Origin of the sequence: Mesorhizobium sp. NZP2234 (genome assembly GCF_013170765.1) — a bacterium.
In the GTDB taxonomy this organism is placed as follows: domain Bacteria; phylum Pseudomonadota; class Alphaproteobacteria; order Rhizobiales; family Rhizobiaceae; genus Mesorhizobium; species Mesorhizobium loti_D.
Genome location: NZ_CP033364.1, coordinates 343772 through 401442 on the forward strand (window position 1 = coordinate 343772; position 57671 = coordinate 401442).

At 63.6% G+C, this 57671-nt stretch carries 51 protein-coding genes and 1 tRNA gene (1 of these 52 cut by a window edge); 26 read left to right on the plus strand and 26 right to left on the minus strand.

All coding sequences use genetic code 11. From position 1 onward, the window contains the following. Positions 1-89: 89 nt before the first annotated feature. Positions 90-1601, plus strand: coding sequence for an altronate dehydratase family protein (locus EB230_RS01550; protein WP_172371116.1), 1512 nt, complete (start codon positions 90-92; stop codon positions 1599-1601). A gap of 61 nt (positions 1602-1662) precedes the next feature. After that, positions 1663-2409 (plus strand): SDR family NAD(P)-dependent oxidoreductase, encoded by a 747-nt coding sequence (locus EB230_RS01555; RefSeq protein ID WP_056569286.1) that lies wholly within the window; start codon positions 1663-1665, stop codon positions 2407-2409. A 33-nt stretch (positions 2410-2442) separates the two neighbouring features. Here EB230_RS01555 and EB230_RS01560 read toward each other — a convergent pair whose 3' ends face one another. The 3 genes from EB230_RS01560 to EB230_RS01570 all read right to left on the minus strand — a co-directional run bounded on the left by EB230_RS01560 (position 2443) and on the right by EB230_RS01570 (position 3407). Then, positions 2443-2742, minus strand: coding sequence for a hypothetical protein (locus EB230_RS01560; RefSeq protein WP_155772465.1), 300 nt, complete (start codon positions 2740-2742; stop codon positions 2443-2445). Between the two features lie 30 nt (positions 2743-2772). Beyond that, a tRNA-Ala gene (locus tag EB230_RS01565) sits at positions 2773-2848 on the minus strand. A 172-nt stretch (positions 2849-3020) separates the two neighbouring features. Further along, entirely contained in the window at positions 3021-3407 is a 387-nt protein-coding gene (locus EB230_RS01570) for a TIGR02300 family protein (protein ID WP_056569283.1), read from the minus strand. 206 nt (positions 3408-3613) lie between these two features. On the opposite strand from EB230_RS01570, the gene aroA reads away from it, so the two are divergent. From aroA to rpsA, 4 genes are all read left to right on the plus strand, one after another. Next, positions 3614-4972 (plus strand): 3-phosphoshikimate 1-carboxyvinyltransferase, encoded by a 1359-nt coding sequence (aroA, locus tag EB230_RS01575; RefSeq protein WP_172371117.1) that lies wholly within the window; start codon positions 3614-3616, stop codon positions 4970-4972. A 90-nt stretch (positions 4973-5062) separates the two neighbouring features. Then, entirely contained in the window at positions 5063-5662 is a 600-nt protein-coding gene (locus tag EB230_RS01580) for a hypothetical protein (protein WP_172371118.1), read from the plus strand. An 81-nt stretch (positions 5663-5743) separates the two neighbouring features. Further along, on the plus strand, positions 5744-6409 hold the full coding sequence (cmk, locus tag EB230_RS01585) for a (d)CMP kinase (protein WP_172371120.1): 666 nt from the start codon (positions 5744-5746) through the stop codon (positions 6407-6409). A gap of 206 nt (positions 6410-6615) precedes the next feature. Continuing rightward, positions 6616-8313, plus strand: a complete 1698-nt coding sequence (rpsA, locus tag EB230_RS01590) for a 30S ribosomal protein S1 (protein WP_056569274.1) — start codon at positions 6616-6618, stop codon at positions 8311-8313. An 88-nt stretch (positions 8314-8401) separates the two neighbouring features. Here rpsA and EB230_RS01595 read toward each other — a convergent pair whose 3' ends face one another. From EB230_RS01595 to EB230_RS01605, 3 genes are all read right to left on the minus strand, one after another. Beyond that, a complete protein-coding gene (locus tag EB230_RS01595; protein WP_056569271.1) occupies positions 8402-9109 on the minus strand; it encodes an SDR family NAD(P)-dependent oxidoreductase in 708 nt (235 codons plus the stop codon). 236 nt (positions 9110-9345) lie between these two features. Further along, positions 9346-10950: a 5-guanidino-2-oxopentanoate decarboxylase gene (locus EB230_RS01600; protein WP_172371122.1), complete on the minus strand. Its 1605-nt coding sequence runs from the start codon at positions 10948-10950 to the stop codon at positions 9346-9348. Then, positions 10947-11795 carry an arginine deiminase family protein gene (locus EB230_RS01605; protein WP_056569266.1) on the minus strand — a complete coding sequence of 283 codons (849 nt, stop codon included), beginning with the start codon at positions 11793-11795 and terminating at the stop codon, positions 10947-10949. Before EB230_RS01605 ends, EB230_RS01600 begins: the two co-directional genes overlap by 4 nt. Before the next feature lie 219 nt (positions 11796-12014). On the opposite strand from EB230_RS01605, the gene EB230_RS01610 reads away from it, so the two are divergent. From EB230_RS01610 to EB230_RS01640, 7 genes are all read left to right on the plus strand, one after another. Then, positions 12015-12827, plus strand: coding sequence for an ABC transporter ATP-binding protein (locus EB230_RS01610; protein ID WP_056570352.1), 813 nt, complete (start codon positions 12015-12017; stop codon positions 12825-12827). A 55-nt stretch (positions 12828-12882) separates the two neighbouring features. Continuing rightward, positions 12883-13680, plus strand: coding sequence for a transporter substrate-binding domain-containing protein (locus EB230_RS01615; RefSeq protein ID WP_056569263.1), 798 nt, complete (start codon positions 12883-12885; stop codon positions 13678-13680). Between the two features lie 205 nt (positions 13681-13885). Next, a complete protein-coding gene (locus tag EB230_RS01620) occupies positions 13886-14551 on the plus strand; it encodes an ABC transporter permease (protein WP_056569260.1) in 666 nt (221 codons plus the stop codon). Then, positions 14551-15360, plus strand: coding sequence for an ABC transporter permease (locus EB230_RS01625; RefSeq protein WP_056570350.1), 810 nt, complete (start codon positions 14551-14553; stop codon positions 15358-15360). Before EB230_RS01620 ends, EB230_RS01625 begins: the two co-directional genes overlap by 1 nt. A gap of 147 nt (positions 15361-15507) precedes the next feature. Further along, entirely contained in the window at positions 15508-16509 is a 1002-nt protein-coding gene (locus EB230_RS01630) for an Ldh family oxidoreductase (RefSeq protein WP_056570348.1), read from the plus strand. A 340-nt stretch (positions 16510-16849) separates the two neighbouring features. Next, positions 16850-17302 (plus strand): DoxX family protein, encoded by a 453-nt coding sequence (locus EB230_RS01635; protein WP_056569257.1) that lies wholly within the window; start codon positions 16850-16852, stop codon positions 17300-17302. A 110-nt stretch (positions 17303-17412) separates the two neighbouring features. After that, positions 17413-18390, plus strand: coding sequence for a complex I NDUFA9 subunit family protein (locus EB230_RS01640; protein ID WP_172371124.1), 978 nt, complete (start codon positions 17413-17415; stop codon positions 18388-18390). Between the two features lie 72 nt (positions 18391-18462). Here the strand turns inward: EB230_RS01640 and EB230_RS01645 are convergent, their stop codons facing one another. After that, on the minus strand, positions 18463-19830 hold the full coding sequence (locus EB230_RS01645) for a cytochrome P450 (RefSeq protein ID WP_172371126.1): 1368 nt from the start codon (positions 19828-19830) through the stop codon (positions 18463-18465). Positions 19831-20029: 199 nt separating this feature from the next. Here EB230_RS01645 and EB230_RS01650 point away from each other — a divergent pair, with 199 nt between their 5' ends. The 4 genes from EB230_RS01650 (at position 20030) to EB230_RS01665 (ending at position 27361) form a co-directional block, all read left to right on the plus strand. Continuing rightward, on the plus strand, positions 20030-20599 hold the full coding sequence (locus EB230_RS01650; RefSeq protein WP_056569251.1) for an NADPH-dependent FMN reductase: 570 nt from the start codon (positions 20030-20032) through the stop codon (positions 20597-20599). Between the two features lie 87 nt (positions 20600-20686). Next, the gene (locus tag EB230_RS01655) at positions 20687-23305 is read left to right on the plus strand and encodes a caspase domain-containing protein (protein ID WP_172371128.1); all 2619 of its coding nucleotides are present in this window, start codon (positions 20687-20689) and stop codon (positions 23303-23305) included. 161 nt (positions 23306-23466) lie between these two features. Further along, positions 23467-25938 carry a DNA topoisomerase (ATP-hydrolyzing) subunit B gene (gene gyrB, locus EB230_RS01660; RefSeq protein ID WP_056569248.1) on the plus strand — a complete coding sequence of 824 codons (2472 nt, stop codon included), beginning with the start codon at positions 23467-23469 and terminating at the stop codon, positions 25936-25938. A gap of 505 nt (positions 25939-26443) precedes the next feature. Beyond that, a complete protein-coding gene (locus EB230_RS01665; protein ID WP_172371130.1) occupies positions 26444-27361 on the plus strand; it encodes a hypothetical protein in 918 nt (305 codons plus the stop codon). Positions 27362-27455: 94 nt separating this feature from the next. Here EB230_RS01665 and EB230_RS01670 read toward each other — a convergent pair whose 3' ends face one another. The 10 genes from EB230_RS01670 to EB230_RS01715 all read right to left on the minus strand — a co-directional run bounded on the left by EB230_RS01670 (position 27456) and on the right by EB230_RS01715 (position 39520). After that, the gene (locus EB230_RS01670; RefSeq protein WP_056569240.1) at positions 27456-28853 is read right to left on the minus strand and encodes an NAD(P)(+) transhydrogenase (Re/Si-specific) subunit beta; all 1398 of its coding nucleotides are present in this window, start codon (positions 28851-28853) and stop codon (positions 27456-27458) included. Position 28854: 1 nt separating this feature from the next. Beyond that, positions 28855-29283, minus strand: a complete 429-nt coding sequence (locus EB230_RS01675; protein ID WP_171883267.1) for a proton-translocating transhydrogenase family protein — start codon at positions 29281-29283, stop codon at positions 28855-28857. Beyond that, on the minus strand, positions 29280-30560 hold the full coding sequence (locus EB230_RS01680) for a Re/Si-specific NAD(P)(+) transhydrogenase subunit alpha (protein WP_056569237.1): 1281 nt from the start codon (positions 30558-30560) through the stop codon (positions 29280-29282). Before EB230_RS01680 ends, EB230_RS01675 begins: the two co-directional genes overlap by 4 nt. A gap of 87 nt (positions 30561-30647) precedes the next feature. Continuing rightward, on the minus strand, positions 30648-30872 hold the full coding sequence (locus EB230_RS01685; RefSeq protein ID WP_056569234.1) for an aa3-type cytochrome c oxidase subunit IV: 225 nt from the start codon (positions 30870-30872) through the stop codon (positions 30648-30650). A 180-nt stretch (positions 30873-31052) separates the two neighbouring features. Then, positions 31053-31202 (minus strand): DUF3096 domain-containing protein, encoded by a 150-nt coding sequence (locus tag EB230_RS01690; protein ID WP_019862764.1) that lies wholly within the window; start codon positions 31200-31202, stop codon positions 31053-31055. Between the two features lie 162 nt (positions 31203-31364). Further along, the gene (locus EB230_RS01695; protein ID WP_056569231.1) at positions 31365-32135 is read right to left on the minus strand and encodes a hypothetical protein; all 771 of its coding nucleotides are present in this window, start codon (positions 32133-32135) and stop codon (positions 31365-31367) included. A 146-nt stretch (positions 32136-32281) separates the two neighbouring features. Next, positions 32282-34597, minus strand: a complete 2316-nt coding sequence (locus EB230_RS01700) for an EAL domain-containing protein (protein WP_172371132.1) — start codon at positions 34595-34597, stop codon at positions 32282-32284. 91 nt (positions 34598-34688) lie between these two features. Further along, positions 34689-38168 carry an indolepyruvate ferredoxin oxidoreductase family protein gene (locus EB230_RS01705; RefSeq protein ID WP_056570341.1) on the minus strand — a complete coding sequence of 1160 codons (3480 nt, stop codon included), beginning with the start codon at positions 38166-38168 and terminating at the stop codon, positions 34689-34691. A gap of 214 nt (positions 38169-38382) precedes the next feature. Next, entirely contained in the window at positions 38383-38916 is a 534-nt protein-coding gene (locus tag EB230_RS01710; RefSeq protein WP_081294943.1) for a hypothetical protein, read from the minus strand. Continuing rightward, on the minus strand, positions 38909-39520 hold the full coding sequence (locus EB230_RS01715; protein ID WP_056569222.1) for a CGNR zinc finger domain-containing protein: 612 nt from the start codon (positions 39518-39520) through the stop codon (positions 38909-38911). Before EB230_RS01715 ends, EB230_RS01710 begins: the two co-directional genes overlap by 8 nt. A gap of 148 nt (positions 39521-39668) precedes the next feature. On the opposite strand from EB230_RS01715, the gene EB230_RS01720 reads away from it, so the two are divergent. From EB230_RS01720 to EB230_RS01735, 4 genes are all read left to right on the plus strand, one after another. Beyond that, positions 39669-40574, plus strand: a complete 906-nt coding sequence (locus EB230_RS01720) for a branched-chain amino acid ABC transporter permease (RefSeq protein WP_056569219.1) — start codon at positions 39669-39671, stop codon at positions 40572-40574. A gap of 207 nt (positions 40575-40781) precedes the next feature. After that, entirely contained in the window at positions 40782-41366 is a 585-nt protein-coding gene (locus EB230_RS01725) for a TRAP transporter small permease subunit (protein WP_056569216.1), read from the plus strand. Further along, a complete protein-coding gene (locus EB230_RS01730; protein WP_056569213.1) occupies positions 41366-43153 on the plus strand; it encodes a TRAP transporter large permease subunit in 1788 nt (595 codons plus the stop codon). Before EB230_RS01725 ends, EB230_RS01730 begins: the two co-directional genes overlap by 1 nt. 13 nt (positions 43154-43166) lie before the next feature. Further along, positions 43167-44195: a zinc-dependent alcohol dehydrogenase family protein gene (locus EB230_RS01735; RefSeq protein ID WP_056569210.1), complete on the plus strand. Its 1029-nt coding sequence runs from the start codon at positions 43167-43169 to the stop codon at positions 44193-44195. Between the two features lie 266 nt (positions 44196-44461). Here EB230_RS01735 and EB230_RS01740 read toward each other — a convergent pair whose 3' ends face one another. Continuing rightward, positions 44462-45568, minus strand: a complete 1107-nt coding sequence (locus EB230_RS01740; protein ID WP_056569207.1) for a TRAP transporter substrate-binding protein — start codon at positions 45566-45568, stop codon at positions 44462-44464. Between the two features lie 264 nt (positions 45569-45832). Between EB230_RS01740 and EB230_RS01745 the strand changes: the two genes are divergently transcribed. Further along, complete coding sequence (locus EB230_RS01745; RefSeq protein WP_056570339.1) at positions 45833-46606, plus strand: gamma-glutamyl-gamma-aminobutyrate hydrolase family protein; 774 nt, start codon at positions 45833-45835, stop codon at positions 46604-46606. A gap of 36 nt (positions 46607-46642) precedes the next feature. Here EB230_RS01745 and EB230_RS01750 read toward each other — a convergent pair whose 3' ends face one another. The 6 genes from EB230_RS01750 to EB230_RS01775 form a co-directional block, all read right to left on the minus strand. Then, the gene (locus tag EB230_RS01750; RefSeq protein ID WP_056569204.1) at positions 46643-47314 is read right to left on the minus strand and encodes an outer membrane protein; all 672 of its coding nucleotides are present in this window, start codon (positions 47312-47314) and stop codon (positions 46643-46645) included. 116 nt (positions 47315-47430) lie between these two features. Next, a complete protein-coding gene (locus EB230_RS01755; protein WP_056570337.1) occupies positions 47431-47817 on the minus strand; it encodes a hypothetical protein in 387 nt (128 codons plus the stop codon). A gap of 83 nt (positions 47818-47900) precedes the next feature. Then, on the minus strand, positions 47901-48884 hold the full coding sequence (locus EB230_RS01760) for a 2-hydroxyacid dehydrogenase (RefSeq protein ID WP_056569202.1): 984 nt from the start codon (positions 48882-48884) through the stop codon (positions 47901-47903). Continuing rightward, positions 48881-49903, minus strand: a complete 1023-nt coding sequence (locus tag EB230_RS01765) for a LacI family DNA-binding transcriptional regulator (protein WP_172374962.1) — start codon at positions 49901-49903, stop codon at positions 48881-48883. The genes EB230_RS01760 and EB230_RS01765 overlap by 4 nt, the downstream gene beginning before the upstream one ends. Before the next feature lie 78 nt (positions 49904-49981). Continuing rightward, positions 49982-50923: a DMT family transporter gene (locus EB230_RS01770; protein WP_081295048.1), complete on the minus strand. Its 942-nt coding sequence runs from the start codon at positions 50921-50923 to the stop codon at positions 49982-49984. A gap of 141 nt (positions 50924-51064) precedes the next feature. Further along, positions 51065-51472: a DUF2000 family protein gene (locus tag EB230_RS01775; RefSeq protein WP_056570333.1), complete on the minus strand. Its 408-nt coding sequence runs from the start codon at positions 51470-51472 to the stop codon at positions 51065-51067. A gap of 6 nt (positions 51473-51478) precedes the next feature. Here EB230_RS01775 and EB230_RS01780 point away from each other — a divergent pair, with 6 nt between their 5' ends. Continuing rightward, positions 51479-52396 carry an AraC family transcriptional regulator gene (locus tag EB230_RS01780; protein ID WP_172371134.1) on the plus strand — a complete coding sequence of 306 codons (918 nt, stop codon included), beginning with the start codon at positions 51479-51481 and terminating at the stop codon, positions 52394-52396. Positions 52397-52405: 9 nt separating this feature from the next. On the opposite strand, the gene EB230_RS01785 is transcribed toward EB230_RS01780, so the two are convergent. Further along, positions 52406-52876, minus strand: a complete 471-nt coding sequence (locus EB230_RS01785) for a MarR family winged helix-turn-helix transcriptional regulator (RefSeq protein ID WP_056569192.1) — start codon at positions 52874-52876, stop codon at positions 52406-52408. Positions 52877-53309: 433 nt separating this feature from the next. On the opposite strand from EB230_RS01785, the gene EB230_RS01790 reads away from it, so the two are divergent. Both EB230_RS01790 and EB230_RS01795 read left to right on the plus strand, forming a co-directional pair. Then, entirely contained in the window at positions 53310-54365 is a 1056-nt protein-coding gene (locus tag EB230_RS01790; RefSeq protein ID WP_056569189.1) for a GTP-binding protein, read from the plus strand. Between the two features lie 381 nt (positions 54366-54746). After that, on the plus strand, positions 54747-55721 hold the full coding sequence (locus tag EB230_RS01795; protein WP_056569186.1) for a WD40 repeat domain-containing protein: 975 nt from the start codon (positions 54747-54749) through the stop codon (positions 55719-55721). A gap of 13 nt (positions 55722-55734) precedes the next feature. On the opposite strand, the gene EB230_RS01800 is transcribed toward EB230_RS01795, so the two are convergent. Beyond that, complete coding sequence (locus EB230_RS01800) at positions 55735-56187, minus strand: hypothetical protein (RefSeq protein ID WP_056569182.1); 453 nt, start codon at positions 56185-56187, stop codon at positions 55735-55737. Between the two features lie 176 nt (positions 56188-56363). Here EB230_RS01800 and EB230_RS01805 point away from each other — a divergent pair, with 176 nt between their 5' ends. Further along, positions 56364-57671 carry the 5' portion of an aspartate aminotransferase family protein gene (locus tag EB230_RS01805; protein ID WP_172371136.1) on the plus strand. The gene runs 75 nt beyond the window's last position, so only the first 1308 of its 1383 coding nucleotides appear in the window; its start codon is at positions 56364-56366; its stop codon lies beyond the right edge, outside the window.

Here is a 57671-nt window from a genome sequence, read left to right on the forward strand (position 1 = left end):
CTGCTTGACCATTGACATTCTATTATATTAGTATTTTTCATCATCCATCCCTGGCTTCGTCGGGGAGAGCTTCTTTCAGAGTTTGTGTAATGACGCGGTTCATCCAGCTTTCGCACGCCGACAACATTCTTCTTGCGGTCGACCCGCTAAAGGTCGGCGACAAGGCCGGTGACGTCGCGGCCAGGGCACGGATACCGCGCGGCCACAAGATGGCCGTGCGCGACATCGCGTCGGACGAACCGATAGTGAAATACGGCCAGACCATCGGCTTCGCACGCGAACCAATCGTCGCCGGCGACTGGGTGCACGAGCACAATGTGTATCTGCGCAATTTCGAGCGCGACTATCTGTTCGGCACAAATGCCAGGCACACGCCTGTTCTTCCAGAGGCCGAGCGCGCCACCTTCCTGGGTTACCGCAGGCCGAGCGGCAAGGTCGGCACGCGCAACTTCATCGCCGTCCTGACTTCGGTGAACTGTTCGGCCAGCGTCGCCCGCTTCATCGTGGAAGAGGTCAACCGGTCGGGCATCCTGCGCGACTATCCCAATGTCGACGGCGCCATCGCGCTGGTCCACGGCACAGGCTGCGGCATCGACACCCAAGGCGCCGCCTACGATCTCCTGAAACGCACGCAATGGGGGTTTGCCACCAATCCCAATGTCGGCGGCGTGCTGATGGTCGGGCTCGGCTGCGAAGCGTTCCAGATCCCGCGCTGGATGCAGTCCTACAACATCGAGGAGAGCACCACCTTCCGCACGATGACGATCCAGGAGACCGGAGGCACCCGCAAGACCGTCGAGGCCGGCGTCAAGGCGATCCTCGACATGCTGCCGACCGTGAATGCCGCGGAAAGAACGCCGCAGCCGGCTTCCGAACTGGTGCTGGCGCTGCAATGCGGCGGGTCGGACGGTTACTCCGGCATCAGCGCCAACCCGGCGCTCGGTGCGGCGGTGGACCTACTGGTCGCGCAAGGCGGGACGGCCGTTCTCTCGGAGACGCCCGAGATCTATGGCGCGGAGCATCTTCTCACCTTGCGCGCCGAGACCCGCGAAGTGGGCGAGAAGCTGATCGAGCGCATCCGCTGGTGGGAGGCCTATACCGCCAGGCACGATATGGAAATGAACAACAACCCGTCTCCCGGCAACAAGCTGGGCGGACTGACGACCATACTGGAGAAATCGCTCGGCGCCTCCGCCAAGGGCGGTACGACCAATCTGCGCGCCGTGCTCGAATATGCCGAGCCGATCAACGAGCGCGGCCTCGTCTTCATGGACACGCCGGGCTACGACCCGGTCTCGGCCACCGGACAGGTTGCCGGCGGCGCCAACATATTGTGCTTCACCACCGGACGCGGCTCGGCCTTCGGCTGCAAGCCGACGCCCTCGATCAAGCTCGCCTCCAACTCCTTCATCTTCGAGCAGATGCGCGAGGACATGGACATAAACTGCGGCGACATACTGGACGGCGTGACGCTGGCCGAGAAGGGCGAGGAGATCTTCACCGAGATCCTGCGCGTGGCATCGGGCGGGCGCACCAAGTCGGAATCGCTCGGCTATGGCGACAACGAGTTCGTGCCCTGGAGTCTCGGCGCGACGATGTAGCAATACCGCCCGCTTCCACCGGGCAGCCCCCCAGCATCTCAAACGGAAAGAACCGCTCGACATGAACAGGATCGATCTTGACGGCCAGCACGCCGTCGTCACTGGCGGCGCGCAAGGCCTCGGCTTCGCGATGGCCAAGCGTTTTGTCGCCTCCGGCGCGACGGTCACCTTGTGGGACATCGACGAAGCACGTCTCGATGCGGCCAAGCGGGAGCTCGGCAAGGCCGCCACGACGCTGGCCGTCGACATAGCCAGTTGGGAAGCGGTGGACGCCGCCCGCGCCCGAACGGAGGAGATCGCCAACAAGATCTCCATCCTGGTCAACTCGGCGGGCATTGCCGGCCCGGCCGCGCCGCTCGACAGCTACGACATCGATGTCTGGAAGAAGGTCATCGACATCAACGTCAACGGCACCTTCTACGTCAACCGCGCCGTGGTTCCCGGGATGAAGGAGCGCAATTACGGGCGTATCGTCAACATCGCCTCGGTCGCCGGCAAGGAAGGCAATCCCAATGCCGCCGCCTATTCGGCCTCGAAAGCCGCGGTCATCGGCATGACCAAGTCGCTTGGCAAGGAGCTGGCGCAGTACGACATCGCGGTCAACTGCATCTCGCCGGCGACGGCGCAGACGCGCATCCTCGAGCAACTGACGGCCGAGCACATCGAATATATGCGTTCGCGCATTCCGCGCGGCCGCCTGCTGGAGGTCGACGAGGCCGCCGCCATGGTCGCCTGGCTCGTCTCGAAGGAAAACAGCTTCACCACGGCCTCGACCTTCGATCTGTCGGGTGGACGCACGACCTACTGATCGAGTAGAACTTCCGCGCGGCACCTGGCGGCGTCAGCCGCCGGCCGGCAGGTTGATGGCCGGTGCCTGCCTCGACACGATTTCGAGCGCGCCGTCGGGCACGGCGGCCGCGATGCCGAGAATCTGACCGAAGCCGAGAAGCACGCCGAGGAGAGCCCGGAGCGAGGCGTGGTTATCGATCTTATCGCCGAAATGGGCAACAGACGGCGAGCCCTGTTTGGGAGTCGGCGCGACAGTTAGGCGGTGCCGCCCTGGATTGTCGGCGCACCCCTCTGGCGAGCGAGCTTGTTCCGGACTGCCCGGGGCGAGCGTGAACAGGGCCGTGGCGCCCATTCATCGTTTATGGTTGGCTGAGAGACTGTTTGGTGGAGCCAATCGGAATCGAACCGACGACCTCTTGAATGCCATTCAAGCGCTCTCCCAACTGAGCTATGGCCCCACTTCCGGCAGTCAACCGGCGCCGTTTCCGGCGAAGAGATCAGCGCGGGTTGGAACACCGCGCCGTTAGTGCAGGCGGCTTCTAACCCCGCCTTTCCCAGATATCAAGCCTTCAATGCCGGCTTTTTGTTCACAGGCCAAGAAAGCCTGCAAACGCTTGTCTCTCGGGTCGATCAGACCTCGTCGTCGTCGTCGCCGACGCCGATCATGTCGGCAACGTCGTCGTCTTCTTCCTCTTCGTCGGCGAGGAAGGTGTCGTCCTCGTCGTCGCCGAGATCAACGTCCTCGTCGTCGCCGAGATCCGGCAGGTCGTCGCCCTTGACGTCCTCGTCGGCCTCTTCGAGCGAGACGACTTCAACGCCCTCTTCGTCCTCGGCGTCCACTTCCTTCTCGGCCACTTCCTCTTCCTCCTCGAGGGCGGCGATCTTGCCTTCCTCGAAATAGGAACGTGGATAGGTCTTCCCGGTGTAGGGCGAGACGATCGGGTCCTTGTTCAGGTCGTAGAATTTTCGACCCGTTTCGGGGTCGATACGCTTTGTGCCAAGTTCGGTTTTTGCCACGGCAAGCCTCGTGAATAAAAGAGTGGTCCCCTTAACCACTGTTTGCGGCGCTGTCAAAGCCAAAAGCCGGCGTCACAAAACCAAGCAGTAAAAGGCCTCGCGGCAAGTGACGACCATGGGGATGACCATTTCGCCCCGCCGTGATACGAGACCGCCGCAACAAATGAAAAGCGCCGGCCCGCCGGCATTCCGTCCAGGGAAATTCCATGTCTCACGCCGCCGCTGCCAAGCCGGCCACCGCCCGCAAATCTCAAGCCCTTTCCGGCACGGCACGCGTGCCGGGCGACAAGTCGATATCGCACCGCTCCTTCATGTTCGGCGGTCTCGCCTCCGGCGAAACCCGCATCACCGGCCTGCTGGAGGGCGAGGACGTGATGCGCACGGGCGCGGCCATGAAGGCGATGGGCGCGCATATCGAGAAGCGCGGCGCCGAGTGGGTGATCCGCGGCACCGGCAATGGCGCGCTCCTGCAGCCGGAAGGCCCGCTCGACTTCGGCAATGCCGGCACCGGCTCACGGCTGACCATGGGCCTGGTCGGCACTTACGACATGGAAACCACCTTCATAGGCGACGCCTCGCTGTCCGGCCGGCCGATGGGTCGCGTGCTCGAGCCCCTGCGCCAGATGGGCGTGCAGGTGCTGAAGGCGACGCCGGGCGACCGCATGCCGATCACGCTGCATGGTCCCAAGCACGCCGCACCCATCACCTACCGCGTGCCGATGGCCTCGGCGCAGGTGAAGTCGGCCGTGCTGCTCGCCGGCCTCAATACGCCAGGCATCACCACGGTGATCGAACCGGTGATGACGCGCGACCACACCGAAAAGATGCTGAAGGGGTTCGGCGCCAACCTGTCGGTCGAGACCGACGAGCGCGGCGTGCGCCACATCTTCATCGAGGGTCAGGGCAAGCTGACGGGCCAGACGATCGCTGTGCCCGGCGACCCGTCCTCGGCCGGCTTCCCGCTGGTCGCGGCACTCATCGTGCCGGGTTCCGACATAACAATCGAAAACGTGCTGATGAACCCGACCCGGACCGGCCTGCTTCTGACGCTGCAGGAAATGGGCGGCAAGATCGACATCCTCAACCCGCGCAATGCCGGGGGCGAGGATGTCGCCGACCTGCGCGTGCGTTATTCCGAATTGAAGGGCGTCGCCGTCCCGCCGGAGCGGGCACCGTCGATGATCGACGAGTACCCGGTGCTGGCCGTTGCCGCGAGCTTCGCCGAAGGCGAGACGCTGATGCAGGGCCTGGAAGAGCTGCGGGTGAAGGAATCCGACCGGCTGTCGGCCGTCGCCAACGGGCTGAAGCTCAACGGCGTCGACTGCACCGAGGGCGAGGCTTCGCTTGCCGTGCGCGGCAAGCCGGGCGGCAAGGGCCTGGGCGGCCATCCCAACGGCCTGGACACGACGGTGCAAACCCATCTCGACCACCGCATCGCCATGAGCTTTCTGGTCATGGGACTGGCGACGGAAAAGCCTGTCACCATCGACGACCAGGCCATGATCGCGACGAGTTTCCCGGAGTTCATGGGCCTGATGACGGAGCTCGGCGCGGAGATCGGGTGATCAAGACTGAATTGGGTTTGGCATAAAGGAAGTATTGATCAGCAGGCCCTATTTTTCTGATTGATTCAGGATATTTCATGGTGGCGCAGATTGTTTGTAGTCAATGGAAGAGTCACCGCTGTTAAGGAGCTAACAGACGGTCGATTTGCATATTCACGCGGGCTACAAAAGCCCGCCGCAATCTTGACTCGAGAGCAGCTCGAAGAGATTCAACGCCTCAACGGCATACGTCTCGTATTGCCGTACATTTTTCTGGCCCTTGGCGGCATTATCATTTTCATCCTCATCAACGATCAGCTGCCCCTGGCAGCCTCCATAGCAGTTGGCGTGATTGCAATCGCTCTTAGCGCCTACGCTATCATCACGACGACAATACGGGTTGGCAAGATATTGGACCAGGCCACTTCAGAGCCCGAGTTGCCAGCTCGTATTCCTCGCGCGATGATCTTTAGAACTTTGTGGCGCTCCAGCAGCGACCGCCACGTGTTGCTGGGCAAGTGGTTTTGGGGCTGCATGTCCGTTGTTTCCATAGCCGTCATAGCCGCAAGATTTCTGAAATTCGACGATCATCTAAGCCCGACCGATACCGTCGCCATGCTAATTTTTGCCATTCTTTCGTCTGTGCTGTTCCAAGCGTTTTCGACGGAGCGCCAGCGCAGGAAGTCTGCAACAGGTCCAGAGAAGTCTTGATCGTCGGAATCATCGGAGACTTCTTCCGGCCTGCCGATTTCATCCTTGATTTAACGCCGCGCCTCCGCTTCAAGCATTTGCATGATAGCCATTGCCGAAAGACCCGGTTTCACCATAGCCATCGACGGTCCCGCCGGCGCCGGCAAGGGCACGCTGGCCCGGCGGCTCGCCGACCACTACCGGCTGAACCTGCTCGACACCGGCCTCACCTATCGCGCGGTCGCCTATGCGCTGATCCAGCACGCGCTGCCGCTCGACAATGTCTCGGCGGCCGAAACCGCCGCCCGCCAGGTCGACCTGGCAAAGCTCGACCGCGCGGTGCTGTCAGCGCATGCCGTTGGCGAGGCGGCCTCGAAGGTCGCGGTGTTCCCGACGGTGCGGCGCATCCTCGTCGAGAAGCAGCGCGCGTTCGCCAAGACGCCGCCAGGCGCGGTGCTGGACGGGCGCGACATCGGCACGGTCGTCTGCCCCGACGCCGACATCAAACTCTATGTGACGGCGAGCGCCGAAGTGCGGGCACGACGCCGGCTGGCCGAGATCGAAAGCATCGGCGGTACCGCCAATTTCGCCGAAATCCTCGCCGACATCGTGCGCCGCGACGAGCGCGACATGGGCCGCGCCGACTCGCCCTTGAAGCCGGCCGCAGACGCGCACTTGCTTGATACCAGCGAAATGGCTATAGAAGCCGCGTTTCTCGCGGCCATGGCTGTCATCGACGACGTGCTGGCCAAGAGAAACAAGGCCTGATCCGGGTTTTCATGCTGTTTCCGTTGCCGGAAGCGAAGAAAATACCCATATCGGGCACGAACCAGCCTGCCAGCATTCTTCATGCGCCGGAATTGCCGCTTCAAAGCGGCCCAGGGCTTTTTAAAGCCCGGAACGCCGGCAGGCCAACGCAACGCTAACCCACGGCGCCGTCCCGCTCAGAGATGCGGGGCACTCCAGGAGAAACAATGTCAGCTGCAAATCCCACTCGCGACGATTTCGCGAGCCTGCTCGAAGAATCATTCACCACCGGCCATTCCGGTGAAGGTCAGGTCGTCAAGGGCACGATCACCGCGATCGAAAAGGACATGGCCATCATCGACGTCGGCCTCAAGGTCGAAGGCCGCGTGCCGCTGAAGGAATTCGGCGTCAAGGGCAAGGACACCACCCTCAAGGTCGGTGACACCGTCGAAGTCTATGTCGAGCGCATCGAGAACGCGCTTGGCGAAGCGATGCTTTCGCGTGAGAAGGCCCGCCGCGAAGAGAGCTGGGTCCGCCTCGAAGAGAAGTTCACCAAGGGTGAGCGCGTCGAAGGCGTCATCTTCAACCAGGTCAAGGGCGGCTTCACCGTCGACCTCGACGGCGCCGTGGCCTTCCTGCCGCGCAGCCAGGTCGATATCCGCCCGATCCGCGACGTCTCCCCGCTGATGCACAACCCGCAGCCCTTCGAGATCCTCAAGATGGATCGCCGCCGCGGCAACATCGTGGTGTCGCGCCGCACCGTACTCGAGGAAAGCCGCGCCGAACAGCGTTCGGAAATCGTGCAGAATCTCGAAGAGGGCCAGGTTGTTGAAGGCGTCGTCAAGAACATCACCGACTACGGTGCGTTCGTCGACCTCGGCGGCATCGACGGCCTGCTGCATGTCACCGACATGGCATGGCGCCGCGTCAACCATCCGACCGAAATCCTCAACATCGGCCAGACGGTCAAGGTGCAGATCATCCGCATCAACCAGGAAACCCACCGTATCTCGCTCGGCATGAAGCAGCTCGAGAGCGATCCGTGGTCCGAGATCGGCACGAAGTTCCCGATCGGCAAGAAGATCAAGGGCACCGTCACCAACATCACCGACTACGGCGCGTTCGTCGAGCTGGAGCCGGGCATCGAAGGCCTCATCCACGTTTCGGAAATGTCGTGGACGAAGAAGAACGTGCATCCCGGCAAGATCCTGTCGACGACGCAGGAAGTCGACGTGGTGGTGCTCGAGGTCGATCCGGCCAAGCGCCGCATCTCGCTCGGCCTCAAGCAGACGCTTGAGAATCCGTGGGAAGCCTTCGCGCGCAACCATCCTGTCGGCAGCCAGGTCGAGGGCGAGGTCAAGAACAAGACCGAGTTCGGCCTGTTCATCGGCCTGGAAGGCGACGTGGACGGCATGGTGCACCTCTCCGACCTCGACTGGACCCGTCCGGGCGAGCAGGTCATCGAAGAGTACAATCGCGGTGACATCGTCAAGGCGCAGGTGCTCGACGTCGACATCGAGAAGGAGCGCATCTCGCTCGGTATCAAGCAGCTGGCCCGCGACACGGTCGGCGAAGCGGCGACTTCAGGCGAACTGCGCAAGAACGCCGTCGTCACCTGTGAGGTCATCGGCGTCAAGGATGGCGGGCTGGAAGTGCGGCTGGTCGACAGCGGCATCGAGACCTTCATCAAGCGCTCGGACCTGAGCCGCGACCGCGACGAGCAGCGCCCCGAGCGCTTCACCGTCGGCCAGAAGGTCGATGCCCGCGTCATCGCCTTCGACAAGAAGACCCGCAAGCTGCAGGTCTCGATCAAGGCGCTGGAAATCGCCGAAGAGAAGGAAGCGGTCGCCCAGTACGGCTCGACCGATTCCGGCGCTTCGCTGGGCGATATCCTGGGTGCCGCGCTGAAGAAGCAGGGCAACTAAGCCTCTTCTTCCACCCAAAGAAAAAACCCCGCCGGAGCGATCCGGCGGGGTTTTTCTTTGGCGAGAGCCAGGTCGTTCGATAGCGGAGCTACGCCCGACCGTAGAGCGGCACCAGCGTTCCGCTCATCGCCTGGTTGGCGGGCGAGGCGAGATAGGCGATGGCCTCGGCAGCCGCTTCGAGGCTGACCCATTTGGTGAAATCGGCATCCGGCATGTCGGCGCGGTTTGCCGGCGTGTCGAGCGTCGACGGCGCCACGGCATTGACCAGGATGCCCTTGGCCTTGAGCTCTTCGGCCATCGCCACCGTCATGGCCGCGACCGCCGCCTTGCTGGCCGTGTAGGCGACCATGCCGGCGCCGCGCCTGGGGTCAAGCCCGGCGCGCGCGGTGACATTGACGATGCGGCCTGATGTGCCCGAAGCCAGCATCGAACGGATAGCCGCGCGGCTGCACAGGAAGGTGGTGCGGGCGTTGGTGTCCATCATCTCGGCAAAGGACGCCGATTCGATCTTTTCCACCGGCGCCATGGCGAAACCGCCGGCGAGATGGATCGATCCCCACAAGGCGGGAACCTGGGTATAGAAGCCTTCAACCTTGGCGGAATCCGACAGGTCGACATTGTGCGCCAGCTTGACGTTCTCGTGCGCGGCGAATGGAAAATGGTGAGGTGCCGCGGCATGTGCGTTCGGCACATGGCAGATCGCGCCCTGCTCCAGCAGCCGGCCAACCACCGCGCCGCCGAGCGCGCCGGTTCCACCGGTCACGACGATATGCCTGCCTTGAAGTGTTTCCGTCATCCTGGATCGCTCCTGTCGTATTCTTATGGTTATTTCGCTTGTTGCGCCGCGCCGACGCGAAGCGTCGCGCCTTTCGGGCAATCACTCAACTGATATCTCGACATGGCAGTTGTTGCGTCTTTGCATGCGTCAGTTCGCCGGCCACCGCGATTTGCCGGCCCCGCGGCTCGCGCCGTGCGATAGGCAAGCCGGCGAATGGCCGATACAGGTTGAAAAATCAACGCCGGCCTTGGCGCTCAATCGACCGTGATTTCGATGACACGCGGCAACCCTGTCGCCCGGGCCCGCCTCAGCGCCTGCGGCAAGGCGCCGATATCGGCCAGCCGCTCGGCACCGATGCCATAGGCTTCGGCCAGCTTGCAGAAATCCGGCGGCGCCGGCGAGACCCCCACAGGTTCGACACCGACATCGAGCATCGAGGTCTCGATCTCGCGATAGCCCCTGTTGTTCCAGACCACGAAGATAACCGGGGCCTGGGCATCGAGCGCCGCGCCAAGTTCGGGCAGCGTGAACTGGAAACCACCGTCTCCGGTCAGGCAGACAACCGGTGCATCGGGCACGGCTAGTGCCGCGCCGATCGCGGCCGGTGGGCCGTAACCAAGCGCGCCGAAGCCGGTGGCGGCATTGAACCAGCCGCCTGGCCGGTCGTGGTCGTAATAAAGGTTGGCGGCATAGACCGGCTGCGTCGAATCGCCGACGACAATGGCGCCCGGCAATGCGTCACGGATCATCTCCACCGCACGCACCTGCGCCACATAGGCCGGGCTGAGCTCGGCGAACGCCGCCTTTCGTGCCGTGGCGGCGCGTGCCTCGCCGTCTGGCGCCGCAGGATAAGCGGAGCCGATCACGGCAAGCAAGGCCTCGATCGCCTCGGCGCAGTCGGCCTGGATGCCGATCGTCACCGGGCGGCGCGCGAGCTGGTCGGCGCCGATGTCGATGCGGATCAGGTTGGAAGGCAGAACGAAGCCGCCATCACCGTAGCCGTCATAATCGGTCGGGCCGAATTCAGTGCCAGCGGCAATCACCAGATCGGCCTCGGCCATCAGCGCGCGGACCGCCTTCAGGCTGGGGCTTGCCGGCACGCAGAGCGGGTGGTGGTGCAACAGACCCCGCGCATTGGTGGTCTCGACGACCGGCGCACCCAGTTTCTCGGCAAGGCGCCGCAATGGCGTTTCGGCACCCTTGGCGCCGCCGCCGGCCAGGATCAGCGGGCGGTGCGCGGCGGCGATGAGTTTGGCTGCACCGGCAATTGCCGCGCCGTCCGGCGCCGGCGGTGCCGCATTGCTCAGCAGTGCCGTGATATTGTCAGCCGGCTTGACCATGACATCGGTCGGGATCTCGATATGCACCGGGCCCGGCCGCGAGGACGAGAACAGGGCAAAGGCCTGTGCCAATGCCCCGGGCAACTCACTGGCCTCGGCGACACGCCGCGACAACAGCGCCACCTTTTCCATCATGCCGCGCTGATCCGGCAACTCATGCAGGAAGCCAAGCCCCTTGCCCAGCGTCGGCGTGGCGTTGACACCCGAGATGACCAGCATCGGCACCGAATCGGCTCGCGCCTGGCCCATGGCGGTGATGGTGTTGGTCAGCCCCGGTCCGGTGATGACGAAGGCGACACCCGGCCTGCCGCTGGCGCGGGCATAGCCGTCGGCCATGAAACCGGCGCCCTGTTCGTGGCGCGGTGTGACATGGCGGATTTTCGAGCGCGCCAGGCCACGGTAGAGCTCGACCGTGTGGACGCCCGGAATGCCGAAGACAGTGTCGACGCCATGTGCTTCGAGCAGCGTGATGAGGGCTTCGCCGATGGTCGGCCCCGTGATCGTCTTGGTGGTCGTCATTGGCGCAGCACCGGACGTGTCAGGCAGGTCGGACCGCCCTCGCAAGCGATGCACAGCGCATCCGCCTCGAAGGTGGAAACCGTGCAGCCGGCCGCTTCCATGGCCGCCGCCGTCTTGGGAAAGCCGGCGACGGCGATCACCTGATGCGGCGCGGTCGGCAGCACGTTGAGGCTGAGCCCGTTGGAGGCCATGAACTCATCGGCATCGCCCTCGACCAGCTTGATGCCGCGTGCCCGCAGCATCTGGTAGAAGGCCGCCGGCAGGAGCGGCGAATAGACCAAAGCCAGATCGTCGGCGAGCGGACTGATCACCGACATCAGATGCAGGCAGGCTTCCTCGCCATGCCACAGCGGCAGATCGAAGCCAAAGACCTGGATGCCCTTGGGGGAGAGCAGGTTGGCGAGCTGCTGGATGCCGTCCTGGTTGGTGCGTACGCCGCGGCCGATGGCCAGCGTGCCGGCATCGACCCAGACGCAGTCACCGCCTTCCACCTGGCCGGGATGTTCGATGCGGCCGAGGATCGGAATGCCCATGCTGGTGTAGGCGGCCTCGTGCAGGCCGGGCTCCGGCCGGCGCAGTGCCTTGCCCATGGACAGGATGACGGCGCCGTGATCGGTCATCAGCGAAGGGTCGTGGGTGAAGACGGAATCGGCCAACCCGTCATCGGCGTCCGTCAGCCATTCGATCTCGGCCCCTGAAGCCGCGACCAGCTGCGTGAGCCGTTCATGCTGGGCGGCGGCTTTCTGCGGGTCAAAGCCCGGGCCATAGTGCCACTCCCGCGCCTTGGCGTGGCGCATGGCACTCGACGCGGACCGCATCAGCACGCGTTTGAGCGGTCCTGCCATGGACTGCGAACCGTATGTTTTGCCCACTAAATTCTCCCGAAACATCCCTGCCGCCACTAACCACTACAGCAAGCCGTGATCAATGGTCCAAAAACCATGGTTGACGGAGGCAAGCGGAACGGTCCATCTTGAGAAGGGGAACTCTGTCCAGTGATGGGTAATGGGTAAAACAATCCAGCAGCGATGGGCTCGACCGCTCCGCGGAGCGTCGAAGGGATGATGGCGCAGGGCGCTGCATCCGTCCTCGAAAGAACGGCGCAGGACGGCGCCGCCGAAGCCATCCATGTCGAAAACCTGCACAAGAAATTCGGCGAACTGCATGTGCTGAAGGGCGTGTCTCTGTCGGCACGCGATGGTGAGGTGATCGCCATCATCGGTGGCTCAGGCTCGGGCAAATCGACGCTGCTGCGCTGCATCAACTGCCTCGAAAATCCGACCAGCGGCATCATCCGCGTCAATGGCGAGGAGATCAAGCTGAAGGCGGACAGCCACGGCCACACCGTTCCGGCCGACCGCAAGCAGATCGAGCGCATCCGCTCCAAGCTCGGCATGGTGTTCCAGAATTTCAATCTGTGGAGCCACATGACGCTGATCGAAAACGTCATCGAGGTTCCGGTGCATGTGCTTGGCGTCAGGCGCGACGAGGCGATCGCCCAGGCCGAAAAGCTGCTGGCACGCGTCGGACTTGCCGAAAAGCGCGACGTCTATCCCGCCTATCTGTCGGGCGGCCAGCAGCAGCGCGCCGCCATCGCGCGCGCCTTGGCCATCAATCCGCGCGTCATGCTGTTCGACGAGCCGACCTCGGCGCTCGACCCCGAACTGGTCGGCGAGGTGCTGAAGGTGATCGGCGACCTGGCGCGCGAGGGCCGCACCATGGTGCTGGTCACCCACGAGATGAAATTCGCCCGCGAGGTCGCGACCCATGTCGTCTATCTCTACAACGGGCTGGTCGAGGAAGAAGGCCCGCCGGAACAGATCTTCGGCGCGCCGAAATCCGAAAGGCTCAAGCAGTTCATCCGCAACATCGGCTAGGGACAGGCCGGGACGGAAGAAAACCGGGAACCAACAACAAACTGGGAGTCACGAAATGAAGACTGTTCTGAAGACATTCGCCGCGGCACTGCTGCTCGGCGTCGCCGCCATGGGCGTGGCCAAGGCCGACCCGGTCAAGATCGGCGTCGCCGCCGAGCCCTATCCGCCCTTCACCTCGCCGGATGCTTCGGGCAAATGGGTCGGCTGGGAGATCGACTTCATCGATGCCGTCTGCGCCGAGGAGAAACTCGACTGCGTCATCACGCCGGTTGCCTGGGACGGCATCATTCCGGCGCTGACCACCAAGAAGATCGATCTCATCGTCTCGTCGATGTCGATCACCGACGAACGCAAGAAGACGATCGACTTCTCGGACAAGTATTACAACACGCCGACGGCGATCATCGGACCGAAGGACCAGAAGTTCGGCTCGACGCCGGATGACCTCAAGGGCAAGGTCGTCGGCGTCCAGGTGTCGACCGTGCACGCCGTCTACGCCAAGAAGCACTTCGGCGCGACGGCCTCCGAGATCAAGGAATACCAGACCCAGGACGAAGCCAACCAGGATCTCGCCGCCGGCCGCCTCGATGCGGTGCAGGCAGACTCCATCGCGCTTGGCGAATTCCTCAAGTCCGACCAGGGCAAGGCCTGCTGCGACCTGAAGGGCATGGTGGCCCCGGACGACGAAGTGCTCGGACCCGGCGTCGGCGCCGGCGTGCGCAAGGAAGACACCGCCCTGAAGGAAAAGATCAACGCCGGCATCAAGGCGATCCGAGCCAACGGCAAGTATGACGAAATCTCGAAGAAGTACTTCGATTTCGACATTTACGGCGGCTCGACCCAGTCGAACTGACGCTCCTCGCACAGGCCGGAGGGCATGACGCCAGCGTCATGCTCTCCGGCCGACCCTTCCCACGCATGCTTGCCGTCGGCCACTGACGTCGGCGAATAGCGCCAGCAATCCGGGGGCGAAGCTGATCGACGCGTTTCTTCCGGCCTCGGCGGCCGGTATCATCGAACTCCTCTCGCCCGCGCCCGTCGGCTGGGGCGGGACACTCATGCTCGGGCTGCTGCATTCGATCGAGATCGCCGTCGGCGCCACGATCGTCGGCCTGTTCATCGGAACCTGCGGTGCCTATGGCAAGCTCTATGGCGGGCCTGTCGTGCGCGACCTGCTTGCGGTCTACACCACCGTGGTGCGCGCCGTGCCTGAACTGGTGCTGATCCTGTTGCTCTACTACGCCGGCACCGACCTGATAAACCAGGTGCTCACCGCGATCGGCTACCAGCGTGTCGATATCAACGGACTGGTGGCCGGCATAGCCGTGCTTGGCTTCGTCCAGGGCGCCTACTCGACGGAAGTCATGCGCGGCGCGATTCTCGCCATCCCGCAGGGCCAGATCGAAGCCGCCCGTGCCTACGGCATGTCTCCCGGCCTTCTCCTGCGGCGCATCACGCTGCCTGCAATGCTGCCCTTTGCCATTCCGGGTCTCGCCAATCTGTGGCTGATCGCGACCAAGGACACCGCCCTGCTGGCCGTCGTCGGCTTCTTCGAACTGACGCTTGCGACACGGCAGGCGGCAGGCGTCACCAAGGCCTATCTGATATTCTATCTCGCCGCCGGCGTGCTCTATCTCGCGGTGACGCTGTTTTCCAACCTCCTGCTTGGCCGCGCCGAGAAATGGGCGCGGCGCGGCATGCCTTCGATCAAGGATGCACGCTGATGGTGGGCGAGGCCGCCATCATCAACACCGCGGCGCGCGCCTCGCTATGGCTGCAGCCGCACCGCATCGTCCTCATCCTGATCGCTCTGGGGCTGGTGCTGTCAGCCGCCTTTTTCATGCGCTGGGACTGGCTGCCGCAATATTGGGCACTGGGCCTGATGGGCATCTGGCGCTCTCTGTGGATCCTGGCCGTCACCTGCGTGCTCGGCTTCCTGATCGCCGTGCCGGTCGGGCTGGCGCAGGCCGCCGGTTCAATCTGGGTTGCGGCGCCGGCGAAGGTTTTCTGCACCATCATCCGCGGCACACCGCTGCTCTTGCAACTGTGGCTGCTCTATTACGGGCTGGGCTCGCTGTTCCCGCAATATCCATGGATCCGCGAATCCTGGATGTGGCCCTATCTCAGACAGGCCTGGCCGTATGGCGTGCTGGCGCTGACCCTGTCCTTCGCCGGTTACGAGGGCGAGGTGATGCGCGGTGCCTTTGCCGGCGTGCCCAAGGGACAGCTGGAAGCCGCCCGCGCCTTCGGCATGAGCCGCTGGAAGATCTTCCAGCGCGTCTGGCTGCCGCAGGCCTTCTACCGGGCACTGCCAACGCTGACCGGTGAGACCGTGCTGCAATTGAAGTCGACACCGCTGGTGGCGACTATCAGCGTGATCGATATCTTCGCCGTCTCGTCCAAGGTGCGACAGGATACCTACCTCACCTACGAGCCCTTGCTGCTGCTGGCGTTGATCTATATGGCGATCACCGGCATTCTCGTCCTGGCCTTCAGCCGGATCGAAGCGCGGATACCGGTCAAGGTCGGCTAGAGGCGCACCGATCGCGCACGGCTCGATGGAGACATCCGCCGCTTTTCTTGCAGTTGCGGACGATTTTCAACACAAACGCCGGCCCATCTGCTGCTACGCACGGACCCGACCACGTCAACCAGTTCTCGCGACCCCAGGACGGCTATGATGCAACTCAGTCTCGACCAGGCAAGAGGACTGTGCCGGATGGCGGCACTCGGCGCAGGCGCCAATGAGGAGGCCGCGCAATCGCTCACGGCCTCCATCATCGCAGCCGAGGCGGAAGGGCTTTCGACCGTCGGGCTTTCGCATTTCATCGACTATCTCGAGGCCCTCGAGGCCGGCCGCATCGACGGCAACGCCGATCCGGTGATCACCAGGCCGGCGCTGGCCGTCTATCTGTCCGACGCACGCGGCGGGCTGGCGCATACCGGCTTCGACCGGACGATCGACGATCTCGCCAAGGCGGCAAGGCTGTTCGGCGTTGCCATCTTCTCGCAGAAGAACGCCTACACATGCGGCGCGCTTGGCTATTTCACCGGAAGGCTGGCGGCACAGGGACTGGTATCGTTCGCCGCCACCAACGGTCCGGCCGTGCTTGCCGGCTCGGGCTCGGTCAAGCCGGTCTATTGCACCAACCCGATGTCGTTTGCCGCGCCGGCCGCCGACGGCGCGCCGCTTGTCATCGACCAGTCCTCGAGCGCCACCGCCTTCGTCAACATCCGCAAGGCGGCCGAGGACGGAAAGAAAATTCCCGAAGGCTGGGCGCTGGACGCCAGCGGCAACCCGACCACCGATCCGGCAGCGGCCATGAAAGGCGCCATGCTTGCCTTTGGCGGCCAGCGCGGAGCCAACATCGCGCTGATGGTCGAAGTGCTGGCGGCGGGGATTTCCGGGGCCAATTGGTCGCTCGACGCGCCATGGTTCACCGGTGGGCCGGACAACCCCGGAACCGGCCTGTTCGTGCTGGCCATCGAGCCCAAGCTGCTCGACCCGGATTTCGAGCAGCGCATGAAGGACCAGCTTGACCGCCTGCGCCGCCGCTTTGGCGTGCATGTGCCGGGCCGCGCCCGGGCCGAGGCGGCCGAGAAGGCGCAGGCGCGCGGCATCACCGCGCCCAAGGCTGTGGTGCAGCGTATTTCCGAATTCGCCGAACGCTATTCGGCCTGAAGAAATCGACGATTTTCCGCGCCTTCGTGAACCTTCGCGCGCGTCGCCGCGACCCATGACTGTCCGGGTTGGGGTGCCCGGCCGGTGTCTTCTGTCGGATGCGTCCAGGGCTGGGGCGGGCGTGCTTGCTTCACGCCAGCTGATACCGTCTCAGGTCAGGCCGCCTCGTTGGACCCTGGTTTCGACATGAGCTTCACCCGGAAAACCCCGCTTCGGCGGGGTTTTCTGCTTTTTCATCTCGCGCACATAAACATGATTATGAAAGTTAACTTTTGTTAACTTGACTTGATGGGGACCATCGGGCGTTTGCAAGGTGATCATCACAACAACAGGAGCCACGATGTCCGCAACTACCGACGCTTCCCACGGCAAGCTGATCATTCCGGCGCTTGGCCGCCTGTATTCGTCGCTGCATGATGCCGGCGAAACCCTGCTGCGTACCGTTGCCGGCATCTTTCTCACCATCCACGGTTCGCAGAAGATCACCAATCCGTTCGGCGCCGCCGAGATGGTCGAAGGCCTCGGCTTCTATCCCGGCGCCTTCTGGTCGTTGCTTCTGGCCTGCACCGAATTTTTCGGCGGCATTTTCATCGCCATCGGCTTCTTGACGCGTCCGGCCGCTTTTGCCGGCCTGTTCGTGCTGCTGGTGACCGTCTGGTTCCACTGGGTGACCATGGGCCAGGGTTATTCGGGTGCTGAAAAGTCGCTTTTGTGGGCCGCGATCCTGCTCTTCTTCGCCATTCGCGGCGGCAACCGGCACTCGGTCGACGCCCGTATCGGCAAGGCATTCTAACAAGCTTTCGAGAGCGGTGACGCGACGACGCGTCACCCTTTGCCTTTGGCGCAAAACGGACTATGAAACGGCTTCAGCCAAGCCATCTGGAAAGTGCGCCGGAGCCCGCCATGACCGAAATCCTGCAGACCCCAAAGCTCGTCGTCGTCTTTGGCGGGTCAGGCTTTGTCGGCCGCCACGTGGTGCGCGCGCTGGCCAAGCGCGGCTATCGCATCCGGGTCGCCTGCCGGCGGCCCGACCTTGCCGGCCATTTGCAGCCGCTCGGCAATGTCGGCCAGATCCAGCCGGTGCAGGCCAATGTGCGGGTGCGCTGGTCGGTCGACCGCGCCGTGCAAGGGGCCGACCATGTCGTCAATCTCGTTGCCGTCTTGCATGAGAGCGGCCGGCAGAAATTCTCCGCCGTGCATGAATTCGGCGCCCGCGCCGTCGCCGAAGCCGCGCGCTCCGTTGGCGCCGGGCTGACGCATGTTTCGGCGCTTGGCGCCGACGCGGACTCCGAATCGGATTACGCGCGCACCAAGGCGCTAGGCGAGAAGGCCGTGCTGGAGACGATCAACGACGCCGTGATCTTCCGGCCGTCGATCAACTTCGGACCCGAGGATAGCTTCTTCAACCGCTTTGCCAACATGGCTCGCTATTCGCCGGTTCTGCCGCTGATCGGCGGCGGCCAGACCAAGTTCCAGCCGGTCTATGTCGGCGACGTCGCCGAAGCGGTGGCACGCTCGGTCGATGGCAAGATCAATCGCGGCCACATCTATGAGCTTGGCGGCCCCAACGTGCTCACCTTCAAGGAGTGCATGGAAGAGTTGCTCGCGGTGATCGAGCGCAAGCGCCTGCTGGTCCCGGTGCCGTGGTGGGTGGCCAACATCCAGGCTTCGATCCTCGGCCTGCTGCCCAATCCGCTCTTGACCAGGGACCAGGTGATGCTGTTGCGCGAGCACAACATCGTTTCGGACGCCGCCGCCAAGGCCAACCGGACACTTGCCGGGCTTGGCATCCAGCCGCAGTCGATCGCAACGATCCTGCCGAGTTACCTCTGGCGCTTCCGCGCCGCCGGCCAGTTCCAGCAGCGCAAGCCCGCTGCATAAGCCCAAGGTGCGTTGAGATTCAGGTCAGGCCGCCACCGTTCGCAGGCGGGCATCACCAGAATATCGGCATGCCTAGCGAGGCGTGACCCGCATCGGCAGCCCGCCTTGCGGCTGGGTCGTCAATTTCTGCACCGGCCAGGGTTTCGTTTCGGCCGTGGTGTCGAAGCGGAAGCGCGACAAAAGGATGGCGAGCGCGATGATCGCCTCCTGCATGGCGAAACTGGCGCCGATGCAGACGCGCGGACCTGCTCCGAACGGCAGGTACTGGAAACGGTCGATCTTTTCACGGTTCCCCGGGTGGAAACGCTCGGGCAGGAAGGCATCTGGCCGGTCCCACAGCTTCCGATGACGATGGACGACCCACGGCATCACCAGCACGGCCGCGTGCTTGGGGATATAGAGATCCTTCCACATCTCAGGCACGATCGGCTCGCGGTTGATCGATGGCGCCGGCGGATAGAGCCGGAGCGCCTCGTCGAAGGCGGCGCGGGTCAACGGCATGGCGTCGAGCCACTTCGTCGGATCGGGTTCGCGCGCCAGCACCTGGTCGATTTCCTGCTCGACCCGGTTGCGCTCCCATGGCGATTCGGCGAGGCAATAAAGCGTCCAGCCAAGCGCCCGCGCCGTCGTCTCATGGCCGGCGCCGATGAAGGTGATGATGTTGTCCTCGACTTCCGGGCGCGTCAGCCCCTCCGGGCCTTCGGCCTTGAGCAGCAGCGTCAGGAAATCCTGTGGTACGGCATCGGGATCACGCCTGAATCTCTCTTCGCGCATCTTGACGGTATCGGTCACGATCTTGCGGAAATAGGCCATGGTCTTGCGGCCGCGGATGCGGGTGAGCCGCGGCAGCCAATCGGGCGCCCGCAACAGGTCGAGCGGATCGACACGGCCCATGGTTTCGAACAAACGGTCGATCTCGTTGGCGAAACTGCCCGGCTCGCCGGCGATCTCGCCAGAGAACAGGGTCTCGGCCAGGATGTCATAGGTGAGCAGCGTCATGTCATGGGCGATGTCGGATGTGCCGCCCTGCTCGTAGCGGGTGACGAACTCGAGCGTGCGTTTCAGCATCGGCTGGGCAAAGCCGAAGATGTGGCGCGGCGTGAAAACCGGTGCCATCGCCTTGCGCGACCGCTTCCAGACCTCGCCCTCGGCGGTCAGCAGGCCATCGCGCAGGATCGGGCGCAGGATCTTCTGGCGCACCGTCGCCATCTTGTAGTTCTTGGCATTGTCGACCAGAACATGGCGGATGAGACCAGGATCGTTGGCGATGACCAGCGGTCCGCCCGCGCCCTTGGCCGAAATCCAGGGTTCGTTGTAGGTCGGCTCGCCCCAGAGTTCGAGCGGATTGCGGTAGACGATGCGGATCATCTCCAGCGTCGAAGGCGGCGATGTACGCGGCTTCGGCGCGGGAGGAACAAAGGGGGCGGGCTGAGTGTCCATGAAGTGCTCCGCTGATGCTTGAATGTAGTGGCTGGCACCCCGGACGTCCATGTGACCGAACGGCAGGCAATGCGCGGCACGAAGCAGACAGTCTGTTCATCCGATCGTGACCGCTCCGCCTGGCGTTCAAACCTTGTCCGACAGGACGCTCTGCCGTAGTGACAGTCACCAAGAGATACCGCCGACAAAGGAGCCTGTCTTGAAGCACCAGTTGAACATCATCATCGGCAGCACGCGGCCAGGCCGCGCCGGTCCTGTTTTTGCGGAATGGCTTGAGACGTTCGCGCGCGAGCACGGGAAATTCGAGCCAGTGCTGGCCGACATCGCCGCGTTCCACCTGCCGGTGCTCGACGAGCCGCATCATCCGAGGCTGGGCAACTATCAGAACGACCACACCAAGGCGTGGTCGAAGGCGATCGACGCCGCCGACGCCTTTGTCTTCGTGGCGCCCGAGTACAATTATTTCGCGGCGCCCGCGATCATCAACGCGATCGACTACCTCGCGCGCGAATGGAAGTACAAGCCCGCCGCCATTTTCAGCTATGGCGGCGTCTCCGGCGGCCTGCGCGCGGCGCAGGCGCTGAAGCCTCTGTTGGCCGCCGTGGGGATCATGCCGATCCCCGAGGGCGTCGCGCTGCCGATGTACCAGAAGCTGCTTGACGAGAACGGTGCCTTCAGCGCCAGCGACCAGGTGGCGGGTGGTGCCAGGACCATGCTGGACGAGCTGTTGCGCTGGAGCGAGGCGTTGAAACCGATGCGCGCCGGCTGAAAGAGCAGGTTTGGCCGAGTGCCTCGCTTGCTCGCGCCATAAAGAGGTGGAATGGTCGGCAAGGGACTGAGCCGGGGGCGGTTCGACTTGCGTTTGCTGTTTGCCTTGCTGCTGATGCTCGCGACCATCGTCACCGCGGCGGCGGAACGGCGCGTGGCGCTGGTCATCGCCGAGGATGACTACCGGCTGGTCCGGCCGCTTGCCAATCCCCTGCATGATGGCGAGGCCATGCAAGCGGCGCTGAAGAAACTCGGCTTCGAGGTCGTGCTCGAAACCAATCGCGACCTCAGGCGCATGCGGCGCGCCCTCGACGATTTCCGCGAGGATGCCAAGGGCGCCGATGTGGCCTTGGTCTATTTCTCCGGCCATGGTGTCGAAATCTCCGGCGACAACCGGCTGCTGCCGGTCGATGCCGACTCCTCCTCGCTCGATCAACTGGACAAGACCAGCCTGCCGCCGGAAGAGGTGCGCGACGCCGTCGCCGCCACCGCGAAGGTCGGGCTGATCGTGCTCGACGCCTGCCGCAGCGATCCGTTCTCGGGGAGCAGTGGCAACGGTCGCGGCGCGACCTCGCTGGCGAAGGAAGTCGTCAACAAGGTCAAGCCAGGCCTCGGCCGCGTCGGGCGAGCGGAAAACATCCTGTTCGCCTTTTCGGCCGCACCCGGCGAGGCGGCCGCCGACGGCACCGGGCAAAACTCACCCTTCACGACGGCGCTGACCAAATATCTCGGCACGGACGGGCTCGAGATCCGCTCGGTGCTGACCTTGGTGCAGCAGGAGGTCTATGACCTCACACGCGGCAAACAGCTGCCCTATGTCGAAAGCGGCCTGCCGAAGCTGTTCTTTGCCGCTGAGGCCAAGGAACAACTGCCGGAGCGCGAACGCCTGCTGCTGGCCATGGCCGATGTGACTCCGCAAATGCGCGGCGAGGTCGAGCAGATCGCCAACGGCGCCGACATGCCGCTGGCGCCGCTCTATGGCGCGCTGATCAGCGCCGACGCCAGCCATCTCTCCGCCGGCAGCCTGAACGCCCGGCTACGCGAGGCTGCCGACGCCTTCGTCAAGGTGCGCAGCGAAATGAAGGCGCTCGCCTCCGACGATCCGCAGGTGGCGGAGTTGCGCAAGCAGGCCGAGGAACAGCTTTCGCTCGGCGCCTTCGATGGCGCCCGCGCCCTTCTCGCCAAGGCAGCCGACATAGACAATGTTTCGCGCCAGGCGCTGAAGGTCAATTTCGTCAGCCGCACCCTGTCCGAGGCCGCGACGCTTTATCTGTCTGGCGGTGCGGCGCGCGCCGACCTCGACTACGCCACCGCCATCAAGGACTATGAAACGGTGCTCTCGCTCTATGGCGAGGCCGGGCAGTCCTCATTGGCGCTGGAGGATGCCGACCGTCAGATCCGCACCCTGGACGAACTCGGCAAGCTCTACACCCTCGTCGGCAACACCGACGCCGCGGGCCGCGCCTTTTCGGCGCTGGTATCCAATCTCGAATTGCGCTCCGCCCGGGAAACCGATCCGAGCGTCAAGCGCGACTTTGCCGTCAGCCGTATCAAGCTCGGCAATATCAGGATGGCGCAAGGCGACCTGCCGGCCGCGCTGGAGAATTACCGGACCGCCAGATCCATGCTCATGGATTTGACCGCGGCCGAGCCCGGCCGCCTGCCATGGTTCGGCGATTTCGCCATGGCCGACGACAAGATCGGCAACGTGCTGGTGACGCAAGGCGATCTGGCGGGCGCCTCGCAGGTCTATCAGGAAAGCCTGTCGATCAAGAAACAGCTCGCCGCCAACGAACCCGAACGCGCCGAACTGCAACGCGACCTCAACATTACCTATGACGAGATCGGCAATCTGGCGCACAGCGCCGGCCAGTTCGACAATGCCGAGGCGGCCTATGAGGAGAGCCTGAAGATCCGGCTGGCGCTGGCAGGGAAGAAGCCGCAGGATGCCGAGCGCCAGCGCGACGTCTCCGTCAGCCATGAGACGATCGGCGATCTCAAGCGCGAACGCGGCGATGCCGCCGGTGCGCTCGCGGCCTACCAGGCGAGCCACGTCATCGTCGACCAACTGGTTGGCCGCGATCCCGACAACAGCGAGCTGAAACGCGACCTGTCGGTCGGCAACGCCAAGATCGGCAATGCGCTGAGCGACCAGGAGAAGTGGCCGGACGCACTCGCCGCCTATCAAGAAGCGCTCCGAATATCCCGCGTGCTGGCAGGGAGCGATCCGAACAACACCGACTGGCAGCGCGACCTTTCGGTATCCATTGAAAAGGTCGCGGGGGTTCTCGCCATTCAGGGCGATCAGAACGGGGCGCTGAAAGCCTATATGGACAGTTTCGCCATCGCCGACAGGCTGGCGAAGCTCGATCCCGGCAATGCCGACTGGCAACGCGACCTGTCGATCACGCTGTCCGAGATCGGCATGCTCAAGGTCAAGCAGCGCGACGTCAAAGGTGCACGGCAGGCCTTTCAGGACAGCCTCGCCATCCGCCAGCAGCTTGCCCGGTCCGACCCTGACAACGCGACATGGCAGCGCGACCTGGTGGTCGCCATGGTCGACTACGCCCAGGTCGCCAGGAACCCCAAGGTGGTTCTCTCCCAGGCGCTCGACATGACGCTGGAACTCGAGCGGACCGGGCGGCTGGCCCCGCGATACAAGTTCATGATCAAGTTTCTCAGGGAGCGCGTGGCCAAGGCGAAATAGCGCCCGTCGGGAGCCAGCCCTGGACAGCCGGCTCATCCCCGGGGAAATGCCCGCAAACCTTGGAAAAACCGCCTTTAGCACCTATATCTAGTGCATATCAGACGCGCGATTCGGGGCCGATTTTTCGCGCTGTACAAGCGGCATCTAGACAATAGGTTTTCATGAGCGACCAGACCGAGAACACCAACGGCGCCGAGGCCGAATACGGCGCCGATTCCATCAAGGTTTTGAAGGGGTTGGATGCTGTCCGCAAACGCCCTGGCATGTATATCGGCGATACCGACGACGGTTCCGGCCTGCATCACATGGTCTACGAGGTGGTCGACAACGCCATCGACGAGGCGCTGGCAGGCCACGCCGACCTCGTCACCGTGACGCTCAACCCCGATGGTTCGGTGACGGTAATCGACAATGGCCGCGGCATTCCGACCGATATTCACACCGGCGAAGGCATTTCGGCCGCCGAAGTGATCATGACGCAGCTGCATGCCGGCGGCAAGTTCGACCAGAACTCCTACAAGGTGTCGGGCGGCCTGCATGGCGTCGGCGTCTCGGTGGTCAACGCCCTTTCGGCATGGCTGAAGCTCAAGATCCGCCGCAACGGCCAGATTTATGAAATGAGCTTCACGCACGGCAATGCCGATGCGCCGCTGAAGGCGACGGGCAGCTACGAGCAGGACAAGCAGCCAGGCACCTATGAGGGCCGCAGCGGCAGCTCGATCACCTTCTTTCCGTCGGCCGAGACCTTCACCATGGTCGAGTTCGACTTCGGCACGCTGGAGCACCGGCTGCGCGAACTCGCCTTCCTCAATTCCGGCGTGCGCATCGTTCTGACCGATGCCCGTCACGCCGACATCGTGCGGCATGAACTGCACTACGATGGAGGCCTCGAAGAGTTCGTCAAATATCTCGACCGGGTCAAGAAACCGCTGATCGAGAAGCCGATCGCCATCAAGGCCGAGCGCGACGGCATCACCGTCGAAGTGGCAATGTGGTGGAACGACAGCTACCACGAGAACGTGCTGGCCTTCACCAACAACATACCGCAACGCGATGGTGGTACCCATCTGGCCGGCTTCCGCGGCGCGCTGACGCGCCAGATCACCGGCTATGGCGAATCCTCGGGTCAGACCAAGAAGGAAAAGGTCTCGCTGATCGGCGACGATTGCCGCGAGGGCCTGACGGCGGTGCTGTCGGTCAAGGTTCCCGACCCGAAATTCTCCTCGCAGACCAAGGACAAGCTGGTGTCGTCGGAAGTGCGGCCGGTGGTAGAGGGGCTGGTCAACGAGGCGCTCGGCACCTGGTTGGAAGAGCATCCGACCGAAGGCAAGGTCGTCATCGAGAAGGTGATCCAGGCCGCGGCGGCGCGCGAAGCCGCGCGCAAGGCGCGCGACATCACCCGCAAGACCTCGCTCGGCGTCACTTCGCTGCCGGGCAAGCTGGCCGACTGCCAGGAGCGCGACCCGGCAAAATCGGAAATCTTCATCGTCGAGGGTGACTCGGCCGGTGGCTCGGCCAAGGGCGGCCGCTCTCGCCAGAACCAGGCCATCCTGCCGCTGCGCGGCAAGATCCTCAATGTCGAGCGCGCCCGCTTCGACCGCATGCTCTCGTCCGACATGATCGGCACGCTGATCACCGCGCTCGGCACGTCTATCGGCAAGGACGAGTTCAACGCCGACAAGCTGCGCTATCACAAGATCATCCTGATGACCGACGCCGACGTCGACGGCGCCCATATCAGAACGTTGCTTCTCACCTTCTTTTTCCGGCAGATGCCGGAGCTGATCGAGCGCGGCCATCTCTACATAGCCCAGCCGCCGCTCTACAAGGTGACGCGCGGCAAGAGTTCGCAATACATCAAGAATGAGAGCGCCTTCGAGGAATTCCTGATCGATTCAGGGCTGGAGGAAGCCTCGCTCACGCTGGGCTCGGGTGAAGTGCGGACCGGACAGGACCTGCACAGTGCCGTTGACGATGCGCTGGCTGTCCGCCAGCTGATCAACGGCCTGCACACGCGCTACAACCGCAATGTCGTCGAGCAGGCGGCGATCGCTGGCGGTCTCAACCCCGAGGTCTTCGGCGATCTCGGCCGCGCCAATGCCATGGCGGAGCGGATCGCACAACGCCTCGACATCATCGCCGAGGACACCGAGCGCGGCTGGACCGGCCGCATGTCGACCTCGAACGACGGCAGCGGCGGCTATGTCTTCGAGCGCACCGTGCGCAGCGTCAAGGAATACGCCCATCTCGACATGGGGCTGATCAATTCGGCCGATGCCCGCCAGCTCGACCGCTACGCGCAGCGCCTCAGCGAAGTCTACGGGACGCCGCCGGTGTTGCGGCGCAAGGATGTGGCCGAAACCGTTTCGGGGCCGCTGGCACTGCTCAACGCCGTCTTTGCGACCGGCCGCAAGGGCCTGACCATGCAGCGCTACAAGGGTCTCGGCGAGATGAATGCCGAGCAGCTCTGGGAGACAACGCTCGACCCGAATGTGCGTTCGCTGCTCCAGGTCAAGGTCAACGATGCGACCGATGCCGACAGCCTGTTCTCGCGGCTGATGGGCGACGAGGTCGAGCCACGGCGCGAATTCATCCAGGACAATGCGCTGTCGGTGGCCAATCTGGATATTTGATGCATGTTGCCCAAAACCGCACGGCGGTTTTGGCGGAACGAGATGCACAAGAACTTAAAGCCGCGTCGCCTGAATCCGCTTCAGTGCGACGCGCTTCGAGACTGTAGCGATGCGCTGAAGAAGCTTGCCAGGGCGGCGTTCAGGCGCGCTCCCCTGCCAGTCCTTCCAGCATGGAATCGATCCAGCCGGCTTAGCTAGGCTGGCCGGCACCATTGGCAGGCAGGGACGAAGCCCCGGATTCCGCCTGTCTGGACCTATGGGCCAAATCCCAACACCATGATCGCTTGAGCTATTTGTGCGAAGCGGCGCTCCGAATTGTTCCATCGCCGGCAACCAAATCATTTTATAGCCCGCCGGAACGGAAGTCCTCTCGGGACATTGTGACAACATCGATCACAATTTCTCACAGGAGGCCTTCATGGGACGTGGCATTTTGCTCTGGTTGCTCGGCATTCCGATTCCGATCATCATCCTCATCATGCTGTTCGTACGGTAGGGGGCATTGATGCAGCCCACCGTATCGGCCATCGACCTATCCGCGTCAGAAGAATCCTCCGCTACAGCCGTCAGCTGGGGACCGATCATTGCCGGCGCCTTCGCGGCCTCGACATTAACCTTCGTCCTGATGCTGCTCGGCTCGGGTCTGGGCCTCAGCATGGTTTCGCCATGGTCAGGCTCGGGTGCGTCGGTTACCACCTTCGCGGTATCGACGGCGATCTGGCTGATCGTCGTGCAGTGGCTCTCCTCCGGCGTCGGTGGCTATCTTGCCGGACGCCTGCGCACCAAATGGGTCGGGATCCATACCGACGAGGTCTATTTCCGTGACACCGCTCACGGCTTCCTCGCCTGGGCATTGGCCACCTTGCTTGTGGTTGGCGTGCTGGGCTCGGCACTCTCCGCTGCACTTGGTTCCGGCGTGCAGGCGGTTTCCACAGTGGCGTCGGGCGCTGCCATGGGTGCCTCGGCTGGCGCCTCCGCCAATGCCGGCGGCGCGTCGGCCAACAATGCGACTTCCTATCTGGTGGATTCGCTCTTCCGTCCGGCCGATCCGGCCAAGCTCGCAGGAACCAATCCGGACAGCGACGCCGCCGCGGTCGGGCAGGCCTCGCGCATCCTGGTCGCCAGCGCCGCGGCGGGCGAGATTTCGGCCGACGACAAGACCTATCTGTCGCAACTGGTTGCCGCCCGCACCGGTCTTTCGGAGGCCGACGCCAAGGCGCGTGTCGATGCAATGGTCGCCAAGGTGGAAGACGCCAAGGTGAAGGCGAAGCAAGCCGCCGACACCGCCCGGAAGGCCAGCGCGACCTTTGCCTTGCTCGGCGCCTTGTCGCTTGCCATCGGCGCCTTCATCGCCAGCGCCGCCGCGGCCCTCGGCGGCAGGCAGCGCGACGAAGAGGAAGCAGTGTTCCTGACCAGCCGCTGAACCCAGGCACGCTCCCGAAAATGAAAGAGCCCGGTGTTTCGCTGAAGCCGGGCTCTTTGCTATTCTGATAGCGGCGTTTGTGCGATCGGCCGGATCAGTGATCCATGGCCTTGACGATCTCTTCCGTCATCTTCTTGGCGTCGCCGAGCAGCATCATGGTGCCGTCCTTGTAGAACAGCGTGTTGTCGATGCCGGCATAGCCGGAGCCGAGCGAGCGCTTGACGAACAGGCAGGTGCGCGCCTTGTCGACGTCGAGGATCGGCATGCCGTAGATAGGCGAGGACTTGTCGTCGCGCGCGGACGGGTTAGTGACGTCGTTGGCGCCGATGACATAGGCGACGTCGGCCTGCGCGAACTCGGAGTTGATGTCCTCCAGTTCGAAGACCTCGTCGTAAGGCACATTGGCTTCGGCCAAGAGCACGTTCATGTGACCAGGCATGCGGCCGGCAACGGGATGGATGGCGTATTTGACGTCGACGCCATTGGCCTTGAGCTTGTCGGCCATTTCGCGCAGCGCGTGCTGGGCCTGGGCGACCGCCATGCCGTAGCCCGGCACGATGATGACCTTCTGCGCGTTCATCATCAGATAGGCGGCGTCATCGGCCGAGCCCTGCTTGACCGTGCGCTCGATGCCGTCATCAGCCGCTGCGGCCGTCTCGCCGCCGAAGCCGCCGAGGATGACCGAGATGAAGCTTCGGTTCATGCCCTTGCACATGATGTAGGACAGGATGGCGCCCGACGAGCCGACCAGCGCGCCGGTGATGATCAGCGCCAGATTGCCGAGCGTGAAGCCGAGTGCCGCGGCGGCCCAGCCCGAATAGGAATTCAGCATCGAGACGACGACCGGCATGTCGGCGCCGCCGATCGGGATGATCAAGAGGATGCCGAGCACCAGCGAGGCGGCGACGATCAGCCAGAAGACCAGCTTCGATTCGGTCGTGACCAGCAGCACGATCAGCACGACCAGCGCGATGCCGAGGGCGGCGTTGATGAAATGGCGGCCGCCGATCATGATCGGCTTGCCCGACATGCGGCCATCGAGCTTCAAAAAGGCGATGACCGAGCCGGTGAAGGTGATGGCACCGATGGCGACGCCAAGGCTCATTTCGACCAGGGCCTGGGCATGGATGTCACCCGCCGTGCCGATGCCGAAGCTTTCCGGTGCATAGATGGCCGCGGCCGCCACCATGACGGCGGCAAGGCCGACCAGCGAGTGGAAGGCCGCAACCAGCTGCGGCATCGAGGTCATGGCGATGCGGCGCGCGGTGACGGCGCCGACACCACCGCCAATGGCGAGGCCGAGCACGATCAGGCCGAAGCGGCCGGCCGACGGGGTTGCCAGCGCCAATGTGGTGGCGATGGCGATGCCCATGCCGATCATGCCGTAGAGATTGCCCTGGCGGCTGGTGGTCGGATGCGACAGGCCGCGCAGCGCCAGGATGAACAGGATGCCGGAGACCAGATAGAGGAAGGAAGCGAGATTGACGGTCACGTCACTTTTCCTTCTTCTTGTACATGGCCAGCATGCGCTGGGTGACGAGGAAGCCGCCGAAGATGTTGACCGAAACCAGCATCAGGGCGACGAAGCCGAAACCGGCGGCAACGCCGGAGGCAGCAATGCCGACAGCCAGCAGCGCGCCGACGACGATGACCGACGAGATGGCGTTGGTGACGGCCATCAGCGGCGTGTGCAAAGCGGGGGTGACCGACCAGACCACGTAGTAGCCGACGAAGATCGCCAGCACGAAGATGGCGAAACGGAAGACGAAGGGATCGATGGCGCCGCCGGAAAGTGCGTGCGCGGCATCACCCGCCGCTTCGGCACCGCCCGGCGCATTTGCCAGGTTCTGCACCGCCAGCCGGACGGCGGCACTTGCCTGATCGAGCTGGTCGAGGGCTTTCTGCAGGGTCTGATCCATCACGCGGTCCCTTTCGACTTGGGCGAGGACGACTTGGATGCGGCGGTTTTCCTGGGCGCGGCCTTTTTCGGCGCGGCAGGCGTGGAAGCATCGGCGACCATGGTCGTGGCCGGGATCGCGGCCGGCTCGACACGAGGCTGCTGGTCGGCCTTGGCGAAGGCCGGATGGACAACCTTGCCGCCGTCGGTCAGCATCGTTGCCTTGACCAGGTCGTCGTCTCGGTTGATGGCAAGTGTCTTGGTGTTCTTGTCGACCAGCGTCTCGAGGAAAGCGAACAGGTTCTTGGCATAGAGCAGCGAGGCGGATGCGGCGACGCGGCCCGGCACATTGAGGTGGCCGACGATCTTCACATTGTTGGCCGTGGTGACGACCTTGCCCGGCTCGGAACCTTCGACATTGCCGCCGCGCTCGACGGCGAGATCGACGAGCACCGAGCCCGGCTTCATCGAGGCGACCATGGCGGCCGAGACCAGCTTCGGCGCCGGACGGCCGGGGATCAGCGCCGTGGTGATGACGATGTCCTGCTTGGCGATGTGCTCTGATGTGAGCGCCGCCTGCTTGGCCTGGTATTCCTTCGACATTTCCTTGGCGTAGCCGCCCGCGGTTTCCGCGGCCTTGAACTCGTCATCCTCGACGGCCAGGAATTTCGCGCCGAGCGAAGCGACCTGTTCCTTGGCGGCGGGGCGCACGTCGGTGGCGGTAACGACCGCGCCGAGGCGGCGCGCCGTGGCGATCGCCTGCAGGCCGGCGACGCCGACACCCATGATGAACACCTTGGCCGCCGGCACGGTGCCCGCCGCCGTCATCATCATCGGCAATGCGCGATCATATTCCGAAGCGCCGTCGATCACCGCCTGGTAGCCGGCAAGGTTGGCCTGCGAGGACAAAACATCCATCGATTGCGCGCGGGTGATACGCGGCATGAATTCCATCGAGAAGGCGGTGACACCGGCCTTGGCCAGGGCCGCTACGGCGGCGTCATTGCCGTAAGGATCCATGATGGCGATCACGGCGGCGCCGGATTTGTAGCTCTTCAGTTCGGCTTCCGTCGGCCGGCGCACCTTCAGCACGACATCGGCCTTGGCGACATCGGAGGCCTTGCCGATGGCGGCACCTGCCTTGGCAAACTCCTCGTCGGGGATGCGCGACCTTGTGCCGGCACCGGTTTCGACAACCACATCGAAGCCAAGCCCCGCAAGCCGCTTGACCGTATCGGGCGAGGCCGCGACACGCGGCTCGTTCGCGTCAAGCTCACGAGGGATGAAAACCGTCTGTCCCACCGCATGATCCTTTCGGCTGGAACCTGTTTGCGCAAAGTGTCGGCCGGAACATCCGGCGACGTCAATGGCAACGGGGTTTTGGAAGGTCTATCGCAGAATGAAGGCGCCGGCGGCCATAATCAGGAAGAACAGGATAAGCGCCGAGAAGAAGCCGCCAGCGAAGAAGCCGAAAGCCATCGCCAGAAGAAGCGCGCCGCAGAAAAGCGACCCGTATTTGGCCAGCGCGAGAAAGCCCGCATAGGTGCGGTCATGTTCGGCATAGTCCATCTTCGCGCCCAGTTCGACAGGACCGGTCGGCGAGTGATCAGCCATAGGAATACCCCTTCGAAGACATCTTTCAGGCACATAGCGAAAAGCCGGGCCGAGGGCAATGGCGCTATTGCCGCATCGCTGCCGACAACTGCCTCAAGGGAACATTGAAACTGCGGAAAATTGAAACTGCAGGCATATCCCGGCGAGGGACAGCCTTCGCGCCAGGCTTGATCGTCAGCCTCAGCCGGCGAGGTGCGGGAAAAGACCGAGCAATCCAACGACGATCAGATAGAGCGCGACGATGTAGTTCAGCAGCCGTGGCATGATGAGGATCAGCACGCCGGCGATCAGCGAGATAAGCGGCGTGAGCGCGAGCTGGGAAATATGCATGTCGAGATCCTTTCCAGAAGCGATGCCACCAACTTGCGGCTATGTCGCCCTATACAACGCCGTCACGCCAGGAAGGCTCCATCGTGATGCACGTTGCCCAAAAGCCGAGGCCGGTTCAGAGCGGAGGACATGCCCGAGGAGGCGACCAAGGACCGCTTTGGCTCAGGCTGCTTCGAAATACTTGGCGGTGGGCAAGATGGTCAGCGGTGCCAGTTCGCCCCTGTTGGGACGTTGGAAGAGCATGCGTTGCTCGAATGCCGTCGAGTTGAAGAACGGAAAGCGATCCAGCGTCGCCTGCATGTTCTCGGAGCACTTCGACTGGAAGAGATGCACGGGGACGGTAAGGCCGGGATAATTTCGCGGAGGCACCGCCTGCTCCGATCGGAAGATGCGATGATAGAAGGCGGAGTGTTCTTCCTTGATCGCCGTCAGGCAATAGGTCGGCTTGAAATGGCTGCAAGCAACCACCGCCAGCCTGAGAGTGACATACGGCAGCACGCGCAAGCTGCTCGACCACTCGAGATCGGCCGCGAACCGGCTCGGATCGACGAAAGTCTCGCCAGTCGCCAGTCGCCGCGCCAGCACGTCGCCGAAAACATCGGTGCTGGGCGACACAGGATATCTTGCGCTGGCGTAGTGGATTCTGATGGTGCTGACGAGCGCGCCGTCGAAGAAGACGCCGAAGCGGTATGAATTGGGCAGGTCGTCGAAGTCGTCCTTCACCATGCGGGAGGCATCTGGCTTGACCATGCCGGCGTGAAGATAGGAATTGTAGCGAAGCCTATAGATCGCCTCTAGATCCTCGGCGCCATCGCAAAGGCGATACTCCACATGCTCCAGAACATCCATGACGTGATCTGAAAACACTGAGGGGCTGTTCTTGCCCTTGCCCGCAGCCGCCGCAACGGGCGTACCCAACAACTTGTTTTCCATTCTGTCCTCGCACCGCCGCATAACGACAATAGCGAAGCACAGGAGGAACCAGAAGCAAAATTCCGAGCTTTTGCGTTTACTCTAAATTAACGTTAACAAATGGTAAATTGCGGGCACGGGAAGATCCGGGTCTTGATGACTGGATTTCAGGGGGCGGCGCGCTTGGCGATCGGCTGCAATTCGGCGGCGAAGGGCCAGGTCACATTGGACATGGTTTCGATGCCCGACGCGCTGAGTGCGGCACCGAACAGGAAGCCCTGGACAAGATCCGGTTTCACTGAATGCAGCAGGATCTTGAGCTGCTCGAATGTCTCGACGCCTTCGATGGTGACGGTGAGACCCAGGATACGGGTCAGGTCGACGACGCCCTTCAACAATTCCAGCGAGCGCGGATTCTGGGTAACATCCATCACGAATGAGCGGTCGATCTTGATCTTGTCGAGAGGCAGCTTGTGGAGATAGCTCAGGCTGGAATAGCCGGTGCCGAAATCGTCGAGGGCGATGCGCACGCCAAGCCGCTTCAGTTCCTCGATATATTGACGCGTCTGCGACTTGTCGTCGAGCAGCGCGGTTTCGGTGACTTCGATCTCCAGCCGGCCGGCGGCGAGGCCTGAACTGGCCAACGCATCGCGGACCTTCTGGATGACATCGCCATTGCGGAAATCCCTGGCGGAAAGGTTGACCGAGACGCTGGTCTGGTCAGGCCATTTGGCGCATTCGGCGCAGGCCGCCTGGAGCACGAAAGTGCTGATCTCGGAAATGATTCCCATCTCCTCGGCCAGCGGGATGAAGATGCCGGGGGAAATCGGCCCGAGATCGGGATGGTCCCAACGGCAGAGTGCCTCGCAGCTGGCGATGCGCATGGTCTTCATCGCCACGATCGGCTGATAGACAACCCGCAGGTTCTTGCTTTCCACGGCGGTGCGCAGATCCGCCTTCATCAGTTGACGGTTGCGGAACGCGGCGTCCATCGCCGCCTCGAACAGCCGCCAGCCGTTCTTGCCGAGTTCCTTGGCCTTGTAGAGCGCCAGGTCGGCCTTGACGATCATGGCGTCGACGTCGGTTCCCTCGACCTTCGACAGCACCGCGCCGGCGCTGGCCTGGATCCGCAAGCCGTGGCCGGCGACGTCGACCTCACCCTGCAGGTCGGCGAAAATCTGGTCGAGCAGGCTGGCGAGATGGCTTTCGTCCTCGATGCGATCGAAGAACACCATGAATTCGTCGCCGCCGAAGCGGCTGACGGCAATGCCTTGCCCAGCGATCGCCGAGAGCCGTTCCGCGACGGCATAGATCAGGCCATCGCCGACAGGATGGCCGAGCGTGTCGTTGACGCTCTTGAAATCGTCGAGGTCGATCACCGCCAGGCCGCACAGGCGGTCACGCTCGCCGGAGGCCATCAATTCGCCGACCAGTTCGTGGAAATAGGCGCGGTTCGGCAGGCCGGTGAGGTTGTCGTAGCGCGCCATGAAACGGATTTTTTCCTCCGTCTCGACACGCGCCGTCACGTCTTCAAAGGTGATGACGCCCAATTCCTGGTTGCCCTCGCGGGCGGAGAATTCAAAGTGCTGGCCATTGGAAAAGGAAACCAGCACCTTGCGGTCGCGGCCTTCGCGCAAGGCGCGCGTCAGCTGCGCCTCGATATAGCGGCAGTCCTTCGGTGCCAGCATGCCGCCGGCAACGCCGCGCAACAACAGTGAATGGATCGACCGCCCGAGCAACTGGTCGGGCGATTTCAGCGACATCAGACGGGCGGCCTCGGCGTTGCCGACGACCACCTTGCCGTCCGGACCGAGCATGACCAGGCCATGCGACATGGTGTTGAGGGCGCGGTTGAAGCGCTGCGCGATCTGTCTCGCCTGCTTGTGTCCGACAACGGCCGAAAACAGCACATTGCGGACGTGGTCGGCGCTGCCCTTGATGATGAACATGAAGGGGATGATCAGCAGGCCCAGCACGACATAGGGTAAGTCGAACCTGAGGATGAGCGCCGCGGCGATCGGCCCGACGAAGGTGACCGCAAAGATCATGACCATGCGCGGCGAGCCGTAATTTCGGCCGACGACGGTCACCAGGGAGGCCATCGTCACCGACAGCGCCCCGATCTCGGCATAGGAGTCCGAATAGACATAGATGGAAATGAAGCAAAAGAACCCGAGCAACAACCCCTGAAGGCTACCCTTCAGGATGTATTCGCGCTCCCACTTCGTTGCATCGGCGGCGTCGCGAATCTCGCCGCCCGAGCGGTGGAATCGCCGCAGGCTGAAGTAACGCCAGACGCCGATGCCGAGCAGAGCGCCGGCGAGAACCAGGAAAATAGGCTGGCCGTGGCGCCAGTAGACCATGAGGCTGATCGTGGCGTGGCAAAGCGCGCCGATAACCAGCATATGCGCGTTGTCGAACAACGAGCGCACAAACTGGATATAAACATCCACTGGGATGTTATCGGTCTTTGTTTTGCCCATTACTGGCGCCCAATGAGCCCCAGCCTTGGCATAGTCCCATTAAAAAACCTTTAGCCTGGGCTGAAACGCCTGATTTTAGGCGCTTTTTGGATCATTCGGCGGCCTGAAGTTCCGGCCTTGCGGATGCTTTTGCCAAGCGATCGAGCAGCCTTTGGCGCTCGCCCAGGGCCTTTTCGGCGGTGGCCTGCCGGACATGGCCATAACCGCGGATGAGCGCGGGAACCGAAACGAGAGCGACCGCCGCATCGGCCTTATCGGGTGCCAGCGACTTGGCGACGAGCTGCAGATCACCCTCGTACTGTGCCAAAAGCTGCCGTTCCGCACGCCGTTCGGCGGTGTAGCCAAAAAGGTCGAAAGCAGTGCCACGCAAGCCCTTCAGCGCCGCCAGCAGCTGAAAACCCTTCATCATCCAGGGGCCGAAGCTCGACTTCCTCGGTTTGCCATCATTGCCGCGACGTCCCATGAGCGGCGGCGCGAGATGGAATTCGAGCTTCTCGTAGCTCTGGAACTGCTTTCCAAGCTCGGCGGCAAAGGAGCCGTCGGTGTAGAGCCGAGCCACCTCGTATTCGTCCTTGATCGCCATCAGCTTGAACAGGTTCCTCGCCGCCGCCTCGGTCACGGCGGTCGAGCCGGGCACGGCCTTGGCCTCGGCGGCGCGCAGCTGCGCCAGCCTGTCGGCATAGCGCTTGCCGTAGGCGGCGTTCTGATAGGAGGTCAGGAAGGCGACACGGCGGGCAATGATCTCGTCCAGCGTCTGCGCGACCGGGGCGGTCTGTCCCGCCTTGCCTTGCTGGGAGACAAGGCCGCGCACGAAATCCGGCTGGTGTGCCGCGCGGCGGCCCCAGCGGAAGGCGGCGATGTTCATCGCCACCGCTTCGCCATTGAGCTCGATGGCCTTTTCGACGGCCTCGGCCGACAGCGGCAGGCCGCCATGCTGGAAGGCAAAGCCGAGCATGAACATGTTGGCGCCCAGCGAATTGCCGAACAGCGATGTGGCGGTGCGGGTGGCGTCGAAAAAATGCGCCTTGTCCTCGCCGGCGGCGGTGCGGATCGCTTTCTTCAGGCGTTCTATGGGCAGCGAGAAATCCGCCGAGCGGGCAAACTCGCCGGGCATGATCTCAGCGGTGTTGGCGAGGAAGATGGTATGGCCCTCGCGTACCGCCGTCAGCACCTTCTTGGCGCCCGACACGACGAGGTCGCAGCCAAGCACGAGGTCGGCCTTCCCCGCCGAAACGCGGATGGCATGGATATCGTCCGGCGTGCGGGCGATGCGGACATGGGTGAACACCGAGCCGCCCTTCTGGGCGAGACCGGCCATGTCGATCATGCCGCACCCCTTGCTCTCGAGATGAGCCGCCATGCCGAGCACGGCACCGACGGTGACGACGCCGGTGCCGCCGACGCCATCGATGATCGCCGCCCAGCCCTCGGCACCCAGAGGAAATTCGGCCGGTGCCGGCACGCCGTCGAGCGGATCGGTCTTGCCGGCCAGGCCCTCGGCTTTCCTGATCTTGGCGCCATGCACGGTGACGAAAGACGGGCAGAAACCGTTGACGCAGGAGAAGTCCTTGTTGCAACTCGACTGGTCGATCTTGCGCTTACGGCCGAATTCGGTCTCGACCGGCTGGATCGAGACGCAGTTCGACTGCACGCCGCAATCGCCGCAGCCTTCGCAGACCAGTTCGTTGATGAAGACGCGCTTGTCGGGATCGGGAAAGGTGCCGCGCTTGCGGCGCCGGCGCTTCTCGGCCGCACAGGTCTGGTCGTAGAGCAGGATCGACACGCCCTTGACGTCGCGCAACTCGCGCTGGACGAGGTCGAGGTCGTCGCGGTGGTGGATGGTGGCGCCGGCGGGGAATTCGGCCTTGCCGGCATATTTGTCGGGTTCGTCGGTGACGATGGCGATCCGGTCGACGCCCTCTGCCCGCACCTGCCTGGCGATCATGTCCACCGTCAGGCCGCCCTCGTGCGGCTGGCCGCCGGTCATGGCCACGGCATCGTTGTAGAGGATCTTGTAGGTGATGTTGGCTCCGCTCGACAGCGCGAAGCGGATCGCCAGCGTGCCGGAATGGTTGTAGGTGCCGTCGCCGAGGTTCTGGAAGATATGATCGCGCTTGGAGAAAGGCGCCTGGCCGACCCATTGCGCGCCTTCGCCGCCCATGGCCGTGAAGCCCAGCGTATTGCGGTCCATCCACAGCGCCATGAAATGGCAGCCTATGCCGGCGGCGGCGATCGAGCCGTCCGGCACCTTGGTCGAGGAGTTGTGCGGACAGCCCGAACAGAAGAAGGGCGTGCGCGAACCGATGTCGGTGGCGTCCGCCAGCATCGCCTGGAACTGGCGCAGCTTCGCCACCCGCGCCGAAATCTCTTCCGAAGGGCCGATGGTTTTCACGATGCGCTCGCCCAGGGCAATGGCAATCTCGTTGGGGTCGAGCGCGCCCTTGGCGGGAAACAGCCAGTCGCCGCGCTCGTCCTTCTTGCCGACGATGACCGGCTGGATGGCGGTACCGTAGAGGTTCTCGCGCAGTTGCACCTCTATCAGCGAGCGCTTCTCCTCGACGACGACGATGGCGTCGAGGCCACGGGCAAAGTCCGCGATGTGCTGCAGGTCGAGCGGCCAGGGGCAGCCGACCTTGAACAGCCGCACGCCGATGCGGTTGGCGGCCGCCTCGTCGATGCCGATATCCTCCAGCGCCTGGCGGACATCGAGATAGCTCTTGCCCAGCGTGATGATGCCGAGCTTCGGGTTGCGGCCACCCGAATAGACGATGTGGTTCAGCCCGTTGGCATGGATGAAAGCGGAGGCCGCGGCACGCTTGTACTCGTGCAGCCGCTCTTCCTGGCCGAGCATGTCGATCTCGTGGCGGATGTTGAGGCCGCCCGGCGGCATGTCGAACTCCGGCAGGACGATGTTGAGCCGTTCGAGCGAGGCGTCGACCGAGGCCGTCGATTCGATGTTGTCCTTGACGCATTTGATCGCCGCCCAGGTGCCGGCGAAACGCGACATGGCAAAGCCATACAGCCCGTAGTCGATGATCTCCTGGACGCCGGCCGGATTGAGGATCGGCACCATGGTGTCGACGAAGAGGAATTCGGTGGCGTGCGCATTGGTCGAGGATTCGGCCATGTGGTCGTCGCCCATGAGCGCGAGCACGCCGCCGTGCCTGGACGAGCCGGCGAGATTGGCGTGACGGAACACGTCGCCCGAACGATCGACGCCCGGCCCCTTGCCGTACCAGACCGAAAAGACCCCATCATGAGTGCCCTCGCCCAGCAGCTCCGTCTGCTGCGATCCCCAGCAGGCGGTGGCGGCAAGTTCCTCGTTGAGGCCGGGCTGGAAGACGATGTCGGCCCCGGCGAGCTGCTTCTTCGCCTTCCACAGCTGCATGTCGAGCCCGCCGAGCGGCGAGCCGCGATAACCGGAGACGAAACCAGCCGTGTTCAGGCCGGCGCGGCGGTCGCGCTCGCGCTGCATCAGGAGCATGCGGATGACCGCCTGTGCGCCGGACAGGAAGATGCGCTCCTTTCCAAGGTCGAACTTGTCGTCGAGCGCGACATCATGCAGCGTCATCGGGCATTTCCTCTGCGAAGGCCGCGGCCAGCAGCCAACGTCGGGATCGGATGGCGCATCCTTTCTCCCCTTGCAAGGCAGGTCAAACAAAATCGAAGGGGCCAGGCCACGCGCAACAAACAGTCCGGCGGGCACCGGACCACGCATGAAACCGTGCGCCGACAGCGCCACGGCGCACGAAAATTCCAGACGAAACCGGTGCGGTCGGAAGCTGTCAGCCGGCTTTCGAGCAGTCCGGCTTCGGCTCGCCCGGCAGCTTGCCGTCGGGATGGCCCGCGAGGTCGGGATTGGCCGTATAGAGCTGGTCGATGACCAGCGGCCGGTCGGGCAGGATCGACTGGTCCTCCGTCGACATCAGCGTGGTGTCGATCGTCTGCAAAACGGTACCGTCGGCGCCCTTGATGCTGATGGCGATGGCATAGGGCTTGTTCTTGACGATGCAGGCCAGCGCCGGGCTCTCCAGGCTCACCTTGTCGAGCTTCGGCCAGACCTTCTGTTCGACCACCAACGGCGCACCGCCGGCAGGGTTCTGGAAGCTGGCAACCGCCACCTGGCCCTCACCCATCGGCTGCAAGGGCCGCAGCGTCACGACGTAGGTTGCCCTGGCGAGACGGTAGTTGAAGACGAATATCTTGCCGGAAACCTCGAACAGCTTGCCCTCGCCGCCGGTATCGCGGCAGCCGCCGAGCGCCGCGGCGGCGATCAAGATGGCGCCGGCAACGAGCGCGCGTGAAAATCCCCTAGGCATCCTTGACCTCATGGGCCGCCAAGCGGCGGCGGCGATAGTGACGACTTGCCTTCTGCCGGTTGCCGCACACCGACATGTCGCACCAAAGACGGCTGGAATTGCGGCTTCTGTCGACAAACAGCCAGGTGCAGTTGGGACATATCCTGAGCCTCGCGATCGTGTCGTCACGCAGCAGCGAGAGTGCCGAAACCGCCAGCGCCGCCTCGAAAGCGATCGGCGTCGAGGGATTCCCGAACGGCTTTCCCGGTACACCGATCTCCGTGCGGCTGCCGGCCAGGCCCTCGGCACAGGCCCGCAGGAAATCCGGCAGATCAGCGGTGGCGAGCGCGCCCTTCGACACCGCGCCGCGAAACAGCCGGTCGGTAGCCTCGCGGATCGACAGCACGACAGGCGCGATTGCCGCCGGTGAGGACACAGCCAGCCGCCTGTCGCCAAGCTCGGCGGCGCGGAAGCCGCTGGCCGCATCGGCAAAGCGGGCGATTTCGACCTGATCGTCGAAGCGGTCGAATGTGCGTTGGGGATCGCCGCGCAGCACGACGGTGTTCGCCGTGTCGAGCGCGAGCAGGCCGCCGGTGAAGCGGTGCGGGGTCCAGGCAACTGTCATATCGCAAAATCTAACCGATAAATCGCGTTTGACAAGTTAGATTCGACGATGCAAACCTCCGATGCGCACGGTATCGTCGCTTTGTCTTGAGCATTTTCGCCGTCCCGGACCACCGCGCATTCCGGGCGTTACGCTTCTGGTGTTGAGCATGCTCTATTTTTTCCAGCAGGTGCTGAACGGGCTGCATTCGGGCGCGCTCTATGCGCTGCTCGCCTTCGGCTACGTGCTGACCAACGGTATCCTGCACCGCACCAACCTCGCCTATGGCGCGCTGTTTGCGTTCTGTGGCCAGGCGATGATCCTGAGCGTCGCCTTCGGCTATCAGGTTCTGTGGCTGACACTGCTGGCGTCGGTGCTGTTCGGGGTCGTCGCGGCGTTCCTCTATGCCGCGCTGATCAGCCATGTCCTGTCGCGCAGCATCTTCGAACCGCTGGCGGACCGCTCGCCCAATGCCATCGTGGTGACCACGCTCGGCATCCTGCTCGTGCTTTCGGAGGCCAGCCGTATCGCCGCCGACACGCATGATCTGTGGCTGCCGCCAATGTTGGCGCAGCCCATCGTCTTCGCCGAAACCTCAGGTTTCAAGGCGACGCTGACGCTGATCCAGGTGCTCGACTGCGCGGTGGTGCTGGCGGCGGTCGCACTCGCCACCTCAGCATTTGCCCACTCCAACTTCGGCCGGTGCTGGCGCGCTGTCTCGGACGATCCACGAGCAGCCGCCCTGTGCGGCGTCGACGTGCGCGGCGTGTTCCGGCGTGCCGTGCTGCTCGGCGGCTTCTGCGCCGCGCTGGCCGGCGTCATGGCCAGCCTCTACTACGGCAATGTCAGCTTCGGCTCAGGTCTGGTCTACGGCCTGAAGATCCTGTTCGTGACAGCGGTCGGCGGCTATCTTTCGCCACCTCGGGCGGCAGTGGGCGCGGCCGCCTTCGGCATGGCCGAATCACTATGGGCCGGCTATTTTCCGGTCGAATGGCGCGATGCGTGGATGTACCTGTTCCTGGTGGCCATGCTGATACTGATCGGCGCCGGCCGCGATACCGGCAAGGTCGTCTGAGCCCATCAGACTTTGCTTGCCCATCAGACTTTGGTTGCATGACGCCGGGGCAGACCGCCCTTGTCCCGCGCCCCCCTTCATCCGATACCGTTTTGCCGCCGCCATCCGTGTTGACCCGTCCTGCCACGCGCGGCATACCGTTGGGCCACGCGGCGTGACGGCAGAAAAAGGGGGAGCCGGCACGCCTCGTATACAAGGGAGGACTGCATGGAAGGGCCGCTCGCTCTGTCGCGAGGCATCGACCGCCTCAACGAATTCATCGGCAAATCGGTATCCTGGCTGATCCTGCTGGCGATCCTGGTGAGCGCGGCCAACGCCGTCATCCGCAAGATGTTCGACACCTCGTCGAATGCGTGGCTGGAACTGCAATGGTACCTGTTCGGCGCCGCCTTCATGCTGGCGGCCGCCTATACCCTGAAGCAGAACGAGCATATCCGCATCGATATCGTCTACGGCCTGTTTTCACGCCGCGTGCAGCACTGGATCGACCTTCTCGGCCATATCCTCTTCCTGATGCCGTTCGTGACGCTGATGGTCGTCTATTTCGTGCCCTACGTGTCGCTGTCGTTCCACAGCGGTGAAATGTCGACCAATGCCGGCGGCCTGATCGTCTGGCCGGCCAAGGCGATCCTGCTGGTCGGCTTTTTCCTGCTGGCACTCCAGGGCATTTCCGAAATCATCAAGAAGATCGCCATCATGCGCGGCGTCATGGACGATCCCAACCCCTTCATTTCCGTGCACGAACAGGCTGAGCTCGAAGCCAAGGCGCTGGCCGACGAGGTGCGCTCGTGATGGAGTTCATCGCCCAGAACATGGCGCCGATCATGTTCGCCTCGCTGATCCTGTTCATGCTGATCGGCTATCCCGTCGCCTTCTCGCTGGCCGCCAACGGCCTGATGTTCTTCTTCATCGGCGTGCTTTTGACGCCCTATTCGGGCGGGGCGATCAACCTCGCCTGGCCGCTGCTCCATGCGTTGCCGGACAATTTCTACGGCAGCCGGGTGATGTCGAACGACACGCTGCTGGCCATTCCGTTCTTCACCTTCATGGGCATCGTGCTCGAACGATCGGGCATGGCCGAGGACCTGCTCGACACGATCGGCCAGCTGTTCGGACCGATCCGCGGCGGCCTCGCCTATGCGGTGATCTTCGTCGGCGCGTTGCTGGCGGCGACCACCGGCGTGGTGGCGGCATCTGTCATCGCCATGGGACTGATCTCGCTGCCGATCATGCTGCGCTATGGCTATGACCGCCGTCTGGCGTCCGGTGTCATCGCCGCCTCCGGTACGCTCGCCCAGATCATCCCGCCCTCGCTGGTGCTGATCGTTCTGGCCGACCAGCTCGGCCGTTCGGTCGGCGACATGTATGCGGGTGCGCTGATCCCGGGCCTCGTGCTCACCGGTCTCTACGCACTCTACATTCTCATCGTGTCGATCTTCCGGCCGAAGATGATGCCGGCGCTGCCGCTCGAAGCGCGCACGCTCGGCCATGGCGTGATTTCGCTGCTGGTGGCGCTGGCGGCGGCGGTAGCCGTCTCCTATGCGGCGTACAGCTATCTGGCACCGACCCATGGCGACAATGCCGACATTCTTGGCGCCTGCGTCGGCGTGATCCTGATCTATGTCGTCGCGATCGCCGACAGAAGGTTGAACATCAACATGATGTCGCGGCTGGCGCAGCAGGTCGTCGTCGTGCTGATCCCGCCGCTGGCGCTGATCTTCCTTGTTCTGGGCACCATCTTCCTCGGCATCGCCACGCCGACCGAAGGCGGCGCCATGGGCGCGGTCGGCGCGCTGGCGATGGCCGCGGCAAAGGGCCGGCTGTCGCTGGACGTGATCAAGCAGGCACTGGCCTCGACGACGCGGCTGTCGTCTTTCGTGCTGTTCATCCTGATCGGCGCCCGCGTCTTCTCGCTGACCTTCTACGGCGTCAACGGCCAGATCTGGGTCGAGCATCTCCTGACCTCGCTGCCGGGCGGCGAAGTCGGCTTCCTGATCGGCGTCAACATCCTCGTCTTCTTCCTGGCCTTCTTCCTCGACTTCTTCGAACTGGCCTTCATCATCGTGCCGCTCTTGGCGCCCGCCGCCGACAAGCTCGGCATCGACCTGATCTGGTTCGGCGTGCTGCTCGGCGTCAACATGCAGACCAGCTTCATGCACCCGCCCTTCGGCTTCGCGCTGTTCTACCTGCGCTCGGTCGCCGCGCGCGTGCCCTATCTCGACCGCATCACCGGCAAGCAGATCGCGCCGGTCACCACCGGCCAGATCTATTGGGGGGCGGTGCCCTTCGTCCTGATCCAGGTGGTGATGATCGGACTGACCATCGCCTTCCCGCAAATGGTGATGCGCTACAAGGGCACGGCGATCGATCCCGGCACGATCGACTACAAGGTGCCGGAAGTACCCGGCCTGTCGCCGCTCGGCGCCCCGCAGGATGGTGGCGCGCCCGCCAGTGGCGGCAGCGCACCGACCGCGCCCGCCACGCCAGACCTGTCGCAACCGCCGAGCTTCGGCGATGCGCCGCCGGCCAAGCCGGCGACACCGGCGCCAGACCTCTCGCAACCGCCGAGCTTCAATTGAGAGGGACGATGCCATGAAAGCGGTGCGGCTGGAGGCCGTGGGCATCATCGCGCTGCGCGAGGTCGTCAAACCTGTCCCTGGCCCGGACGAGCTTCTGGTGCGGATCGAAGCCTGCGGCGTCTGCGGCACCGACCGCCACCTCTTCCATGGCGAATTCCCCTGCCGGCCACCGGTGACGCCCGGGCATGAATTTTCGGGCATCATCGAGGCGGTCGGCAACGGCGTCTCCGGCTTTGCCGTCGGCGACCGCGTCACCGGCGATCCCAACATCGCCTGCGGGAGATGTCCGCATTGCCATGCCGGCCGGGTCAATCTCTGCCGCAATCTCAATGCCATCGGCATCCATCGCGATGGCGGCTTTGCCGAGTATGTCGTTCTGCCGCAGAAGCAGGCCTTCATCCTGCCCGCCGACTTGCCTCCAACGCATGGCGCATTCTGCGAGCCGCTCGGCTGCTGCCTGCATGGCATCGATCTTGCCGCGATCAAGCCCGGCAGTTCGGTGATCGTGCTGGGCGGCGGCGTCATCGGGCTGCTCACCGTGCAATTGGCAAGGCTGGCCGGCGCCACGACCATCATCCTGTCGACCAGACAGGCCTCGCGGCGCGCGCTTGCCGAGGAACTCGGTGCGACGGCGACGGTCGACCCCACCGCCGAAGATGTCATCGATGCCATTTCCGGACCGGCGGGCCTGATGCCGGGCGGCGCCGACGTGGTGTTGGAATGCGCGGGCGTGCGCGAGACCGTCGAGCAATCGATGCGGCTGGCAAGGGCCGGCGGCACGGTCGTCGTCGTCGGCGTGACGCCGCAAGGCATGAAGGCCGAGTTCGAGCCCTTCGACCTGCTGTTCAGGGAATTGAAGGTGGTTGGATCCTTCCTCAACCCCTACACGCACCGCCGCGCCGCCGAGCTGATCGCGTCGGGCGCGATCGAGATCGAGCGGCTGATCTCCAGGCAGGTGCCGCTCGAAGAGGCGGCTGACGTGATCGCCAATCCGCCGGCGCCGGGCGAGGTCAAGGTGCTGGTGGTGCCAGGCCTCGGCTGAAGCGATTGCCTTCGCAAATTGTCAATTACGAGTGTTAGCGCTGCCCCTCATCGCCCTGCCGGGCACTTCTCCCCGTATAGCGACGGGGAGAAGGACGCCTCCGTCGCCGGTTTCGCCAGTTGCCAACGTTGCAGGAAGATGCGCCAAGGGTGCGGCAGCCACCTTCTCCCCGTCACTAAACGGGGAGAAGGTGCCGGCAGGCGGTTGAGGGGCGGCGCAGGCTTCAGCCATTAGCTGGCGCGAGCCCGAGGTCTTTCCGGATAGTTCTACAGCTTGCCGTTGCGCTGCTGGACCATCATGAAGGTGTCGTAATTGTACTCGGCCACCTGTGCCCAGAGATAGTGCTCCTTGCGGAAGCCCTTGATCGATTCCCAGATCTTCTTGAACGGCGCGTTCGAGGCCTCCATCTCGGCATAGACCTCGTTCGCCTTTTCGAAGCAGGCCGCCATGATTTCCTGGCTGAACGGACGCAGTTTCGCGCCGCCGGCCACCAACCGCTTCACCGCCGCGGGGTTCACATAGTCGTATTTCTGCAGCATGTCGGCATCCGTGGCCTGCGCGGCGGTGTGCAACAGCGATTTGTAGGTCGGCGAAAGCTCTTCGTATTTCGCCTTGTTGAACATCAGGTGGACGGTCGGACCACCTTCCCACCAGCCGGGATAGTAGTAGTAGGGCGCGACCTTGTAGAAGCCGAGCTTCTCGTCGTCATAGGGGCCGACCCATTCGGCGGCGTCGATGGTGCCTTTTTCCAGCGCCGGGTAGATGTCGCCGCCAGCGATCTGCTGCGGCACGACGCCGAGTTTCTGCACCACCTTGCCGGCAAAGCCGCCAATGCGCATCTTGAGGCCGGAGAGGTCGGCGACCGTGTTGATCTCCTTGCGGAACCAACCGCCCATCTGCACGCCGGTGTTGCCGCCCGGCAGCCCGAAAAGACCTTGCGTGGCGAGAAACTCGTTGAACAGGTCAATGCCGCCGCCATGATAATGCCAGGCATTCATGCCGCGCGCGTTGAGTGAAAAGGGAACCGCCGCACCAAGCGCCCATGTCGGGTCCTTGCCCCAGTAATAATATGCCACCGTGTGGCAGGCTTCGACGGTGCCGGCCGTGGTGGCGTCGGCGGCCTGCAGGCCGGGCACGAGCTCGCCGGCGGCAAAGACCTGGATCTGGAAATTGCCGTCCGTGGCTTCCGACAGCATCTTGGAGAAGACCTCGGCGCCGCCATAGATGGTGTCGAGCGATTTCGGGAAGGACGATGCCAGCCGCCATGTAACCTTGGGATTGGACTGGGCTATTGCCGGAGCGGCAAGCGTTGCCGCCGCCGCGGCGCCGAGACCGGTCACGCCGGCCTTGCGAATGAACGAACGACGATCCATGCAGTTCCTCCCTTTTGGATCAACAGACCGACATTCGGGAAATCCTCGGCTTCCCATATCGGTTGGCCGAAACAATACACGGGCAAGAAGCCTAGTCCAGCACGGCGGCCTGATTTGGTAACCAAGCCGTGCGACCCTGCAACTATAGTCTAACAAGGGATTTGGTGGCCCATGCGACACGCCGAAACTTGCCATGGAAAAACCACAGCGGATCGCCTATTTTGAAGCCAGGACCTACCTTGCCAGATGGAAACCAGAGCCAAAATGCAGCAGCCGCTCGTCGCCATATCGACCGACGTCCGTCAGTTCGACAACTACACCTGGCATGCCGCCCCTCAGCAATATCTCGAAGCAGCAATCACCGGTGCGGGCGTGTTCCCGCTGCTGGTGCCATCGTTCGGCGACAGGCTCGACTTCGACGAGCTTTTGTCCTCCGTCGACGGCGTCATGGTCACCGGCTCGAAATCCAACGTGCACCCCTCGCTCTACGGTGGCGATGCCAGCGAAGCCAACGGCCCTTATGATCCGGCGCGCGACGCCACCACGCTGCCGCTGATCCGCCGGGCCATCGAGCGGGGAGTGCCGCTGCTCGCAATTTGCCGTGGCATCCAGGAGCTGAACGTCGCGCTCGGCGGCACGCTGGGCACCGAGATCCAGGAGCGCGAGGGTTCGCTCGACCATCGCGCTCCCGCGAGCGACAAACAAGACGAGCGCTTCGCCATGCACCAGACCATTTCGATCAAGCCTGGCAGCTGCCTGGCCGGCGTGTTCGGTGCCGGAGACATCAAGGTCAATTCGTTGCACCGGCAAGCGATCGACCGGTTGGGGTCGAGGCTTGAGATCGAGGCAGTCGCCACCGACGGCACGGTCGAAGCGGTTTCGGTCAAGGGAGCCCGCGCCTTCGCCGTCGGCGTCCAGTGGCACCCCGAATACTGGGTCAAATCGGACAGCAACTCGGCCAAGATCTTCCGCGCTTTCGGTGATGCGGTGCGCCTGCATGCGGCGGCAAAGGCTGGCGCACGGGCCGCGGCGGAGTAGAAAAGGCGGCGACAATGTCGCCGCCTTCAATCGATATCAGAACTTGTAGCTGAAGCCGACGCGGACAGCTTGAGTCTTCACCTCGGTGGGGTACAGGAAGCCGCTGTCGGTCGCTGGATTGTCGGTGAATTTGCCGAAATCGCTGTAGCGATATTCGACGCGCGTCGTCCAGTTCTGCGTGAATGCATATTCGAGACCGGCGCCCACGGTCCACCCAGCTTTGGTATTGGACGAGTCGTCAGTCGTTCCACCATCGTCGTACTTGGTCTTGAAGTGAGCAACCGCGAGACCGCCAGTCGCGTACAACAGGGCCGGCCCCATCGCATAGCCAAGGCGTGCCCGCAAAGAACCTTGGACGTCGATCTTGGTCTTGATATTGCCGGCAAATTCGGAATCGACGGAGCCACTCATTCCCGAGGCTTCGATGTCGCCTTCAGCGCCAAGAACGAACGAACCGTAAGCCTGGTTGTAGCCAAGATGGATACCGCCGAGCACGCCGTTGGAGCTCCACGAGTCAGCCCAGTCCGAAAAGCCGTTGCCTATCTGGGAATCGTGGCTATCGACATCGCCCCAGCCATAGCCCAGTTGGACGCCGACATAGGGGCCGCTCCATTCATAGACTGCCGGACCGGAGGACAGCGCATCCGCGGCAAAAGCGCTGCCCGGAAGGGCGGCAAGAATGGCTGAAGCGAGCAGAATCGATTTCATAGGAGCACCCCGAAGCTGTGTTGTAGTCTAAACTGCTTCGGTTCCGGCGCAATACGGCCGGGTATCCCATGGATGTTTTCCTATCTGAAGTTGCAAAAAGACCACGCCTTGGCCGGCTAGTGACCGTCGACCGCCAATGACAGCAGCGGCAGCGTGGGCGCGTAGGATTCGTAGCCGTCCCCATCGGCAACGCTGAAAGCGACAATCGGATCGATGCCGTTAGCGCTGAAGGCGACCGTGCCGTCGTTCTGGTCGCGCCAGAATTTCGCCCGCTCGATGCCCGGCAAGAGCCGGCGGCAATTTGGAGCCACCGTCAACAACGACAGCCCATCCGAAATCGCGGCTCCGCGCGTCACCGCGCAGGCCCCCTCGTCGCCATTGGCGACCAGTTTGTAGGTGTTGGATGGCACGGCTTCTTCGGCAACGCTTTCACCGCCGCCTTGAAACATCTGAACGCCGCCAAACAGCGCGGCGGCAGCGATCAAGACGGAAAGCGCTTTCATCATCATTCATCCATTCTTGCGTACGGGATAAACAATGAATTCAAAGGGTTAAGCTGTCGTTAATAAGTGTGGCAAACTGCCACTCAGCCGCGATCCTTGACATGCGCCGTCTCCGGCACCGGTGTCAGCGCCCGGCGTTCGGTGAACCAGGAAACCAGATTGTCGACGCACAGATCGGCCATGGCGCGGCGCGTGTGCTCCGAGGCCGAGCCGACATGCGGCAAAAGAGAGGTGTTGGGGGCGTCGAGCAGCGCCTTGGGCACGTTCGGTTCGTCGGCGAAGACATCGAGCCCGGCTGCAGCAATGGTGCCGTCGGCAAGGGCCGCCGCCAGTGCAGCCTCATCGACCGTGCTGCCGCGGCCGATGTTGACGAAGACACCGTTGGCGCCAAGCGCCGACAGGATCTCGGCATTGACCGCCTTCTGCGTCGAAGCACCGCCGGGCGCCACCGAAATCAGCGTGTCGACCGCTTCGGCAAGGCCTTTCAGAGTCGGGTGGTATTGGTAGGAAAGGCCTTCGACACGAAGCCGGTTGTGGTAGGCGACCGGCAGTCCGAACGCCTCCAGCCGCCGGGCTATGGCCCGTCCGATGCGGCCCATGCCGAAAATGCCGACGCGGCGCGCGCGCAAGGTCAGCCGGCTCAGCGGATAGTTGCCCTTGCGAACCCAACTGCCATCACGCAGCCAGTTTTCCGCGCGCGGCAGGTCACGGATCGTGTTGATCAGCAGCCCGATCGCGGTGTCGGCGACCTCCTCGGTCAGGACGTCGGGCGTGTTGGTGACCATGATGTTCTTGGCCGCCGCATGGGCGACATCTACCGAGTCATAGCCGACGCCGAAGGAAGCGATGAGCTCGAGATTGGGCAGCGCGTCCATCATCGCCGCGCTGATGCCGGCAAAGGAGGCAATGCCACGCACCGTTCGGCGCATCTCCTCGGTGACCAGCGCCGGATCGGCGCGCTCGATCCTCACCTGTTTGAAGGTACGGTCGATACGTCGGACGGCATGGTCGCTGAAGTCCGCCGGTACCAGGATGGCAACGGCCTGCAGTTGGTCGGCCCTGGTCATGTCCGCTCCACCGGTCTGCCGGTCGACTGGCGCACATGCAGCTCCGGCTTGATCAATTCCTGCGAGGGCCGCACCGTCTGTCCGTTGAGCTTGTCGAGCAGCGCGCTGGCGGCGCGACGACCGACCTCGCGCTGGCCGTTCCAGACGGTGGTCAGCGCCGGCGTGGCGATCGCAGCCTCCTCCAGATCGTCATAGCCGGTGACGGAGATGTCGATGCCGGGCACCAGACCGGCACGGGCGATGCCGTTCATCAGGCCGATAGCGACGAGATCGTTCCAGCAGCAGGCGGCGGTCGGCCTGTCCTTCAGCGCCAGGAATTGTCCGGCCGCCTCGAAGCCGGCCTGCTTGGTGCGCGGGCCGGCGATGCGCCAGGACGGCCTGACCTCGAGCCCGGCCGCTTCCATGGCATTGACATAGCCCTGGTAGCGGTCGCGGCCGGTCGAGGTCTGGTCGGTGCCGCCGATCATGGCGATGCGCTTGTGGCCGAGCGAGATCAGATGGTTGGTGGCAAGCCCGGTGCCATAGGCGTCGTCGCCGCGAAAGACCGGCACGTCGGCGCCCTCGACGGTGCGCGCGATCAGCACCGCCGGCAGGCCGTTCTCCTCGGCCATCACGATGTCGGAAGCAGGCGTGCCGATGGCCGGCGACATGATGACGCCGTCGGCGCCAAGCTGCAGCAGCGTATCGATGAAGGTGCGCTGCTTCTCGAGCTGGTCGTAGTGATTGGACAGGATGAAGGTCTGCCGGCTGCGGTCGAGTTCGCTTTCGATCGAGCGCAATATCTCGGCGAAGAACGGGTTCATGATGTCGTGCACGACGACACCGACAATGCCCGAGCGCGAGGTGCGCAGGCTGGCGGCGCGGCGGTTGTAGATATAACCGATGGCGCGCGCATGTTCCTTGATGCGGTCGCGCGTGGAGCCGGCAACCAGCGGGCTGTCGCGCAGCGCCAGGGACACGGTGGCCGTGGACACGCCGAGTGCATCGGCGATCGTCGAAAGCTTGATTTTTTGTGCCAGCGCCTTGCGCTCCCCGAACGACCCGAATTGCGACCTAAACTGTTTAAAGGCGGCGTTATGCCACCGATCGGGAGCAAATCAAAGTTTTTTTGCCAGCGCTTCCGCCTCGACATCGGAGGCCGCGCGGCTCCGCAGCCGGAGCCGGTGCTCGCGATGGACGATGTAGAGGCCGCTGGCAACGATGATGGCCGCGCCGACCAGCGTCCAGCGGTCGGGAAACTGCTTGAAGACGATCCAGCCGGAAATGATCATCCACACCATCTGCGAGTAGGGATAGGGGGCGAGCGCCGTGGTCGTCGCCAGCCGATAGGCCTGCACCAGCAGCCAGTGCCCGACGCCGCCGAACACGCCAAGCATGAGCAGGACGAACCAATGCCAGCCATCATGCGGCAGCGAGAATGAGAACGGCAGCATGGGCAAAAGCAGCACCGCCGGCGCCAGCGCCGAGAACAGGATCAGGCTTTCCGACGTCTCGGTCGCCGACATGCGGCGCGTCATGATGACATAGAAGCTGTTCGACAGCATCGAGCCGAGCGCGAAGAGATGCCCGATACCGAAGACGCCGACACCCGGCCTTGTGATGATCAGAACTCCGGCGAAGGCGGCGAGGATGGCTAGCCAGCGCCGCCAGCCTGCCCATTCGCCAAGCAGCGGGCCGGCAAGTGCGGTGATCACCATCGGCCCGAAGAAATAGATCGACGTCGTCTCGGCCAGTTGCAGGGAGCGGAGCGCCAGGATGTTGCACATGGTCGAGCCGAACAGGAACACACCGCGCAGCACATGCGCCGGCAGGTTGACCGGACGAAACCGCATGGGTTGCCGCCAGCCGCGCAGCAGTGCGCCGACCAGCACGACATGCACGGCAAAGCGCACCCAGGCGACGATCAGCGCGGAAACGCCGGCCAGGACGAGATATTTGCTTGAGGTGTCGAGGAAGGTGAAGAAGACATAGGTGGCAAGCATGCACAGGATCGCCACCGGCGGCGTCGCGCTTTCGACATATCTCTGGGAAGCACTCACTTGCAGGCCGGGGAAAAGCTGGGCTGGAACCCACCTTTGCGGGAATTGTGGCTTGCCGGCAAGCCAATTGTCGCCGGCTGCTGCGCCAAAACCGGCTGGCACAACAACAGAAGCCGGCAGGCTCAGTTCAGCCTTCCCCTGCTATGCGTGCATGCGGGCGCCCTTGGTGATCTTGTCGACGAGCTTCTTGTCGGCGCGCAGCGCGACGCCGACCACCTTGGCGTCCTCGGGCGCGAACTCGGCGAAGACGGCGCGGTTGGCGGCATCGAATCCGGTCGAAAACATCTCCTCGACATAGAGCGACGTCGTCGCGCCGCGTTCCAGCGCGCGCCGTTGGATCGCGCTTATCGTCGCCTGGTCGGCCGACAGCACGATGACCGGCTGTATCGACAGGGGGTTGTAGAGATTGCCGGCGCGGTCGCGATAGGGCTCGCCGATGATGTCGGGAAACTGCGCGACGATGCCGCTGGCCAGGAAGGCGGTGACGTTGAGTTTCTGCCAGACGGGCAGGTCTTCCCGCAGGACGATTGCAAATTTCGTATCGAACATGAGAAAATGGACCATTCGAGGTTGAGCCCCCACCGCGAGGCTGAAGGAGACGATGCGTTGGAACTAGACCGCCAAGCCTTCGAGGGTCTTGGACGTTTGTGCGCCGATGCGGCTGAGAACTGCATCATTTCCGCTTCCGACCCCGCGGGGATGGAGCGGATCGAGGCGCGGTTCCACGGCAGTGCCTTCGACCTGCATCGCCATGACACCTACGCGATCGGGGTGACGCTGCAGGGTGTGCAGACCTTTCGCTATCGCGGCGCGGCGCGGCAAAGCCTGCCCGGCCAGATCATCGTGCTGCATCCCGACGAAATGCATGATGGCGGCGCCGGCACCGAGGACGGGCTGCGCTACAGGATGCTCTATCTCGAGCCGTCGCTGATGCTGGATTGCCTTGGCGGCGCGTCCCTGCCCTTCCTCGGGGAGGCCGTCGTGAGCGACGACGCCTTCTGCGCAACGTTGCTCTCGGCACTGGGGCCGCTGCAACAGGAACTCGACGAGCTGTTTGTCGATGACTTCCTGACGCAATTGATGCAGAGCCTGGCGCGGCATGCCGGCCAGCCGGCGAAGCCGATGGCCAGGACGGCCTGGCGGGCCGCCGCACTGGCGCGAGACTATCTCACGGAGAACGTCACGCGCCCCGTGCGTTCCGGCGAACTGGAAGCCATCACCGGGCTGGACCGCTATGCCCTGTCGCGGCATTTCCGCGCCGCTTTCTCGACCAGCCCGCATCGTTTCCTGGTGATGCGCCGGCTTCAGCGCGCGCGGCGGATGATCATTGCCGGCGAACCCTTGGCGCAGATTGCCGTCGAGGCCGGCTTCACCGACCAGAGCCACTTCAACAGGCAATTCAAGAAGGCGTTCGGCATGACGCCGGGACGCTGGTCCTCGCTGATCCGGGACTCTGCCCCGGCGGCGGCCTGACCGTTTCGATCAGTCGTCCGACTCGGCGTCGTCGTCGATCAGCACCAATTCCTCATTGGAGAGGTTGGCCTCGATGCGGGCAAGCAGCTTGAACAGGGCCTTCTGATCCTTCTTGTCGAGGCCCTTCAGCGCCTGCTTTTCAGTCTTCTTCACCGACTTCTCGATGGCGCGGATGGTTTCTCGGCCGGTGTCGGTGAGAAAGATGTGCGCCTGGCGGGCATCGGCTTCCGACGCGCGTTTTTCCAGAAAACCCTGCGCCTGCAGCCGGTTGATGGTCTTGGTGATGGTCGGCGGGCGCACGCCAAGGCGACCGGCAAGATTACCCGGCGTCTGGCCATCCTCGCGGTCGAGCGCCAGCATGATCTGGTCCTGGCCGGCATAGAAGCCGTGCGCCAGAAGCCGGGCAGCCAACGCGGTTCTTGCCAGCCTCGCCGCCGAATGCAGCCGGCTCATTGTTGCAGTCTTGTCCGCCTTGGCCATGGTCATCCCTCTTCGGCCGTACCGGTGCGTGGAGCATAGACGCAGCCGGCCGGTTGGCAATCGACGATCAAAAAGATTCCGGCGCTCCAAACAGCTTTGCCGGCAAGCATTGCGGTGTCCGCCGTGGTGATGCCAGATGTTTATTTCAGTTAGATGACAAACGAGTTTCCGAAATACCGGATTCACAGCGGCCGCGTCCCAGGCACGACGTTACATTGACAGCACCTGCCAAGACGCCTCCTTTGTCGTTCCTGGCTTTCAGCATCGCCGAGCGCGGAGCTTTCCCCCAACAATAACCACATGGATACTCCCGGCCGGCCGCTTTGGCCCATTGGTTTGCCCCGTGCAAAAGCCCGGAACACACCCTATATGGGACCGACAATCCGTTTTTCACGGCCTGGATTTTCAAGGCCCGGTCATTTCGAGGCAAGTCATGAGCGACGCACAGACACAGATCCCCGTAACCGTTCTCACCGGCTATCTCGGTGCCGGCAAGACGACGCTGCTCAACCGCATCCTGTCGGAGAACCATGGCAGGCGCTACGCCGTCATCGTCAATGAATTCGGCGAAATCGGCATCGACAACGACCTGATCGTGGAATCCGACGAGGAAATCTACGAGATGAACAATGGCTGTGTCTGCTGCACGGTGCGTGGCGACCTGATCCGCGTCGTTGAAGGCCTGATGCGCCGCCCCGGCCGCTTCGACGCCATCGTGGTCGAGACCACGGGTCTCGCCGATCCGGTGCCGGTGGCACAGACCTTCTTCATGGACGACGACGTGCGCTCCAAGACCAAGCTCGACGCCGTGGTGGCGCTGGTCGACGCCAAGCATCTGCCGCTCAGGCTCAAGGATTCCAAGGAGGCCGAGGACCAGATCGCCTTTGCTGACGTCGTCGTGCTCAACAAGACCGACCTTGTCACCCCGGAAGAACTCGCCAAGGTCGAGGCGACGATCCGCGCCATCAACCCGGCGGCCAGGATCCACCGCACAACGCGCGCCGGCGTCGCCCTGTCGGAAGTGCTCGACCGCGGCGCCTTCGACCTGTCCCGGGCGCTGGAAAACGATCCGCATTTCCTCGAGGCGCATGACGACCACCATCATGACCACGACCATGACCACGATCATCATGACCATGACGGGCACGACCATCATCACCATGACCACGCGCACCCTTCCGACATCCATGACGTGACGGTGCAGTCGGTGTCGTTGCGCGGCGGCGAGATGGACCCGAAGAAATTCTTCCCATGGATCGAGAAGATCACCCAGATGGAAGGTCCGAACATCTTGCGGCTGAAAGGCATCATCGCGCTCAAGGGCGATGACGAGCGCTATGTCATCCAGGGCGTGCACATGATCATCGAAGGCGACCACCAGCGCGCCTGGAAGGATGGCGAGAAGCATGAGAGCCGGCTGGTCTTCATCGGCCGCGAACTGGACGCCGAGCGGCTGAAGAAGAGCTTTGATGCCTGCCAGGCGGCTTGAGCATTGGCCAAGGGCAGGGATGTCGAAACTCATTGACACGAGGACAGGGCATTAGCGAAGCTGCTTAGGGCGATCAAAGCGTTGCCGAATAACCGGTAGCAACAGTTCGACGCCAATGCTGGTATCCTCCAACGGCCGGTGCCGCCCCTCATCCGCCTGCCGGCACCTATTCTGCAGCGTTGGGGATTGGCGAAACCACCCGCGACAGCGTCTTTCTCCCCACACTATACGGGGAGAAATGTCCGGCAGGACAATGAGGGGGCAGCGCCATCATTGGCGATTGGAGAGAGCCTATTGTTCCGACTTCGCGACCTCATGGTTGCCGGACGTGCAAACGTCGAGTAAGCCGCCCTCTGCACTTTCATTGAAACAAAGATAGTCATGCCCACAGTCGCCCCCCTCGATCTAGAAGGCCATTGCCTCGCCGCCGTCTTCCTTGGCGACGTGCCGCATTTCGCGCTCGCCGATGGCGCCATCCATCGGCTCGACAACGGCCACAAGACGACGCAGGCCAATGACGGGTTGCTCGCCACCTTCCACGATGCGGCGAACGATCGGCTGATCACCGGCGGCGAGGACGGCAAGGTATTTTCCGTTGCCGCGGGCGGCAATGTTGGGGAATTGGCCAGCGCCGGAAAAAAGTGGATCACCAGCGTCGCCGCCGGGCCGCAGGGCGCCATCGCCTATGCCACGGGCAAGACCGCCTTCGTGCGCTTCGCCGATGGCAAGACCAGGGAATTCGCCCATCCGCGTTCGGTCGAGGGTCTGGCGTTTTCGCCCAAGGGCATGCGCTTCGGTGTCGCCCGCTACAATGGCGCGACGCTGCATTTTCCGGCCGCCGAGGGCAAGCCGGTTGAGCTCGAATGGGCCGGCGCCCACACCGGCATCACCTTCTCGCCCGATGGCGCCTTCCTCGTCACAACGATGCAGGAGAATGCCCTGCATGGCTGGAAGCTGGCCGACGGCAAGCACATGCGCATGACCGGCTATCCCGGCAAGGTCAAAAGCCTGTCATGGAGCATCAAAGGCAAATGGCTTGCGAGTTCCGGAGCACCGGCGGCGATCGTCTGGCCGTTTTCCGGCAAGGACGGGCCGATGGGCAAGGCGCCGCTGGAACTCGGCACACGCGGCAATACGATGGTGACCTGCGTCGCCTGCCATCCGACCCAGGATGTCGTGGCGATCGGTTATGACGACGGCATGGTGATCGCCGCCCGTTTCGCCGATGCCAAGGAAGTTTTGTTGCGCCGGCAAGGCAAGGGCGCCATCACCTCGATGATGTGGGACAGGGAAGAACGGCGCATCGCCTTCGGCAGTGCCGCTGGCGACTGCGGCGTCATCGACATCACGGCATAGTTCACATCGGCGGTCACTCGGCGCCGCAGGAAACCTTGCCGGTCAACTCCGTGGTCTTGCCATCCTTGTCCTTGTCGGCGGTGCTGTCATAGACGGCAAGCGTGTACTGCCCGTCATAGATGCCTTCGTCGCTGGCCTTGGTCAGGATCGTCAGTTCGACTGAATCGAAGGTGTCCGCCACCTCGTGCTCGTGGTAGATGTTCAGACGCAGCTCCTTGTCGTCCAGCCAGTACTGGGTCAGGTTGGAATCCTCGAACGCCGTCTTGCGCAGATGATCGCCAAGCGGCCTCGCCTTGATTTCGAGATCGCCGCGAAAATTGAAGGTCGGGCCGCCCATGCCCCTGGTGACGCCGGCGCCGACGTCGATTGTCACCGCCGGATCGTCGACGTTGCACCAGATGCCGCCCGAGGCGAGGGACGGGACGGCCGACGCCAGAAGCATTGCCACACAGATGATCGTCCGCATCCTTGGCCCCCATGCCAATTCCCGCTCATATTGGCGCTGACTTCGACAGCACGGTCAAGCAGCACTGCCAGACGCTGAGCCAATGCAGAACAGACACGCGGCCAATTGCGGTTGCGGATGAGGATTGGCTAAGAGGGTTGGAGATTGGCCAAGAGGAATTGGCCAGAGGGGTTTCCATGCACAGCAGCGACAGTTCAACGACGTCCATCGGTGGCATCAGCCGGGATCGCATCGCGCAATTGCGCGAAACCGAGGGCGCGGCCTTCCGCGCGGCGCGGCCGAAATCGCAAGCCAAGGTCGGCAACGGCCTGCCGGGTTTCTTCGGCGGCGTGCCGATGCACTGGATGAACGACTGGCCGACGCCGTTTCCGATCCTGGTCGACAGTGCCAGGGGCGCCACCATCACCGACATAGACGGCAACAGGCTGGACGATTTCTGCCTTGGCGATACCGGTTCGATGTTCGGCCATTCGCCGCCGCCGGTGGCGCGCGCCATCCGCCGCCAGGCCGGACGCGGCCTGACCTACATGCTGCCTTCGGAAGACGCGCTTGCCATAGGGCCGTTGCTGCAACAGCGCTTCGGCCTGCCGTTCTGGCAGATCGCGACCACCGCGACCGACGCCAACCGCTTCGCGCTGCGCGTTGCCCGCGCTGTGACTGGCCGGGAAAAAATCCTGGTCTTCAACGGCTGCTACCACGGCTCGGTCGACGAGACGATGGTGCGGCTGATCGACGGCAAGCCCGTCAACCGGCCTGGCCTCGCGGGCGAGTTCCGCGACCTGACCCGCACGGCCAAGGTCATCGAGTTCAATGATGTCGCCGCGCTGGAGGCAGCGCTCAAGGACCGGGACGTCGCCTGCGTCATCGCCGAGCCGGTGCTGACCAATTCCTGCATGGTGCTGGCCGATCCCGGCTTCCATGACGCGCTGCGCAGGCTGACGCGCGAAACTGGCACGCTGCTGTTGATCGATGAGACACACACCATCTCGACCGGTCCCGGCGGCTACACCAGGAAATACGGGCTCGACCCCGACTTTTTCGTGCTGGGCAAGCCCATCGCCGGCGGTGTGCCGGCAAGTGTGTGGGGCATGAGCGAGGAGGTCGCTTCCCGCTACGCCGACTACAACCGGACGAAAGAACCAGGCTATTCCGGCATGGGCACGACACTGTCGGCCAACCCGCTGCAATTCGCCACCATGCGCGCCACGCTCGAGGAGGTGATGACGCCGGAGAATTATGACCGCATGGATCATCTCGCCCGGCGCCTGGATGCCGGGCTGACCGGGGTGATCGACCGCTACCGCCTGCCCTGGCATGTGGCCCGTGTCGGCGCCCGCGTCGAGTTCATCTGCGCACCCGGCCCGTTGCGCAACGGCGCGGAGGCGGAAGGCGCGCACGCGCCGGAACTGGAAGCCGCCATCCATGTAGCGCTGGTCAATCGCGGCGTGCTGATCGCGCCCTTCCACAACATGATGCTGATCTCG

Bases quoted from the DNA above. Each gene is read 5' to 3' on its own strand.
- EB230_RS01685 (WP_056569234.1), bottom strand. From the start codon at position 30,872: ATGGCTGATCACTCGCCGACCGGTCCTGTCGAACTGGGCGCGAAGATG.
- EB230_RS01600 (WP_172371122.1), bottom strand. From the start codon at position 10,950: ATGACGACCACCAAGACGATCACGGGGCCGACCATCGGCGAAGCCCTC.
- EB230_RS01645 (WP_172371126.1), bottom strand. From the start codon at position 19,830: ATGGACACTCAGCCCGCCCCCTTTGTTCCTCCCGCGCCGAAGCCGCGT.
- EB230_RS01595 (WP_056569271.1), bottom strand. From the start codon at position 9,109: ATGACGGAAACACTTCAAGGCAGGCATATCGTCGTGACCGGTGGAACC.
- EB230_RS01700 (WP_172371132.1), bottom strand. From the start codon at position 34,597: ATGGGCAAAACAAAGACCGATAACATCCCAGTGGATGTTTATATCCAG.
- EB230_RS01795 (WP_056569186.1), top strand. From the start codon at position 54,747: ATGCCCACAGTCGCCCCCCTCGATCTAGAAGGCCATTGCCTCGCCGCC.
- EB230_RS01710 (WP_081294943.1), bottom strand. From the start codon at position 38,916: ATGCCTAGGGGATTTTCACGCGCGCTCGTTGCCGGCGCCATCTTGATC.
- EB230_RS01560 (WP_155772465.1), bottom strand. From the start codon at position 2,742: ATGGGCGCCACGGCCCTGTTCACGCTCGCCCCGGGCAGTCCGGAACAA.
- cmk (WP_172371120.1), top strand. From the start codon at position 5,744: ATGATAGCCATTGCCGAAAGACCCGGTTTCACCATAGCCATCGACGGT.
- EB230_RS01725 (WP_056569216.1), top strand. From the start codon at position 40,782: ATGGAAGGGCCGCTCGCTCTGTCGCGAGGCATCGACCGCCTCAACGAA.
- EB230_RS01550 (WP_172371116.1), top strand. From the start codon at position 90: ATGACGCGGTTCATCCAGCTTTCGCACGCCGACAACATTCTTCTTGCG.
- EB230_RS01775 (WP_056570333.1), bottom strand. From the start codon at position 51,472: ATGTTCGATACGAAATTTGCAATCGTCCTGCGGGAAGACCTGCCCGTC.
- EB230_RS01620 (WP_056569260.1), top strand. From the start codon at position 13,886: ATGCTCGGGCTGCTGCATTCGATCGAGATCGCCGTCGGCGCCACGATC.
- EB230_RS01740 (WP_056569207.1), bottom strand. From the start codon at position 45,568: ATGGATCGTCGTTCGTTCATTCGCAAGGCCGGCGTGACCGGTCTCGGC.
- EB230_RS01730 (WP_056569213.1), top strand. From the start codon at position 41,366: ATGGAGTTCATCGCCCAGAACATGGCGCCGATCATGTTCGCCTCGCTG.
- EB230_RS01555 (WP_056569286.1), top strand. From the start codon at position 1,663: ATGAACAGGATCGATCTTGACGGCCAGCACGCCGTCGTCACTGGCGGC.
- EB230_RS01640 (WP_172371124.1), top strand. From the start codon at position 17,413: ATGACCGAAATCCTGCAGACCCCAAAGCTCGTCGTCGTCTTTGGCGGG.
- EB230_RS01800 (WP_056569182.1), bottom strand. From the start codon at position 56,187: ATGCGGACGATCATCTGTGTGGCAATGCTTCTGGCGTCGGCCGTCCCG.
- EB230_RS01715 (WP_056569222.1), bottom strand. From the start codon at position 39,520: ATGACAGTTGCCTGGACCCCGCACCGCTTCACCGGCGGCCTGCTCGCG.
- EB230_RS01745 (WP_056570339.1), top strand. From the start codon at position 45,833: ATGCAGCAGCCGCTCGTCGCCATATCGACCGACGTCCGTCAGTTCGAC.
- rpsA (WP_056569274.1), top strand. From the start codon at position 6,616: ATGTCAGCTGCAAATCCCACTCGCGACGATTTCGCGAGCCTGCTCGAA.
- EB230_RS01605 (WP_056569266.1), bottom strand. From the start codon at position 11,795: ATGGCAGGACCGCTCAAACGCGTGCTGATGCGGTCCGCGTCGAGTGCC.
- EB230_RS01625 (WP_056570350.1), top strand. From the start codon at position 14,551: ATGGTGGGCGAGGCCGCCATCATCAACACCGCGGCGCGCGCCTCGCTA.
- EB230_RS01630 (WP_056570348.1), top strand. From the start codon at position 15,508: ATGCAACTCAGTCTCGACCAGGCAAGAGGACTGTGCCGGATGGCGGCA.
- EB230_RS01610 (WP_056570352.1), top strand. From the start codon at position 12,015: ATGGCGCAGGGCGCTGCATCCGTCCTCGAAAGAACGGCGCAGGACGGC.
- EB230_RS01780 (WP_172371134.1), top strand. From the start codon at position 51,479: ATGGACCATTCGAGGTTGAGCCCCCACCGCGAGGCTGAAGGAGACGAT.
- EB230_RS01755 (WP_056570337.1), bottom strand. From the start codon at position 47,817: ATGAAAGCGCTTTCCGTCTTGATCGCTGCCGCCGCGCTGTTTGGCGGC.
- gyrB (WP_056569248.1), top strand. From the start codon at position 23,467: ATGAGCGACCAGACCGAGAACACCAACGGCGCCGAGGCCGAATACGGC.
- EB230_RS01735 (WP_056569210.1), top strand. From the start codon at position 43,167: ATGAAAGCGGTGCGGCTGGAGGCCGTGGGCATCATCGCGCTGCGCGAG.
- EB230_RS01750 (WP_056569204.1), bottom strand. From the start codon at position 47,314: ATGAAATCGATTCTGCTCGCTTCAGCCATTCTTGCCGCCCTTCCGGGC.
- EB230_RS01690 (WP_019862764.1), bottom strand. From the start codon at position 31,202: ATGCATATTTCCCAGCTCGCGCTCACGCCGCTTATCTCGCTGATCGCC.
- EB230_RS01665 (WP_172371130.1), top strand. From the start codon at position 26,444: ATGCAGCCCACCGTATCGGCCATCGACCTATCCGCGTCAGAAGAATCC.
- EB230_RS01760 (WP_056569202.1), bottom strand. From the start codon at position 48,884: ATGACCAGGGCCGACCAACTGCAGGCCGTTGCCATCCTGGTACCGGCG.
- EB230_RS01705 (WP_056570341.1), bottom strand. From the start codon at position 38,168: ATGACGCTGCATGATGTCGCGCTCGACGACAAGTTCGACCTTGGAAAG.
- EB230_RS01635 (WP_056569257.1), top strand. From the start codon at position 16,850: ATGTCCGCAACTACCGACGCTTCCCACGGCAAGCTGATCATTCCGGCG.
- EB230_RS01790 (WP_056569189.1), top strand. From the start codon at position 53,310: ATGAGCGACGCACAGACACAGATCCCCGTAACCGTTCTCACCGGCTAT.
- EB230_RS01785 (WP_056569192.1), bottom strand. From the start codon at position 52,876: ATGGCCAAGGCGGACAAGACTGCAACAATGAGCCGGCTGCATTCGGCG.
- EB230_RS01720 (WP_056569219.1), top strand. From the start codon at position 39,669: ATGCTCTATTTTTTCCAGCAGGTGCTGAACGGGCTGCATTCGGGCGCG.
- EB230_RS01615 (WP_056569263.1), top strand. From the start codon at position 12,883: ATGAAGACTGTTCTGAAGACATTCGCCGCGGCACTGCTGCTCGGCGTC.
- aroA (WP_172371117.1), top strand. From the start codon at position 3,614: ATGTCTCACGCCGCCGCTGCCAAGCCGGCCACCGCCCGCAAATCTCAA.
- EB230_RS01695 (WP_056569231.1), bottom strand. From the start codon at position 32,135: ATGGAAAACAAGTTGTTGGGTACGCCCGTTGCGGCGGCTGCGGGCAAG.